We start from the raw sequence: 57,671 nt of genomic DNA on the forward strand, positions 1-57,671 counted from the left end.
GGACCTCGGCCGCCGCCTTGGCATCGCGCGCCGAGAAGGCGTCGAGCGCGGCGCGCACCATATCGGCGGCGAGCTGGCCCATCGCCGGGAGGATCGAGATCGCCTCGATCCGCTCCTCGCCCTCGGCGTGGATCATCGGCACGCGCTTGGCGATGTTCTTGGCATAATCGCCGATCCGTTCGATCACCGCCGCGATCTTGAGCGCGGCGATCACTTCGCGCAGATCGTCCGCCATCGGCGCGCGTAGGGCGATGACGCGGACGACGAGCTTTTCCAGCTCGGCCTCGATCGCATCGATCTGCTTGTCCTTCTTGCGCACGGTCTTGGCCAGCGCCTCGTCGCCGCGCTGCAGCGCCTTCATCGCGTCGTAGATCGCCTGCTCGGCCAGGCCGCCCATCTGCGAGATCAGCGCGCGCAGCTGGCCGATGTCCTGGTCGAACGCCTTGACCGTATGTTCCTGGGCCCCTGCCATCAGCCGTACCTTCCGGTGATATAGTCCTTCGTGCGCTCTTCGCGGGGCGCGGTGAAGAGGTTGTCGGTTTCGCCATATTCGACCAGCTGGCCGAGATGGAAGAAGGCGGTGCGCTGCGACACGCGGGCCGCCTGCTGCATGTTGTGGGTGACGATCACGATCGCATAGCGCCCGCGCAGCTCGTGGATCAGCTCCTCGATCTTGGCGGTGGCGATCGGATCGAGCGCGCTCGCCGGCTCGTCCATCAGGATCACTTCGGGATCGACCGCGATCGCGCGGGCGATGCACAGGCGCTGCTGCTGGCCGCCCGAAAGCGCGGTGCCGCTGTCGGAGAGGCGATCCTTCACTTCCTCCCAGAGGCCGGCGCGCTTCAGCGAGCGCTCGACGATGTCCTCCAGGTCGCTCTTCGACGCGGCCAGGCCGTGGATGCGCGGGCCATAGGCGACATTCTCGAAGATCGACTTGGGGAAGGGGTTGGGCTTCTGGAACACCATGCCGACGCGGGCGCGCAGCTGCACCACGTCCATGTCGTCGGCGTAGATATCCGCGCCGTCCAGCGTGATCTCGCCGCTCACCCGCGCGCTGGCGATGGTGTCGTTCATGCGGTTGAAGGTGCGCAGGAAGGTCGACTTGCCGCAGCCCGACGGGCCGATAAAGGCGGTGACCTTGTCCATGTCGACGTCGATCGACACGTCCTTCACGGCCTGTTTCTGGCCGTAGAACACGCTGACGCCGCGAGCCGACATCTTGTGGGGAGCGGGGGAGAGGGCGGTCATTACCAGCGGGTCTCGAACTTGTTGCGGAGGTAGATGGCGAGCCCGTTCATCGCGAGCAGCACCGCGAGCAGCACCAGGATCGCGGCGCTCGTCTTCTCGACGAAGCCGCGGCTGACCTCGTCGGACCAGAGGAAGATCTGCACCGGCAGCACCGTCGACGGATCGGTGAAGCCGCCCGGCGCGGTGACGATGAAGGCGCGCATGCCGATCAGCAGCAGCGGCGCGGTCTCGCCCAGCGCGCGCGCCATGCCGATGATCGTGCCGGTGAGGATGCCGGGCATGGCGAGCGGCAGGACATGGTGGAACACCACCTGGATCGGGCTCGCGCCGATGCCGAGCGCGGCGTCGCGGATCGAGGGCGGCACGCCCTTGATCGCGTTGCGGCTGGCGATGACGATGACGGGCATGATCATCAGCGCCAGCGTCACCCCGCCGACCAGCGGCGCCGAGCGCGGCAGCATCGGGCCGAAGCTGTGCCCGCCGATCTGCCAGGTGCCGAGGAATACCGCGAGGCCGAGCAGGCCGAAGATGATCGATGGCACCGCCGCGAGATTGTTGATCGAGACTTCGATCAGGTCGGTCCAGCGGTTCTTGGGCGCATATTCCTCGAGATAGATCGCCGAGAGCACACCCACCGGAAAGGCGATCAGGAAGGTGATCGCCATGGTGAGCAGCGAACCCTTGAGCGCCCCCCACACGCCTACCGCGACCGGATCGGTGGAGTCCGACTCGCTGAGGAACGCCCAGTTGAACCCGCGCCGGATCGCGCTCTGCTGCTGCAGCCGTGCGACGCCCGCTTCCATCGCCGGATCGCCATCGCCGGCAAGCGCCTGGTCGAAGCCGGTGGCGGCGGGGACATAGACCGTGGCGCGCCGATCGAGCAGCGACGGGTCGCGCTTCACCGCGCTGCGCACCGCCAGCCAGGCGCTCGGGGCGAGATAGCTGGCGCCGTCGGTGCCGAAGGCGCGGGTCGCGGCATTCTCAACCACGTCCTCCAGTCCCGCGCTCGCCAGCGCGAGATCGGCGGCGGGGGTGGCGAGCTGGTTGCGCTCGATCTTGAGGCCGTCCGCCTTCAGGTCGATCGGCAGCGCCAGTTCGGTGACGGTAAAGCCACGCCAGCCCTGCGCCACCATGGTGAGCAGCAGGAAACCGAGGAACGCCGCCGACAGGATCACCGCCCCGGCGCCGAGCACACGAAAGCGTCGCTCGGCGGCATAGCGGCGGCGGATGCGCTTCTGCATCGCCGGGCTCTTCCAGTCGGTCGGCCGGCGCTCGGCCGGGGCGGCGGGCTTACTCATAGGCTTCGCGATACTTCTTCACGACGCGCAGCGCGACGATGTTGAGCAGCAGGGTGATGACAAACAGCGTCAGGCCCAGCGCGAAGGCGGCGAGCGTCTTGGGGCTGTCGAATTCGGCCTCGCCGGTTAGCAGGTCGACGATCTGCTTGGTGACGGTGGTGGCGCTCTGCAGCGGGTTGAGCGTGATCGTCGCGGCGCCCGAGGCCGCCATCACCACGATCATCGTCTCGCCGATCGCGCGGCTGACCGCGAGCAGCACGCCCGCGACCACGCCGGGCAGGGCGGCGGGGACGAGCACGCGCGAGATCGTCTCGCTGGTGGTTGCGCCCATCGCCAGGCTGCCGTCGCGCATCGCGGTCGGCACGGCGGCCAGCGAGTCGTCGGCCATCGAGGAGACGAACGGGATGATCATCACCCCCATCACCAAGCCCGCCGCCAGCGCGCTTTCGGACGAGGCGAACGGATCGCCGAGCAGCACCGCCAGCTTGCGCACCGCCGGCGCGACGGTGAGCGCGGCGAAATAGCCATAGACCACGGTCGGCACGCCCGCGAGCATCTCCAGCGTCGGCTTCATCCATCGGCGCGTGGTCGGCGAGGCATATTGGGTGAGGTACACCGCGCTCATCAGCCCGAAGGGAATGGCGACCAGCATCGCGATCACCGCGCCGATGAAGAAGGTGCCCCAGAACAGCGGCACCGCGCCGAGCGAGGCGCCGGGATTCTTCGCGTCGATCACCTGCGGGCTCCAATGGGTGCCGAACAGGAACTGGGTGATCGGCACCTGCTGAAAGAAGCGCAGCGATTCCCAGAACAGCGAGACGAAGATGCCGATGGTGGTGAAGATCGCGATCAGCGAGGCGACCAGCAGCCCCATCATCAGCGTGCGCTCCACCTTCGAGCGCGCGCGGAAGTTCGGGCGGATGCGGCTGAGCGCAAAGGCCGCGCCGGCAAAGGCGAGCAGTGCCGCCGCCGCCGTGCCGGTCCAGGCGTAGCGGCGGCTGGCGGCACGCACCACCGGGGCGAGCTGGCGGGCCAGCGGATCGGCCTCGGTCTCGTACGGGTTCTTCGCGACCGCACGCGCCTGGGCGAGCACCGAGTCGCGCTCGAAGGCAAAGTCGGAAAGACCGGCGGCGGCTGGGCTCTGCAGCACGGTCTGGCGCACCAGCCCCGGGCTGATCCCGGACCAGACGACCAGGAACAGCAGCGGCGGCAGGATCGTCCACATGCCGACGAACCAGCCATGCTGCGCCGGCAGCGAATGCAGCCGCTTGGCGCCGCCGCGATCGAAGCGCAGCGCACGGGCGCGCGCCGTCAGCCAGCCGATCAGCCCCAGGCCCAGGATCAGGAACAGTAACGCGAAGGGGTTCACCGGCGGAGCATCTCAGCGAAATGGGGGGCGAAAGGCGGCGTCACTTGAGCGCGGCCGGAGCGAGCGGGGTGAGATCAGCCACGCGCTTCGCCATCTCCGCGCGCATCGCCTCGGGTGCCGCGATCAGTCCGCGCTTCACCAGCGGGCCGCCCGGGCCCCAGAGCGTGGTGTAGAGCGTGAGGAAATCCTTCAGCCCCGGCACGGCCTTGAGGTGGCGCTTCTTCACATAGAGGTAGAGCGGGCGGGCGCCCGGATACTGGCCGTCGGCGATCGTCGCATAGGTCGGCGCGACGCCCTCGATCGGCACGCCGTGCAGGCGGTTCTGGTTCTCTTCGAGATAGGAATAGCCGAAGATTCCCAGCGCATTGGGGTTCTGCGCCAGCCCCTGGACGATCAGATTGTCGTTCTCGCCCTTGTCGACATAGGGGCCGTCATCGCGGATGCGGCGGCATTCGGCGTCATAGTGCGCGGGATCGGCCTCGGCCTTGAGTTTGGTGGCGTTGGGGTCTGCCTCCAGGCAGCCGGGCGCCAGCATCAGCTCGACAAACGCGTCGCGGGTGCCGCTGGTCGAGGGTGGGCCCATCACCAGGATCGGGATCGCCGGGAGGCTGGGGTTCACGTCCTGCCAGGTGCGCGCGGTGTTGGGCTTGCCGAGCGGCTTGGCGGCCAGCGCGAGATAGACGTCGCGCTTGCTCAGCTGGAGCCGGGGCCCCTGGTTCGATTCCGCCATCGCCACGCCGTCCAGACCGATGACGATCTCCAGGATCTCGCCGACTTGGTTCTGCTCGCAGCGATCATATTCCTTGCGCGTCATCCGGCGCGAGGCGTTGGCGATGTCCGGGAACTGCGCGCCCACGCCCTCGCAGAAGCGGCGCAGGCCGGCGCCGCTGCCGATCGATTCCACCACCGGCGCCTTGCGGCCGCTGCGCGCGTTGACGAAGGCTTCCGCCACGGCGGTGGTGAAGGGATATACGGTGGAGGAGCCGACGACGCGGATTTCGCGCGTGGCGCTTCCGTCGCACGCCGACAAGGCGAGCGTGCCGAAGGCGATCAGCGCTAGACGACCCAGCATCGTCACTTCTTGCTCCCCGAGGATGGCGGTGTTTCGGATCGCGGAGTCTGCGCCTCGCTTCCCACGCATTGCCCATCCGGCAATCGCGTTACGACTTTATGACACTCGGCTCGATCGGCAACCGCACCGAGACGGTGGTGCCGACGCCCACCGTCGACGCGATATCGAACCGCCCGCGGTGACGCTCGACCACATGCTTGACGATGGCGAGCCCCAGACCGGTGCCGCCCAGCGAGCGGCTCCGTCCCGAATCGACGCGATAAAAGCGCTCGGTGAGGCGCGGAATATGCTCGGCGGGGATGCCTTCGCCCTGATCGGTCACGGCGAAACGGACCATCGTGTCGCCCTCGCTGCGCAGCGAGACGGTGACCGGCGTGCCCGCGCGGCCATATTTCATCGCATTGCCGATCAGATTGTGGAGCAGCTGGCTGAGCTGGGTACGGTCGCCGCGCACCGGGGGCACCGCCTCGATCTCGGTCACCAGATCGGCGGCGCGGGCGCTGCCGGAAAGCTCGGTGCACACCTGGCCGATCAGGTCTGCGAGCTGCACCGATTCTGCCGGCGCGCGATATTTCTCCGCTTCGATCCGGCTGAGCGAGATCAGGTCGCTGATCAGCCGGTCCATGCGTCGCGCCTCGTCGTGCATGATCTTGAGGAAGCGGGCGCGGATCCCGGGTTCCTCGCCGGCGCCGTCAGCCAATGTCTCGACATAGCCGAGCAGCGAGGCGAGGGGGGTGCGCAGCTCGTGGCTGGCATTGGCGACGAAGTCGACGCGCATCCGGTCGGCGGTGTAGCTGCCGGTGCGGTCGACCAGATGGACGACGCGCTCGCCGGTCTCCAGCGTGCGGACGCGCATCTCCCAGCGCTGCTCGCGGGTGCCGAGGCCGACCAGATGGATCGGCGCGCTATGGTCCTCGCCCGGATCGAGCAGGCGTTCGGCGGCGGCCGGGTGGCGGATCGCGAGGCGGACATCCTCGCCGAGGATGTGCTCGCCGAGCAGCGCGCGGGCGGCGGCGTTGGCGGCGATCACGCGGGTGGCGGCGGTCACCAGCACCGGCTCGGCAATGGCCTCGATCACCTCGGCGAAGGCCGGGTCGCGGTCGGCTGCTGCGGCATCATCGCGCGGCGCGGGGGCGGGGTCGCCGCCGATCGCGACGACCAGCACCGCGGCGATGGCACCGACCAGCAGCACCAGCGTCAGCTGCAGGTCCCCGCCGACCAACAGCCCGACGATCGCCGAAAGCGCGGCGACACCCAATGCGAGGCTGATTCGGAAGCCATGGGCCGAAAGCATGGCGCCTTCTAGCGCGCAATCGTCCCAAGACGAGCCCGTATTTACGATTGCGAAATGGGCGCGGGCGCAGAAGAAGAAGGCGATGGACGATCCCAAATCCGAAGATATGCCGACCCGTCGGCGCGCGCTGATGCTCGGCGCCGCGAGTGCGGCCGCGATCGTCTCGATCCGCCCGGCACTGGCGCAGACCAATGCCTCGGTGATGCAGTGCGAGATCCCGGTGACCGATCCCGGCCGCGCGGGCAGCTATATCGCCCCTGACGGCCGCGTCGTGCCGGCGCGCACGCCGGGTGCCTTTCCGGCACCGGGGCGCAACTTCAAGGCGCAGGACGTCAAGCGCGCGCTCAATGGCGGCACGCTGCCGGGCACCGATCCGCAGGCGAGCCGCGCCTATACCAATTACATCCGCCGCCTGCAGCGCGGGACCAGCGGCTTCACCTGCTTCGCCTCGCTGCAGATGCCGCGCGGCTGAGGGCCGGGCGGTGTTCTATCGCGCCGCCGATCCCGCGACGCTGCGCATCGTGCCGCTCGATGCGCTGACGCTGATCTACCACCGCGCCTCGGGCATCACCCATATCGTCGACGCGCCGGTGCCCGAAATTCTCGACATCCTCGGCGAAGGCCCGCGCGACGTGGCCGGGCTACTCGGGGTGCTGAGCGAGCGCTTCGAGCTCGCCGATCCCGATCCGGCGGCATTGGCGGTGCGGCTCGACGAACTGGTCGCGGCCGGGCTGGTGGAGCGGACATGCGCCATCTGAAGCTGCTGCGGATCGGACCGCTGGGCTTCCGCATCGGCAGCCACTGGCGCGGCCCCGTCGCGACGCTCGACGATCTCTACCGGGCCTATCCCGGCCCCGAGGACGGCATCGCGGACTTCAACGTCCACCTCTTCGCCGCGCGGCCGTGGCGCAGGGTGTTCCGCCCGTCCGTGCACATCGCGGGGGATTTCGTGATCCCCGACGCGGCGCCGCTGCCGCTCGCCCAGGGCCTGCTCGCCGCCGAGATGGGGATGAACCTGCAGATGGCGCTCGGGCTGCGGCGCTATCTGCTGCTCCACGCCTCGATGGTCGAGCGGGACGGGCGGGCGGTGCTGATGACGGGCATTTCGGGAGCGGGGAAATCGACCCTCGCCGCGCTGCTGATGGGGCGCGGCTGGCGGCTGATGGGCGACGAGTTCGCGCTGATCGACTGCGCCACGGGCCTCGCCCACGCCTTTCCCCGGCTGGTGAGCCTGAAGAACGAGGCGATCGATATCGTCGCGCAGGCGCTGCCCGGCGCGCGCTTCGGGCCGCTGCTGGAGGGGACGCCCAAGGGTGCGATCCGCCATCTGGTGCCCGACGCCTGCGCCATCGCGGCGATGGCGGTGCCGGCCGAACCCAGCCTGATCCTGTTCCCCCGCTTCGGCTTCGAGGCGGCGGAGCGGCCGGTGCTGCCGAGCGAGGCGTTCGTCCGCCTCACCCAGGCCTCGACCAACTATGTCACGCTTGCCGAGCGCGGCTTTGAGGCGCTGACCCGGCTGGTGCAGACGGTGCCGTCGCGGGCGATCGACTATCCCGATGCGGAAACCGCGCTGGCGATGGTGGAGGCGCTGGCATGAACCCCGCGCTGCTGCTCGCCCGCGTGCTGCGCGCGCCCGGCGCGATTGAGGGCCTGACGGCTGCCGATTGGAATGCGCTCTGGGCCGTCGCGCGGGCCGAGCAGCTGGCAGGCACGCTCGCGCATCGCATCGCCGGGCTGCCGATGCCCGCGGCGGCCGCGCGGCTGGTGGAGGACGCCATCGCCTCGGCCGAGCAGGGCCGCACCGCGGCGCTGTGGGAAGCCGAGATGGCGCGCCGCGCGCTTGCCGGGATCGACGCGCCGGTCGTGCTGCTCAAGGGTACCGCCTATGCCGCGGCGGGACTGTCGTCTTCGACCGGGCGGGTGATCGGCGATCTCGACATCCTCATGCCGAGCGAGGCGATCGCGGGGGTGGAAGCAGCGCTGCTCGCGGCTGGGTGGGAATGGGTGAAGCCCGATCCCTATGACGACGCCTATTACCGCCGCTGGATGCACGAGCTGCCGCCGCTGATCCACCGCGACCGCGACAAGATGATCGACGTCCACCACACGATCCTGCCGCTCACCGCGCGCATCCACCCGGACGCGGTGGCGCTGCTGGCGGACAGCGTGGCGCTGGAGAACGGACTGCGTATCCTCGGGCCCCAGGACATGCTCTGCCACGCCGCCGCGCATCTGTTCGCCGATGGCGACCTCGCGGGCGGGATGCGCAACCTGTGGGACATCCACTGCCTGCTCGGCGAGTTCGGGTTCGATGGGCTGGCCGAACGCGCGGCGCATCACGGACTGGGTGCCGCCATGCGCCGCGCGGTGCGGCAGGCGGTGCGCCTCTACGGCACCGAGGCCCCGCCCGCATGGCAGGGGTGGGACTGGCTCGACCCGCTGTTCCACCGCCGGCTGACCGCGCGCGATGCCTGGGGCCGCTCCACTCGCAAGGCGGTGCAGCTCGGCTTCTACCTCCGCTCGCACGCGCTGCGGATGCCGCCGGCGATGCTCGCCCGGCACCTCTGGACCAAGTGGCGCAAGGGGCATCGGCCGGGCTGAACCGGCCGATGCCCTTCGCGATCAGAAGGTGGCGATCTTCACCATGAAGCGGATGTTGCGCCCCGGCTGGATCACCAGATCCTTGTTGAGCGAAGTCGCGTTGCGCGCGATCTCGTCGGTCAGGTTCTGGCCGACGATGGCGAACTCGATCCCCGGCTGCGACTTGAACGGCCGCCAGGCGATGTTGGCGTTGATCATGTTGTAGCCCGGCGTCTCGGTGTCGAACGCGCCGAACTTGGTCTGCTTGGCATTGTGGACGAACTGCACCGCGCCGTCGAACTGCGGCGTGAACAGGTTCATGCCGGCACCCAGCCGATAGGGCGGGATGCGCGGCACGTTGCCGCCATCGTCCAGCGTCGCGCGGGTATAGTCGGCCAGACCGGTCAGCTGCAGCGTCTGGTCGTGCTGGTGGAACAGGTCGAGGCTCGCCTTGCCTTCCAGCCCGCGGAAATGCGCGCCCTGCTGGCGATAGTTCAGCTCCTTCAGGTCGCCGTCGCCGCCGAGCGCGCAGGTTCCGTCGTCGTCGCAGGTGCGGCCGGTGAGGTCGCCATAGATATAGTTCTTGAACCAGGTCGAATAGGCGCTGCCGTCGAAGTGGAAGCGATCGACATTCACCCGCAGCGTCGCCTCGATCGAGTTGGCGCGCTCGATCTTCAGGTTCGGATCGCCGGTCTCGAAGGTGTTGGGGCCGTCATGCCCGCCGCGCGCGAACAATTCGGTGATCGCCGGGGCACGGCCGGTGCTCGAACCGGTGAAGCCCAGCTTCACATGGCTGCCGACATCGAGCAGCGCGCCGATCGCGCCGCTGACCGGGGTGAACTCGCGCACGGTGAACACGTCGCCCGCGGGTGTGCCTTCGTTGCGGACATGCTCGACCCGGCCGCTGGCTTGGAGGTGCAGGATGTCGGCAACCGGCACCTCGGTGAAGAGATAGGCCGCTTCGCTCTGCGTGGTGGTGGGGAACAGATAGCTGCTGTCGTCGCCGATCGCCGAGAACTTGCGGTTCTGCACCTCGAAGCCGATCGCCGAGTTGCGGATCAGTCCCAGCGGGTTGAGCAGGAATTCGAGATGGCCGTCGAACTCCTTGTTGTGGAACGTCGTGTCGATCGTGCCGTCCGGCTCCTTCTCGTCATGCGTATAGTCGGCATAGCTGGCGTCGAGGTTGATCGACTTGAGCGGGCCGGCGTTCACCGCGAACACGTCGCGCGACATTACCTTGGTCTGGCGCATGTCGATATAGGTGGTGTCGCTGGGGATGCCGTATTTCGAGTTATACTGGCTGACCGACAGGCCGACATGGCTCGCATCGTCGCCGCCGAAGAAGTAGGAGCCGCCGACGGACGCGCCGTGCCCGCGGAAGAAGCTGTTCTGCTGGACGCCGAGCGGCGTGTCGTAGTCGCTCGCGTCGTGGTAGAAGCCGTCAGCGTGCAGCGCGAACTGGCCCAGCCTGGCGTCGACCAGCGCGCCGCCTTCGCCCACCTTGGCGGCGCTGCCATAGCTGCCCACCGCTTCGCCCGAGATCGGATCGCTCGGCAGTTTCATCGGCACGCGGTTGTTGATCACGTTGACCACGCCGCCGATCGCCTGGCTGCCATAGCGCAGCGTGCCCGCACCGCGGACGACCTCGATGCTCTCCGCCGCGAAGGGATCGACGGGGATGCCGTGGTCGGGGCCGATGTCCGACACGTCGGAGCTGCTGGCGCCGTTCTCGAGGATGCGGACCCGCGTCGCGTCCATCCCGCGGATGATCGGCCGGCTGGCGCCGCTGGCGAAGCCGGTGGCGGCGATCCCCGGCTCCTGTGCCAGCGCATCGCTGATGCTCGCCCCACCGCTGCGCAGGATCTGGTCGCGATCGACATGGGTGACGATGGTCGGCACCTCGTCGCTCGCCACGGCATAGGGCGTGGCGGTGACAACGATGATGTTCTTGTCGTTGGCCTGCTGCGGATCGGGGTCGGCAAAGGCATGGGGGACGAACGCGACGATCGCCGCGCCCGCGAGAAGGGCAGTACGCATGAAGGAAACTCCGTGAACCTGGGGTGCGCCGCTCGGGCGGCGCGTATCGTTGGTCAGGCGCGGAGTTCAGGCGGCGCGCGGCTGCGCCAGGCGTGCGAGCGGACGAGCCGCGGCGCCGGATCGGCGGCGAGCGCTGCATGCCATTCGGCTGCCGGCAGCGGCGGCGCGACGGTAGGGGGCACGGAGGCGAGATAAGCGGAGGCCGACGCGACCTCGTCGCAGAGCGGGCAATCCTCGTCGTCGTCGCTTTGCCGGGGTGCGTGGTGCGAGGCGTGCGTCGTCGCGGCCCAGCCTTGTCCCGGATGCACATGCGCGCGGACGATCCCCGCCTGCCAGCATAGCGCGAACGCCAGCAGCAGCGCCGGCAGCAGCCGGACAAACAGACCAGGGATGCGGAAGACGCGCATCCGCAATGCCGTACTGCAGCATCGCATATGTTTCAATATATCATTGGCGGATGGCGGCGATATCGATCCGTGTCGTGGCGGCGAGGACCAGCGGGGCGGGGCGGTGCGAGACGAGGACCAAGCCGGTGCCGGTCGATTGGAGCCAGGCATCGACGCGACGGATCAGCTCCGCTTCGGTCGCGCCGTCCAGCCCTTCGCTGGGCTCGTCGAGCAGCAGCCAGGGGCGTCCCGCGAGCAGCGCGCGGGCGAGCGACAGCCGCTTGCGCTCGCCACCCGATAGCGTGCCGCCGGCCTCGGCGAGCGAGGTCTCCAGCCCGCCGGGCATCGCGCGCACCGTCGCATCGAGGCAGGCGGTGTGGAGTGCCTCCCACATCGCCGCCTCGGTGATGCCGGGGCGGGCGACGCGGAGATTGTCGGCGATCGAACCGGCGATCAGCACGGCGTCCTGTGGGGCGAGCGCGAACTGGCGGCGGAGCGTGTCGGCACTGCACTGTCCGATCGGCGTGCCATCGAGCGCGAGTACATGCACGGGCGTGCGGAGCCCGGCCAGCGCCTCGATCAGCCGTGTCTTGCCGGTACCCGACGCGCCGGTGATCGCCACGCGGGCGCCTGGCGCAAGCGTGTGGCTGCCGAGGGTGATCGGCCGGGCGACGGTGTCGGCCGGGGGCGCCGCGACGAGCTCTCCCGGAAGCTCGGCCAGCGTGGCGAGGCGGGCGAGGCCCTGTTCGACGCTCGCCTGGCGCAGCGCGGTGCGGGCGAAGGCCGCCATCGCCTCGACCGACGCAGCGGCGGCGAGCAGCGCCAGCGCGCGGAGCAGGGCACTGCCGTCGGACAGCGCGAAGACGATCGCCGCGGTAAGCGCGCCATAGCCGGCGAGCAGACCGGCCACCGCGCCGTCGCCGCGCGCCAGCGCCGCACGGGCGCGGTCGAGAGGGCGGGAGAGTTCTGCAATCGTGTCCGCCACGCGGGGGGCGAGGCCATAGGCGATGATCTCGGGCCGGGCGGCGGCATAGTCGACGAACGCGGTGCGCAGCGCCCCCAGCGCTTCCGCAGCCTCGGCGGCGGGACCGGTGGTGAGGCGGCGCGCGGCAAGGGTGAGCAGCGGCGGCAGCGCGGCCAGGAGCAGCGCCAGTGCGAGCGCGGCCTTCCATCCGGCCAGCGCGACCAGCGCCACGGCGAACACCGCGGCGGCGAGGCTGGCGGGGCGGCTCGGGCGGCGGACGACCAGGTCTTCCAGCGCTTCGATGTCGCCGATCAGCCGGGCGCTGGCGTCGCCGCCGGCAAGGTCCGGCGCGGTGCGGCTGTCCTGCGCGGCGAGTTTGCCGAACAGTCGGCCGCGCAGATCGGCCATGGCGGTGAGCGCGGCCTGGTGCGACAGCAGGCGTTCCCCGTACCGGCCGCCGGTGCGCAGGATGGCGAGGCCGCGGATCGCGGCGCTGGGGATCAGATAGTTGAACGCGGCGACCGCAGCCGCGCCGCTCGCCCCGGCGATCGCGGCACCGGTGAGGAACCAGCCGGACAGCGCCAGCAACAGGATCGCGGCTAGCCCGGCGATGGTCGCGCAGGCGAGCGCCTGGCGCAGTGTGCGGCGTTCGGGGGCGGCGAGGGGGAAGGGGTTCACAGCGTCACCTCGGCATCGGCGGCGGCGATCAGGCGCGGGTCATGGGTGGCGACGATCACCGCGCGCTCGGTGGCGACCGCGCGGAGCAGCGCGGTGATCGCGGCGGCGCTTTCGACATCGAGATCGGCGGTGGGCTCGTCGGCCAGCAGCAGCGGGCGGTTCGCCAGCAGCGCACGGGCGAGACCGAGGCGGCGGCGTTCGCCGCCGGACAGGCCCGAGCCTCGGTGGTCGAGGGGGAGGTCAAGCCCGGCGCTGCGGCGGGCGAGCATCGGGCCGAGGCCGACGCGGTCGATCGCGGCGAGCAGTTCCTCGTCGGAAGCGTCCGGCGCTGCGAGGGCAAGGTTGTCGCGCAGGGTGCCGGGCAGGATCAGCGGGTGCTGCGCGGCCCAGGCGATGGGGTTGGTATCTCCCGATGCACTTATTCCCCCCTCCCGCTTGCGGGAGGGGATGGGGGAGGGTGCGACGTGGGGGGCTTGCCCCGACGGCGTCGCCCGCGCGCCCGACTCACCCTCCCCTAGCCCCTCCCGCAAGCGGGAGGGGGACTGATGGCGGGAGCGTTCCGGCGCTTCTTGGGGGGAGAGGAAGCGCAGGCTGCCACCGCTCGGTACGATCTGCCCGGCGAGGGCAGCGAGCAGGCTCGTCTTTCCGCTGCCGGTCGGCCCGGTCAGGGCCACCATGCCGGTCGCGCCAAGCCCCAAGCTGACAGGCCCTATCGTCCGCCCCGGCCACGCGATCACCAGGTCCTTCGCCTCCACACCCGCGAACACCTCCGGCGCGGCGGCAGGCGCCACCACCTTCGGCACCGCCGCGATCGCCATCCGCGCCGCTTCGCCGAGTTGCTTGTCATGATACGCCGCGGCCAGCCGCCGCATCGGCAGATAGAATTCCGGCGCCATCGCCAGCGCGAAGAACGCTTCGCGCAGGGTCAGCGTCTCGGGATCGGGGAAGGGGAGGAGGCCGAGCAGGCTGAACCCGCAATAGACCGCGACAAGCGCCACCGCGAGCGCCGAGAAGAATTCGAGCACCGCGCTCGACAGGAAGGCGACGCGCAGCACCGCGACCGTGCGCACGGCAACTTCGCGGGTGGCGATGCCCACCTGCCGCGCGATCCGCTCCTCGGCGGCGAAGTGGCGCAGGATGGGGAGGGTGCGGACGCGGTCGACGAACAGGTCGGACAGGTCCCCCAGCGCCTCCAGCTGGCGCTCCGAGGCGCGCCTGGCGGCGGTGCCCGCCAGGATCATGCCGAAGATGAAGGGAACGAGTGTGCCGAGCAGGATGCCGGCCGCCACCATGCTCGCGCAGGCGATGATCGCCACCGCCACCAGCGGCGCGGCGGCGGCCGCGACCCGGGCGGGGACGAAGCGCGTCTCATAGCCCTCGATCGTCGCGACATGGTCGATCGCGAGCACCGCCGACTGCCCGCTCGATGGCGCCGCGCCGCTGCCGAACAGCCGCGCCACCAGGCTGCGACGAAGGGGCGTGGTGGTCGCCTGCGCGCCGCGCACCGCGAGCACCGGCACGCCCCAAGCCGTGGCGGCACGGATCAGCCCGCCCCCCAGCATCGCCGCGAATACTGCGCCGGGCACCGCCTGCCCGGCGGCGGCCGAAGCGACACCGTCCGCGATGCCCCAGGCGAACAGCGCGGCGCCGCCCAAATCGATGATCCAGGCGAGCCCGGCCTGCTTCTGAAGCGTCATATTCGCCAATGCTAAAGCCTCATTCCGGTTGCGACAGGAATAGGGGATGTTCCGCATAGGCGCCGCCCACACCAAAGCCTAGGCCGCGGATCACCGGCTCTTTGCTGAGGATAAACCTATGGATATGGCAGTCGTTGAACTGTCGCGCCTGCAATTCGCGCTGACAGCGATGTACCACTTCCTGTTCGTGCCGTTGACGCTGGGCCTTTCCGTGATGCTCGTCATTACCGAAAGCGTCTATGTCGTCACCGATCGCCCGATCTGGAGGGACATCACCCGTTTCTGGGCCAAGCTATTTGGCATCAACTTCGTTCTCGGTGTCGCCACCGGCCTGACGATGGAATTCGAATTCGGGACCAACTGGTCCTATTACTCGCACTATGTGGGTGACATCTTCGGGGCGCCGCTGGCGATCGAGGGGCTGATGGCCTTCTTCCTCGAAGCTACCTTTGTCGGCCTGATGTTCTTCGGCTGGGATCGCCTGTCGAAGCGCCAGCATCTGATGGTCACCTTCCTCACCGCGCTCGGCACCAATCTCTCCGCGCTGTGGATCCTGGTCGCCAATGGCTGGATGCAGCACCCGGCGGGTGCGACGTTCAACCCCGAGACGATGCGCATGGAAGTCACCGACTTCATGGCGGTGGTGTTCAACCCCGTCGCCCAGGCGAAGTTCGTCCACACGGTGAGCGCCGGCTATGTCTGCGCCAGCGTGTTCGTCCTCGGCATCTCGGCCTATTATCTGCTGCGTGGCCGGCACCTGGAACTCGCCAAGCGCAGCTTCGCGGTGGCGGCGGCGTTCGGCCTGGCAGCATCGCTGTCGGTGGTCGTGCTCGGCGACGAGAGCGGCTATGCGCTGACCGACAACCAGAAGATGAAGCTCGCGGCGATCGAGGCCGAATGGCACACCGAGGCGGCGCCTGCCGGCATCACCGTGTTCGGCCTGCCGTCGAACCAGGGCCGCGAGACCTATTTCCAGGTCAAGGTGCCCTATGTGCTGGGCCTGATCGGTACGCGTAGCCTGACCGGCCAGGTGGAAGGCATCTATTCGCTGGTCGGCAAGGCCCGGCTGCGCATCGAGAACGGCCTCACCGCCTATGATGCGCTGCAGACGCTGAAGACCGACCGCCAGAACGTCGCCGCACGGGCGAAGTTCGAGGGGGCGAAGAACGACCTGGGCTATGCCCTGTTGCTCAAGCGCTGGGTCACCGATCCGCGCCAGGCCACCGACGCGCAGAAGGATCGGGCCGCCTGGTCGACCGTTCCCAACGTGCCGGCCGTATTCTGGCTGTTCCGCGGGATGGCGGCGCTCGGCTTCTTCTTCATCGCCTTCTTCACCGCTGCGCTCTACTACGCCAATACGCGCCGCTTCCACCGCAAGTGGTTCCTGCGCACGGCGATGTGGGTGATCCCGCTGCCTTGGCTCGCGATCGAGTTCGGCTGGGTCGTCGCCGAAGTGGGCCGCCAGCCCTGGGCGGTGGACGGCGTGCTGCCGACCTTCCTCGCCACCTCGAGCCTGACCGTACCCGCCTTGTGGACCACGATCATCGGCTTCACCGCGCTCTACGGCCTGATGGCGGTGATCGAGTTCCGGCTGATGCTGGCGGCGATCAAGCACGGGCCCGAGACCTATGAGCCCTGGCAACCCCGCCACGATCCGGTGCCGACCGCACCCGATCCGCGGCCGCTCCACGCCGTCCCCGCGGAATGAGCGCGAGCAAGGAGAAAGAACATGTCCATCCCGCTCGATTATGAAATCCTGCGCCTCATCTGGTGGGCGCTGCTGGGGGTGCTGCTGATCGGCTTCGCGCTGACCGACGGCTTCGACCTGGGAACGGCGGCGCTGCTGCCGTTCGTGGGCCGCACCGATGAAGAGCGCCGCATGGTGATCAACACCGTCGGGCCGACCTGGGAAGGCAACCAGGTGTGGTTCATCCTGGGCGGCGGCGCCATCTTCGCCGCCTGGCCGTTCGTCTATGCGGTCAGCTTCTCGGGCTTCTACCTGGCGATGTTCCTGGTGCTGTCGGCGCTGATCCTGCGGCCGGTCGGCTTCAAGTACCGCTCCAAGCGCCCCGACGCCGCCTGGCGTTCGCGCTGGGACTGGGCGCTGTTCGTCGGCGGCTTCGTGCCCGCCCTCGTCTTCGGCGTCGCGGTGGGCAACGTGCTGCTGGGTGCGCCCTTCCGGCTCGATAGCGACCTGCGCTCCTTCTACGAAGGCACGCTGCTCGGCCTGTTCACCCCGTTCAGCCTGATCGCCGGCCTGCTCTCGGTCGCGATGCTGGTGCTGCACGGCGCCGGCTGGTTGAGCCTCAAGGCCGAAGGCGCGGTCGTGGAGCGCGCCCAGCGCTTCGGCACCGTCGCAGCGATCCTCGCGATCCTGCTGTTCGCCGTCGGCGGCGTGTTCGTCGCGTACGGCGACATGGGCTACCGCCTGCTCGGCGCGGTCGATCCCAACGGCCCGTCCAACCCGCATCTGATCCAGACGATCAAGGCGCCGGGCGCATGGCTCGATAACTATGGCACCCATCCGTGGATGCTGATCGCTCCGGTGCTCGGCTTCCTGGGCCCGGTGCTGGCGCTGGTCGGGATCCGCGGGCGCAAGAGCGCGCTGGTGTTCGCCGGTTCGTCGATCGCCAATGTCGGCATCATCGCCACCGTCGGCCTGTCGATGTTCCCGTTCATCCTGCCGAGCGCGATCGACCCGGCCTCCAGCCTCACGGCCTGGAACGCGTCGTCGAGCCACCTCACGCTGTTCATCATGCTGGGTTGCACGCTCGTCTTCCTGCCGATCGTGCTCGCCTACACCGCCTGGGTGTACAAGGTGATGTTCGGCCGCGTCAGCGGGGAAGAGCTGCGGCTCAACCCCGACCTCTACTGAGGAGTACAGCCCATGTGGTATTTCGCCTGGATCCTGGGAACTTGCCTGGCCGTCGCGGTCGCCGTGCTCAATGGCATCTGGCACGAGTTCCATTCGGACCCGAACTCGGACCTCACCGTCCTGGACTGAGCACGAACGAAAAGGGGCGGCCGCATCGCGACCGCCCCTTCTTCCCCGAAGGCCGGCGATCCTGACAAGGGCTCGGCCGGCCTTTGTCTTTCGCTAGACCGGCCCGCCCTCGGCGCGGCGTTCGAAGATCGCCGCCAGCTCGAGGTGCAGGCGCTTGTGCCGTTCGTTGGGAGCATGAGTCGCGCGGTCCCGCTCCTGCTCGGCGCGCAGGCGGAAATGGTTCGTGAGGGGCGCCTGGTGCACGGAGGACATCGACCCGATCTCGGTTTGGGTTTCGTTCATTGCCTGCCCAATGTCGTATTGATCGCCGTCTTCGGCCATTCCGTAGAAGTCACGGTGTGTATCGCTACGGGATCAGGCACTTGCGCTTGACGCACGCAGGATCCGTGACCGGCGACTCGCCCGGAACCGAGCGCCGCCGCCTCCCGTTACCCGGCCATCGCCATCACGACAGGAGCATGATGTGGAGCGGTTGATTGCCGACCTTCCCGGCTGGGTGACGAGCATCGCGCTGATCGCGGTTGCGATCACGGTGACGCTGCTGGTGCACCGGTTGACCTTCTCGCTCGGGCGTCGCGCCGCGGCGCACAGCAAGGGACAGTTGGACGACATCGTCATCCGGCGCCTGTACCGCCCAGCGCGCTGGCTGCTGGTCGCGATCGGCTTATCGTTCATCCAGCCGGGGCTCGACCTCGGCACGAGCGGCACCCGCGCCTGGGCCCAGGCGGCCGGATTGCTGGTGCCCGGGCTGATCGGCTGGATCCTGGTCGCGCTGCTCGGCGTGATCTTCGACTGGGTGCTGCTGCGCGCGGATGTGACCGTCGAGAACAATCTGCGCGCGCGGCGGCGGCGGACCCGCGCCTCGATCCTACACCGCGTGATCGTGTTCGTGGTGCTGTCGATCACCTTCTGCCTGATGCTGATGAGCATCCCCAGCGTGCGCAGCATCGGCGTGACGCTGATCGCCTCGGCCGGTCTCGCCGCCCTGGCGGTGGGCGCCGCCGCCCAGCCCGCGCTCAAGAACCTGATCGCGGGCATCCAGATGGCGTTTTCCGAGCCGATCCGGCTCGACGACGTGGTGATCGTGGAAGGGGAGTGGGGGCGGATCGAGGATATCCGCCTCACCTATGTCGTCGTGCGGCTATGGGACGAACGGCGGCTGGTGGTGCCGGTGTCGCAGTTCCTGGAGAAGCCCTTCCAGAACTGGACGCGCGAGACCAGCCAGCTGCTCGGCAGCGTGTTCTGGTATCTCGATCCCGCCGCGGACATCCCCCGGCTGCGCGCCAAGCTGGAAGAGCTGGTCAAGGCCAATCCGCGCTGGGACGGCCGCTTCTGCAACCTGCAGGTGACCGACACCAAGCCCGAGGCGATCGAGGTGCGTGGGCTGATGACGGCCAAGGATGCCTCGACCGCCTTCGACCTGCGCTGCGACATCCGCGAAGGCCTGCTCGCCTATATCCGGCAGGAGATGCCCGAGGCGTTGGTCCGCACCCGCGGGCTGCTGGAGTTTAACCGACCGCGTATGGAGAGCGCCTCCTTATCCTGAAGCGGTCATCCCGGCGAAAGCCGGGATCCAGTCGCCGCTCGGTCCCAGCAAGAGCCTAGACGGCGGCCCCAATGGATCCCGGCTTCCGCCGGGATGACGAAGCGCGTAGTCCGATCGGATTCCGTCTTCAGCCTTGGTATTACGCCTCGACCGGAAGCCGCGTCTCCGTCTCCATCGGCACGCTCCTGAGCTCGTCGGTGAACTTCTTGAGCCACCACATCACGTCCTGTTCGTCGACGCCCGCCTTCAGCGCCTGCCAGCGCTCGATCCGCTCTTCGAGCGACATGTTGAGCGCCTGGCAGATCGCGTCGGAGACTTCCTCGGCGCTATAGGGATTGACCAGCAGCGCCTGCTCCATCTGGATCGCTGCGCCGGCGAACTTGGAGAGGATCAGCACGCCGGGATCCTCGGGATCCTGCGCCGCGACATATTCCTTGGCCACCAGGTTCATCCCGTCGCGCAGGGGCGTGACGAGGCCGATCTTGGCGGCGCGGTAGACGCCGGCGAGCACATCGCGCGGATAGCCCTGGTTGACGTAGCGCAGCGGCACCCAGTCAAGATCGGCATGCGCGCCGTTGATCTTGCCCGACAGGCCTTCCAGCGTGTTGCGGATGCGCTGATAGGTCTCCACCGTCGCCCGCGACGGCGGCGCGATCTGGAGCAGATACACTTCCTTGCGCTGCTCGGGGTAGGTGGTGAGGAAGCGCTCATAGCCGAGGAACCGCTCCTCCAGCCCCTTGGAATAATCGAGCCGATCGACGCCGACGATCAGCGAACGACCGACCGAACTGGTGCGCATCTGCTGATAGGTCTCGCGCGCGGAATCGCTTTCGGCCAGCGCCGCGAATTCCTTGGCGTCGATGCCGATCGGGCAGGCGACCAGCTTCACGCTCTTCAGGCCGATGCGCAGCACGCCGTCGGGCTGCACCACCGCTTCCATCTCGGCGCGGGCGAAGTCGATGAAGCTCTCCATCCACTCCTGGGTGTGGAAGCCGATCACGTCATAGGCGAACAGCGTCTCGATCAGCTCATGCGCCTTGGGCAGGCTGGAGAGCAGGCGACGCGGCGGCCAGGGGATGTGGAGGAAGAAGCCGATGCGGTTCTTGCAGCCCCGCCGGCGCAGCTCCTGGCCGAGCGGGAACATGTGATAATCCTGCACCCACACCACATCGTCCGGCTCGATCAGCGGGCGCACGGTTTCGGCGAAGCGCTCGTTGACGCGCTGATAGCCGCCGGCGAAGCCGCGCTCATATTCGGCCAGGTCGATCCGGTAGTGGAACAGCGGCCACAAGGTTCGGTTCGCATAGCCGTTATAATATTCGTCGATGTCCTGCTCTTCGAGGTCGACCGTCGCGGTGGTCACGCCCTCGCTGCGCTGCATGCTGATCTGGCCGGTGAACTGGTCGGTCTGCTCGCCGGACCAGCCGAACCAGATGCCGCCATTCTCGCGCAGCGCTGCGGCCAGCGCGACGGCGAGCCCGCCCTGGGCGCCGGAGTTGGAGCCGTTGGGTGCGGTAACGCGGTTTGAGATGACGATAAGGCGGCTCAACGGATCGAACTCCAGGGCTTGCTCAGCAGGACGGCGCAGTTGATCATGCCGACCAGCGAGTAGGTCTGGGGATAATTGCCCCACAATTCCCCGCTGACGGGGTCGATATCCTCGGAGAGCAGGCCGGCGGCGGTTCGCCTGCCCAGCATCTCCTCGAACAAGGCGCGCGCCTCATCGGTACGGCCGGTGATGTGCAGCGCTTCGATCAACCAGAACGTACAGAAGTTGAACGCGGTTTCGGGCAGGCCGAAATCATCCTCGGTATCGTAGCGCAGCATGGTCGAGCCGCGGCGGAGGCCCGCTTCCACCGCCTTCAGCGTGCTGACGAACCGCGGATCGTCTGGCGTCAGGAAGCGCATTTCCAGCAGCTGGAGCAGGCTGGCGTCGAGATCGTCGCCCGAGAAGGTGGCGGAGAAGCGGTCCGTCTCCTCGCGCCACGCCTTGTCGAAGATCGTCGTGCGGATCGTGTCGGCGCGGTGCTGCCAGAAGTCGCGGCGCTCGGGCAGGTTCAGCACATGCGCGGCGTTGGCGAGCCGGTCGCAGGCCGCCCAGCACATCGCCACCGAGTAGGTGTGGACGCTCTGGCGGGTGCGCAGCTCCCAAAGGCCTGCATCGGGGGAGTCGTGATACTGCCAGGCGCGCTCGCCGACGCGCTCCAGCGATTCGAAGTCCTCGACGCTGGCGATGCGATACAGCCGCTGGTCGAAGAACGCCTGCACGTTGGACAGGACGATCTGGCCATAGGCGTCGTGCTGGACCTGCTCATAGGCCTGGTTGCCGACGCGCACCGGCCCCATCCCGCGATAGCCGGCGAGGTCGGGTGCCTCGCGCTCCACCAGCGTCGGTTCGCCGAGCACGCCGTAGAGCGGCTGGATATGGCCGCCGCGCGGCTCGGCGCGGGCATCATCGACGATGTTGCGCAAGTATCCGAGATAGGTCTCCAGCACGTCGAGCGCGCCCAGCCGGTTGAGCGCCTGCACCGTGTAATAGGCGTCACGGATCCAGCAGTAGCGATAGTCCCAGTTGCGCTGCGAGCCGGCATGTTCGGGGATCGAGGTGGTCAGCGCCGCGACGATCGCGCCGGTTTCCTCGTGCTGGCAGAGCTTGAGGGTAATCGCGGAGCGGATCACCACCTCCTGCCATTCCAGCGGGATGGCGAGGCCGCGCACCCAATGCTGCCACTCGGCGATGGTGTTGAGCAGCATGTCGTCGACCGTCTCGGCGACGTCGCCGCTGAAGCTCTCGTCCGGGCCGAGGAAAAAGTGCAGCGGCTTCTCGATGCGAAACACCCGCTCTTCCTCCACCATGCCGACCGGCGCGGTGGTGGTGAGACGCAGCGTCATGGGCTCGACCAGATAGCGCAGGTGGTTGGAGCCGCCGATGCGGGTCTTGCAGCTCTTGCCCCAGCCGCAGGTGGGGCGCAGCTTCACCCGGATGCGCGGGCTGCCCGCCACCGGCTTGACGATGCGGGCGAAGGACACCGGGCGATAGACGCGGCCAAGGCGCGCGAAGCGGGGGCAGAAATCGGTGACGTCGATGGCGTTGCCCGCCGCATCGGTGTGGCGGCTGACCAGGATCGGCGTGTTGCGCAGATAATGCTGCTCGACCGAGACCACGCCTTCCAGCGCAATGTCCCAATAGCCCGCGTCCGGTTCCTCGCCGCCGACGAGCGCGGAGAAGAGCGGATCGCCGTCGACGCGGGGCACGCAGCCCCAGACGAAGCGGCCGGCGCGGTCGATCAGCGCGCTGACCTGGCAATTGCCGATCGGCCAGAGGTCGAGCGTGGTCATGCATGGACTCCGGTTGCAGCGGCCAGCCAGGCGAGCACGCCCGACACGTCATCGAGGCGGTAGCGTGCGTCGGTGGGGCGGGGGTCGCCGACCAGCACGCCCGCGCCGCCGAGCAAGGCGACGGCGGAGAAGCCGGGCTCGTCGGTCACGTCGTCGCCGAGGAATACGGGGCGGCCCGCGGCGAAGCGCGGATCGGCCATCAGGGTGCGGATCGCGCTGCCCTTGTCGCCGCCCGTGGTGCGCACCTCGACCATCATCTTGCCGTGCTGGAGATAGAGGTCGTGTTCGGCGGCGAGCCGTTCGCCCAGCGCCATGGCTTCGGCTTCGAGCGCGGGGTTCAGCCGGTAGTGCACGGCGGCGCCCAGCGGCTTGTCTTCGAGGATCGCGCCGTCCTTAGCCTCGGTGAAGGCGCGCATCGCGTCCAGCGCCGCGACCAGCCCGGCGGGGCGCTCGGCCTGTTCGCGGCGGCCGTCGGACCAGTGGAATTCCATGCCGTGGCTGCCCACCACGGAGGGGGCATACTCGCCGAACAGCGCCGTCAGGTCCCCGGCGGGTCGGCCGCTGACCAGTGCCAGCCTGCCGTCGAGCTTTTCCTCCAGCGCGCGGATCAGGTCGACCAGCAAGGGCGCGACCACCACGCCGTCGGGGCGGTCGGCGAGTTCGACCAGGGTCCCGTCGAAATCGAGGAACAGGCTGGCAGTATCAAGTAGATCCGCGGGCGGCGGCATCAGCAGAACAGGGTCCCGGTCGGGCATGCAACTCCTCATCGGGGCGCCAAAGATGGGCGCCCGCCACAGGATCGTTACGCGCGCGGGACCGATCCGTTCCCCCGATCGTCGGATTCATGCTGCACCTGCGTAGGTTCGGGCATGCGGCCGAAGCGCAGCGACAGGCCGTGATACAGGCGTTCCTTGGAGACGATCTGTGCGGTGAAGTCGGCGATCAGCGCGGCGGCGAGCAGCGGCAGCATCAGCCCACGGCTGGCGGTGGTCTCGGCGATGATGATCACCGCGGTCAGCGGCGCGCGGACGACGCCGGTGAAATAGGCGACCATGCCGAGCAGCACGATCGTCCCGCCCGGGGCGGTGGGAAACATCGGTCGTACGAGGTCGCCGACGCCGGCGCCGACGGAGAGCGACGGCGCGAAGATGCCGCCGGGGATGCCGGCGATGGCGGTGGCGAGCGTCGTCGCGAACTTGGCGGGGGCGTACCACCAGGGGATCGCGCCGTTGGTGATCGCGCTGCGGGCCGCGTCATAGCCGGTGCCCCAGGTGAGCCCCGCCGTCACGCCGAGGATGGCAACCACGAGCCCGCAGGCGGCGGCGAAGATGAGCTTGTGGCGGCGCACCGCGACCAGCGGCCGCCAGTCCGATCCACCCGCGGCCAACATCAGGCGGGAGAACAGGCCCCCGGCAAGGCCGCCGACCACCCCCGCAACGGGGGCGGCGAGCACCGCTTGGGTGAGCGGCAGCGTGCTGCGCATCGCACCGAAATAGACATAGTCGCCGGCGATGCCGAGGCTGGTCATGCCGGCGATCAGCACGGCGGCCATCACCAGCACCGCCATGCGCTGCTCATAGGCGGCGGCAAGTTCCTCGATTGCGAAGGCGACCCCGGCCAGCGGCGTGTTGAACGCCGCCGCGACACCCGCCGCGCCGCCGGCGATGAACACCGAGGCGCGGATCGGCACGCGGGCGAGCCGGTGGGCATAGCCCATGATCGAGGCGGCGACCTGCACGGTGGGACCCTCGCGCCCGGTCGAGGCGCCGACCAGCACCGCGCCGATGGTGAGGATCAGCTTGAGTACGACCGTCTTGGCCGAGGTGAGGCTGGTCATCGCGTCGTCGGGATCGCGGGTGGCGGCCATCACCTGGGGGATGCCCGATCCCGTCGCGTCGGGGGCGAAGCGCCGGGTCGCCCAGGCGAAGAACGCGAAGCCGGCGGGGGTGAGGAGCAGGGGCAGCCACCACCAGGTCCGCTCCAGCGTGGTGAAGCGGCGCGCGGCCCAGTCGGCGGCTTCGGCAAAGGCGAAGGCGACGAGACCGATGACGATCGCACCGCCGAGGAACGCGACGCGGCGGCGCCAAGTCTGGGCGGTAGGCCCATGCCGGCGCACGATCGCGCGGACGCGGCGGGTGGTCCGGTGGTGGTCCATCTACTCCCTCAGCCTGCCCCCCGGCGCGGGTGCTGTAGCGGGGGAGGGGGCGGAGCGCCACCCCAAGATCCCGGCGGCATGATGCTGGAGTTCGGTGGCCGTAAGTCGATCTCAGCTCTCGCCAAACGATCGCCATCCCCGAGAAGGCGGGGATCCATTCGCCTGCGCGCTGGGGGAAGGAACCGCAGCATCAGCGCCAATGGATCCCCGCTTTCGCGGGGATGACCAGGTCCTTTGATCAACGCACCTCCCCTTACGGGATAGGATCGATGCGCCTCACACGAACGCCGGCATCCCCGGCAGCAGCTTGTCCAGCGTCACCGGATAATCCCGCACCCGCACCCCGCAGGCATTGTGGATCGCATTCGCCACCGCCGCGCCGACGCCGCACAGGCCGAGCTCGCCGACGCCCTTCGCCTTCATCGGCGATGTCGTGGGATCGGTCTCGTCGAGGAAGATCACCTCCTGGTGCGGGATGTCGGCATGGACCGGCACTTCGTAGCTGGCGAGGTCGTGGTTGACGAAGTAGCCGAAGCGCTTGTCGACTGCGAGTTCCTCCATCAGCGCCGATCCGACACCCATCGTCATCGCCCCGATCACCTGGCTTCGCGCCGACTTCGGGTTGAGGATCCGCCCAGCCGCGCAGACTGCCAGCATCCGCCGCACCCGCACTTCGGCAGTCGCGGCATCCACCGCGACTTCCACGAAATGCGCGCCGAAGGTCGATTGCTGGACCTTCTTGGCAAGGTCGCCATAGTCCATGAAGTCCTCGGCGACGATTTCACCGCCCTTGGCCGCGTCGGCCAGTGCCACGCTGCGGTTGCCCGCACGCACCTTGCCGTCCTCGAACACGACGTCGGCCGAGTTGAAGCCCAGTGCCGCGGTCACCTTGTCGCGCAGCATCGAACAGGCGGCGTAGACGCCCGCGGTCGAGCTGTTGGCGCCCCATTGGCCGCCCGAGCCGGAAGATGCCGGGAAGCTGGAATCACCCAGCCGCACCACCACCGTATCCAGCGGCACGCCCATCATTTCCGCCGCGGTCTGGGCGATGATGGTGTAGGTGCCGGTGCCGATGTCGGTCATGTCGGTCTCGACCGTGACGACGCCCTTGCCGTCCAGCCGCACGCGCGCGCCCGACTTGCCGTTGATGTTGTTGCGGAATGCGGCAGCCATGCCCATGCCGATCAGCCAGCGACCCTCGCGGGTGGCACCCGGCGTCTTGGCGCGTTTGGCCCAGCCGAACTTTTCCGCGCCGATCTGCATGCACTGGATCAGCTGGCGCTGCGAGAAGGGACGGTTGGCGGCCTCGGGATCGACCTGGGTATCGTTGAGCGCGCGGAACGCGACCGGGTCCATCCCCAGCTTCTCCGCCATCTCGTCCATCGCGATTTCGAGCGCCATCAAGCCCGGTGCCTCGCCCGGCGCGCGCATCGCATTGCCTTCGGGCAGGTCGAGCACCGCGAGCCGCATCGAGGTCAGCCGGTTCTCGCCCGCGTAGAGCAGGCGGGTCTGGCTCACCGCCGTCTCCGGGCCGCCGCCGGGCAGGTCGCCCGACCAGCTCTCATGGCCGATCGCGGTGATCTTGCCGTCCTTGGTGGTGCCAATGCGGATCCGCTGGATCGTTGCCGGGCGATGCGTCGTGTTGTTGGCGATCAGCGGGCGTTGGAGCGACACCTTGACCGGCCTTCCCGCCGCCCTGGCGCCGAGCGCCGCGAGGATCGCATCGGTGCGGACGAACAGCTTGCCGCCGAACCCACCGCCGACGAAGGGCGACATCAGCCGCACTTTCTCCTTCGGGAGACCCAGCGTGCGCGCGACATCGCCCTTGCCCCAGTTGATCATCTGGTTGGAGGTCCAGAGCAGCAGCTGGTCGCCTTCCCATTTGGCGGTGGAGGCGTGCGGCTCCATCATCGCGTGGGAATGATCGGGCGTCGTGTAGCGTGCGTCGAGCTGGACGGGGGCACTGGCGAAGGCGCCATCGAAATTGCCGACCTTGCTCTCGGCCGGGCCGCCAAAGCCTTCCTTGGGCAGCGTGGCGCTCGCCATTTCCGCCTTGAGATCGAACCGGCCCTTGCCGCGCGCATAGTCGACGCGGATCAGCGACGAGGCGGCGCGCGCCTGCTCGAAGGTCTCGGCGACCACCAGCGCGATCGCCTGATGATAATGCTCGATCTCGGGCCCGCCGAGCAGGTTGGCGGTGTTGAAATTGCCCTTGGTCAGCTTGCCGGCATTCTCGGCGGTGACGATCGCGAGCACGCCCGGCGCGGCCTTGGCGGCGCTGAGGTCCATGCCGGTGATCCGCCCCTTGGCGATCGCCGAGCCCAGCACATAGCCGTATGCGGCACCCGGCGCGACATCGTGCCGCTCATAGGCATAGGGCGCGCGGCCGGTGGTCTTGAGCGGACCGTCGATCCGGTCGGTGGCCTTGCCGACCACCTTGAGGCGATCGATCGGGTTGGTCGTGGCGGGGGTATCGAACTTCATGGCTCAGCCCCTTGCTTCGCTCAGCACCGCGGCGAGCGTGCGCTCGGCCAGCGGGAGCTTGAAGGCATTGTCGTGCGTCGGCGTGGCGCCGGCGAAGGCGATCTTTGCAGTCGCGGCAGCCCCCTTGGGGAGCGCGGCCTCGGCGGCTTCCACGCGCCACGGCTTGTGTGCCATGCCGCCAAAGGCGACGCGGCCGGTGCCGTCCTTCTGCACCACCGCCGCCACCGAGACGAGCGCGAAGGCGTAGGACGCGCGGTCGCGCACCTTGTGGTAGAAATGCTTGCCGCCGAGCGGCTTGGGCAGGGTGACCGCGGTGATCAGCTCGCCGTTCTGCAGCGTATTGTCGATATGGGGCGTATCGCCGGGCAGGCGGTGGAAGTCGGCGATGGCGATCTTGCGCGTGCTGCCGTCGGGCTTCACCGTCTCCACGGTCGCGTCGAGCAGCCGCATCGCGATCGCCATGTCGCCCGGATAGGTGGCGATGCAGGCCTTGCTGGTGCCGATCACCGCGAGCTGGCGGCTGAACCCGCCGATCGCCGCGCAGCCGCTGCCGGGCTTGCGCTTGTTGCAGGGCTGGTTGGGGTCGTAGAAATAGGGGCAGCGGGTGCGCTGGAGCAGGTTGCCCGCGGTGGTCGCCTTGTTACGCAGCTGGCCCGAGGCACCCGCGACGATCGCGCGGGTCAGCACCGCATAGTCGCGGCGGACGCGCTTGTCGGCAGCGAGATCGGTGTTGCGCACCAGCGCGCCGATGCGCAGCCCGCCATCGCTCGTTTCCTCGATCCGGTCGAGCGCGAGCTTGTTGACGTCGATCAGATGCGCCGGCGTCTCGATCTCGAGCTTCATCAGGTCGAGCAGGTTGGTGCCGCCGGCGATGAACTTGGCGCCGGGGGTCTTGGCGGCGAGCGCGGCGGCGTCGGCCGGGCTGCTCGCGCGGGTATATTCGAAAGCCTTCATGCCTGCCTCCGCCCCGCGGCTTCGCGGATCGCCTCGACGATGTTGGAATAGGCGCCGCAGCGGCAGATATTGCCGCTCATCCGCTCGCGGATCTCCATCTCGGAGAAGGCGGGGCTGGCGGCGACGTCGGCGGCGACATGGCTGGGGATGCCCGCCTTGATCTCGTCGAGCACCGCCACCGCCGAGCAGATCTGCCCCGGCGTGCAATAGCCGCATTGATAGCCGTCATGCTTCACGAACGCCGCCTGCATCGGGTGCAGGTCCTCGGGGGTGCCCAGGCCTTCGATGGTGGTCACGCTGTCACCGTCATGCATCACCGCCAGGCTGAGGCAGGAGTTGATGCGGCGGCCGTTGACCATCACCGTGCAGGCGCCGCACTGGCCATGGTCACAACCCTTCTTGGTGCCGGTGAGGTGGAGATGCTCTCGCAGCGCGTCGAGCAGCGTGGTGCGGGTGTCGACGGTCAGCTCCGTGGACTTGCCGTTGACCTTGAGCTGGACGGGCAAAGTGGGGGGCGACTCCATCGGCGCGACCGGTTCCTTGTTGCTGGCGCTGGCAGGAAATGCCGTCACGGCGGCGCAGGCCGCGCCGCTCGTCAGCAATCCCCGTCGCGATACGCCGATATCGCTTGGACTTTCCATTTTGGCATCCCCTGTTTGCATGTCCGCGCGCCTCTATCGCCTGATTGTCGAGCTGGTTCCGGTGGCGGCGCGGACAGGCGCAATTGTCGTTCGCATCTACCGGCTTTCCGTTGCGGCGGCAAATGTCCCGGCGGACACGCTGCGCCTTCCATACCATTGCAAATGCGCAACAGTTCCGTGACATTTTGTTTCCAGGCGTGTCCCACGCGTTGCCATCAGGGGGAGAACGTGCAGACATGCCGCACTGCGGAAGCGCACGAAAGTTGCGCCCGCTGCGGAGAAAATTTCAAACAAGGGGCTTTTGATGACGTCTACCCTAAGAAGCTGTCTGCTTGCGTCGACGATGCTGGTCGCCAGCATCGCAGCGCCGGCCTTTGCGCAGCAACAAAGCGTCCCGGAATCCGAGACGCAGGCCGAACCGGCCAGCGAAATCGTCGTCACCGGATCGCGCATCTCGCGGCCCGACCTGGAGCTGGCAAGCCCGGTCAACGTCATCAGCCAGCAGGAAATCCAGTTTCGCCAGCCGGGCACCGCGGATGACCTGCTGCGCAACCTCCCGGCGATTCGCCCGTCGATCGGCGCGGGCGTCAACAACGGTTCGGACGGTTCGTCGACGCTCAACCTGCGCGGCATCGGCGAGCAGCGCACGCTGGTGCTGCTCGATGGCCGCCGCCTGGTGCCCTACGGCCTCGATGGCCTGACCGATACCAACAACATCCCGGTCGCGCTGCTGCAGCAGGTCGAAGTGCTGACCGGCGGCGCGTCGTCCACCTACGGCGCGGATGCGGTCGCAGGTGTCGTCAACTTCATCACGCGTCGCGACTTCTCGGGCATCGACGCCTCGGCGAGCTACCGCGTGTCCGAGCGCGGCGATAGCCAGCGCTTCAAGGCCGACCTCGTCGTCGGCGGCAACTTCGCCGATGGCCGCGGCAACGTGGTGCTCAGCGTCGGCTACACCAAGGCCGATCCGCTGCTCCACCTCGATCGTTCGGTCAGCGCGGTGCCGATCAGCTCGACGACCGGCTCGTTCGCCGGCTCGAGCACCGCGCAGGTCACGATCTTCGGCGCGCCGAGCAACGCGGCGCTGGGCCTGCCCGCCAGCAGCTTCGGCGCAGTGGTGAACCCGACGACCGGGCTGCTCCAGTCGGCGACCGCCAACGACACCTACAACACCAATATCGGCACCTACTTCCAGACCCCGCTCGACCGCATCAACGTCTATTCGGCGGGCCGGTACGAGATCACCGACGGCGTCGAATTCTACGGCTCGGCGATGTTCACCCGCAACAAGATCGCGACCCAGCTCGCATCGTCGGGCACGTTCAACAACACCTACCAGCTTGGCCTGAACAACCCCTATCTGCCGAGCGGCATCCGCAGCCAGCTGTGCACGGCGAGCAAGATCTCGGCGGCGGACTGCGCCACCGCGGCGGCGGTGCAGGGTGGCCCGGGCACGCCCGGCTATCGCGAGATCGCGGTGGTGGCGCAGCGCCGCTTCACCGAGTTCGGCCCGCGCGGCAACCTGTTCGAATCGCAGATGTTCCAGGTGCAGGGCGGCTTCCGCGGTGACATCACCACGGGGCTGAAATACGACGTTTCGGCGCAATATGGCGAGACGACGCAGAACCAGACGCGCCAGCGCTGGGGCTCGTTCAGCAAGGTCCAGCAGGCACTGCGCGCCTATCGCGACGCGAGCGGCACGATCCGCTGCGCCGACACCACCAATGGCTGCGTGCCGCTCAACCTGTTCGGGCCGAACGGCTCGATCACCTCGGCACAGGCGGCGTTCGTCAATTTGGACGCGATCATCAACCGCAAGGTGCGCCAGACCGTCGTCACCGGCAGCCTTTCGGGCGACCTGTTCGCCTCGCCGCTCGCCGCCAGCAAGATCGCGTTCGCGGCGGGTGCCGAATATCGCAAGATCAGCGCCGCCAGCCAGCCGGACGGCCCGTCGCAGGTGCAGGGCGAAGTGCTCGGCACCGGCGCGCGCACCCCGCCGGACGTGGGCGACTACAGCGTCAAGGAAGTGTTCGGCGAGCTCATCGCCCCGCTGATCGAGAACCAGCCCTTCATCTACAAGCTGACGGCGGAAGCGGGCATCCGCTATTCCGACTACACCACCACGGGTGGCAGCACGACGTGGAAGGCCGGCGGCACCTGGGAACCGATCCAGGGCTTCAAGTTCCGCGGCACCTATCAGGTCGCGGTCCGTTCGCCGAACATCCAGGAACTGTTCCAGTCGCCGGTGCAGGGCTTGGGCAACCTCACGGTCGATCCGTGCGCGGGTGCCTCGGTCGCCGCCAACCTCGCCGCGCTGTGCGTTGCCACCGGTGCGCCGGCCGGCACGATCGGATCGATCCCGCAGCCGAGCTCGGGCCAGATCAACAACACCACCGCGGGCAACCGCGACCTGGACGTCGAAAAGGCCAAGACCCTCACGCTCGGCGGCGTGTTCGCACCGTCGTTCCTCAAGGGCTTCTCGGCGACCGTCGACTATTTCCGGATCAAGGTGTCGAACGCGATCACCCAGCCGGCGCAGGCCGACATCCTGAACGGCTGCTATTCGGCGACGCTGAACCCCAGCTTCTCGAACAACGCCTTCTGCGCACTGATCGGCCGTAACCCGCTGACCGGTACGCTCAACGGCGCGGGCGAGACGCCGGGCGTGATCCTCAGCTATTCGAACCTCGGCCTGATCAAGACCGCGGGCATCGACCTAGGCGTCAACCAGCGCGTGCTGCTCGACGACGTCGGCATTCACGACAGCGGCGCGATCACGATCGGCTTCAACGGCACCTGGCTCGATTACTACCGCTTCCAGGCGAACCCGAACTCGATCAACCGCGACTGCACCGGCCGGTACAGCCCGGGCGGCTGCACCAATCCGCGAGCGAAGACCCGCTGGAACGGTCGCCTGACCTATGATCGCCCGGGCTTCGACGTCTCGCTGCTGTGGACCCACATCAGCGGCGTGAAGCTGGAAGACTCGGTCGCCAACATCCTGCCGGCGTTCCGCAGCATCAAGGCGTACGACTATTTCGATCTGTCGTTCGGCGTGCGCCCGACCAAGAACCTCAGCTTCAACCTGACGGTGAACAACCTGCTCGACAAGGATCCGCCGCTGGTGGGTTCGGGCGTCGGCGGTACGTCGTACAACAGCGGCAACACCTTCCCGACGATCTACGATCCGATCGGCCGGTCCTACACGCTGGGTGCGCGCCTCACCTTCTGATGCGTTCCTAAAAACATAAATGTCTCCCAATACCTGGAGCGGCGGGCCGAAAGGTCCGCCGCTTTTGTGTCGGGGGCGGGTCAGTCCTGCTGGTCGGACAGGTCCATGAAGTTGCGGGCGGCCTCGCGGTCTGCCTCCTCCTCGAAGGTCACATCGAGATCGGGCGCGTTGCCGAGCATGAACAGCAGCGCCCAGAGCGCGAAGCGGCGGGGACGATCGGTCTCCAGGCCGAGATCGACCTTCATCCGCTCGATGCCCGAGGCGAGCGCGGGCGGGGTGAGGGCGCCGAGATCGGCGGTACCGAAATAGCGGACTAGCTGGTCGTCGAGTTGCATGGCCCTGCGCCTACGCCCGCGCGGCGCGGGCGGCAAGGATACGGGACATTCCCAAGCGACGCGGCCCGCGCGGCGGTGCAAGCGCGAGCCATGTGGACCTATCATCCCGATCTGCTCGCCACCCCGGTGCCGCGCTACACCAGCTATCCCACGGCCGCAGAGTTCCACGAGGGGGTAGGGCCGGCGGACATGGCCGCGGCGCTGGATCGGGTGGACGCGGATACCGAGCTGTCGCTCTATCTCCACATCCCCTTTTGCCACGCGATCTGCTGGTATTGCGGCTGCAACACGGGCGCCGCCAACCGCACCGCGCGGCTCGATGCCTATCTCGCCAGGCTGTCGGAGGAGATCGAGCTGGTCGCAAGGCGGCTAGGCGGGCGGGGGCAGGTGGGGCGGATCGCGTTCGGTGGCGGCAGCCCCAATGCCATCGCCCTCGAGGCCTTTCTCCGGCTGGTAACGCAAGCCAAGGCCGCATTCGGTGCCGGCGCCCCTGTGCTGTCGGTGGAGGTGGATCCGCGCGGCTTCGATGCCGCCTGGGCCGGCGCGCTGGCGGAAGCCGGCGCGACCCGCGTCAGTCTCGGCGTGCAGACCTTCGACCCCGCGCTTCAGGGCGCGATCGGCCGCGTCCAGCCGCGCGGCGACATTGCCGGGACCGTCGACCTGCTGCGCCACGCCGGGATCGAGTCGATCAACTTCGACCTGATGTACGGTCTGCCGGGCCAGACCGACCAGATGCTGGCTGAGTCGATCGAAGAGAGCGTGGCGATGGGTGCCGATCGGCTCGCCGTGTTCGGCTATGCGCATGTGCCGCACCTGATCCCGCGCCAGCGCCGCATCGATGCGACCGCGCTCCCCGGCGCCGAAGTCCGCTTTGCCCAGGCCGCGCTGGCGTACGAGAAGCTGGCGGGGGCCGGCTATGCCGCGATCGGCTTCGACCATTTCGCCAGGCCGGGCGACGCCATCGCAGTCGCGGCGCGCGAAGGCCGGCTGCGGCGCAATTTTCAGGGCTTCACCGAGGACGAGGCCGAGGTGCTGATCGGGCTGGGCGCCAGCGCCATCAGCCAGTTCCCGGACCTGCTGGTACAGAACGAGAAGAATGCCGGCCGTTGGCACATGGCCATCTCCTCCGGCAGGTTCGCGGCTGCGCGCGGGGTGCGGCGCTCGGTCGACGATCAGTGGCGGGCGGCCGCGATCGAGGAACTGCTCTGCCAGGGGCGCGCCGATCTGGGCGGCATCGGCGGCCGCGCGGCGATCGCGCTGCGGCTCGCGCGGTTCGCGGCGCTGAAGCTGGTGCGCTGGGAAGGCAGCGTGCTGCTGCTGGCGCCCGGGGCGCTGCCCTATGCGCGGGTGATCGCCAGCGCGATCGACAGCCATCGCGGACCGGCCGCCACCCGCTTCAGCAGCGCGGTGTGATCCCACGGGATCTCCGGGAAACTACCCAGCCTCGGGCGTATAGCCTCGGTTAATTTCGGCTCTTATAAGGCGCGGGCCCGCCACGCGCCGGGCAGAATTTCGCGCGTTTCGAAAGAGCATCGATGTCGCGTCCCGTATTCTTCGACCCCACCGGCAGCCGCAAGCGCTGGACGATGCGCACGGTGTTCGCGCTGATCGGCGGCGTGCTGCTCGCCGCGATCGTGTTCGCCGCCACCATCGTCAATGTGCCGCCTGCGCAGGACCTGCCGGTGCGGTGGGAGAATGCCAAGCCCGCGGCGCTGCGCTCGCTCAGCGCGCGCGGCCAGCCGCGCGGGCAGCGCTGGCTGCCGGGCGGTTCGGCGAAGAAGCCGGGCGCGCCGCTCACCGTCGGCTTCTATGTGCCCTGGGACCCGGCGAGCGCCGACTCGCTTCGCCGCAACATCGGCGATCTCGACTGGGTGGTGCCCGCCTTCGTCTCGGTGACGGGCGCCAACCATGCGATGCAGGTGCTGGACGATCCCAAGTTCGCCAGCATCGTCGCCGCCGCGCCGCGTCGTCCACGCGTGCTGCCGATGGTGCAGAACGTGTCCGACGAAGCCTGGGACACTGCCGGCTCCGCCAAGCTGATGGCCAGCCCGGCGGCCCGCGCGAAGCTCGCGCGCGATCTCGCCGCCATGGTCAAGGCGCGCAACCTGCCCGGGCTGGTGATGGACTTCGAGAGCCTGCAGCCCGGCTCGCTGCCGGGCTACGCCCAGCTGCTCGACCAGATCAACAAGGCAATGCCCAAGGACAAGCTGCTCGCCGTCACCGTGCCGGCGGGCGATACCAATTGGGATCTCAAGCGCTTCGCCGCGGTGACCGATCGCGTGATCCTGATGGATTATGACGAGCATTGGCAGGGCGGCACCGCCGGGCCGATCGCCTCGCAGCCCTGGTTCGTCGACGAGCTGCGCAGCGCCGTGGCCAAGGTCGGCGCGAACAAGCTGATCGTCGCGCTGGCCAGCTACGCCTATGATTATCACGGCGACGGCACCGACGCGATGAGCATCGAAGAGGCCTGGTCGGCGGCGCGGGACAGCGACGCCAAGGTCACCTTCGACAAGACCAGCGGCAACAGCGCCTTCGCCTATGACGAGGACGGCAAGCACCACGAAATCTGGATGGTCGACGCCACTGCCACCTGGAACCAGCTGCAGGCGGTCCGCGCCGCCGGTGTCGGCAGCGTGGGGCTGTGGCGACTGGGCACCGAGGATGCCGGCGTGTGGACCGCGCTGCTCGCCTATCGCCATGGCGGCCGGCCGGACCTGAGCCGGATCGTGCCCGCCACCAATGTCGACGTTGAGGGACCGGGCGAGATCCTGCGCGTCACCTCGACGCCGACGGTGGGCCAGCGCGCGATCAGCTTCGATGCCGCCAACATGATCCGCGACGTCCAGTATCCGCAGCTGCCGACGCCCTATGTCGTCATGCGCACCGGCGCCTCGAAGCACGAGATCGCGCTGACCTTCGACGACGGCCCCGATCCCACCTACACGCCGCGCATTCTCGACATCCTCAAGGCCGAGCATGTGCCCGCGACCTTCTTCATCATCGGCGAGAACGGCCTCCAGCATCCGCTGCTGCTGCGCCGGCTGGTGGCCGAGGGGCATGAGCTGGGCAACCACACCTATACCCACCCGAATCTCGCCACCACCTCGGCGGCAAGCACCGCGCTGGAGCTGAACGCCACCCAGCGGCTGGTGCAGGCCTATACGGGCCGCGGCATGCGGCTGTTCCGCGCGCCCTATTTCGGAGACGCCGAGCCGACCACCCCGGACGAACTCGATCCGGCCGTGGTGGCGCAGAAGCAGGGCTATACGGTAGTCGGCCTGCACGTCGATCCGGACGACTGGAAGCGGCCGGGTACCGATGCGATCGTGCAGGGCGTGCTCGACGACGTGGCGGGCGCCCGACCCGACCACTCCACCAACGTCGTGCTGCTCCACGATGGCGGCGGTAATCGCGAGCAGACCATCCAGGCGCTGCCGCGGATCATCCGCGAACTGCGGGCGCGCGGCTATAGCTTCGTGCCGGTTTCGAAGCTCGCCGGGCTTTCTTACGATGCGGTGATGCCGCCGATCCGCGGCAGCGACCTGCTGGCGGTGCGGGCGGACGTGGCGATCTTCGTCGCGCTCGCGGCGGTCGCGTCGGGGCTGCGCTGGATGTTCTTCATCGCGATCACGCTCGGCATCGCCCGCGCGGTGATCCTCGCCGGACTGGCGCTGCGCCAACGGCTGCGCGAGCGCGGCGAACCGCCGGTGTTCACGCCCACCGTCTCGGTGATCATCCCCGCCTATAACGAGGAGCGGGTGATCGAATCCTCGGTGCGCCGCGTGCTCGCCAGCGACTATCCGGCGATCGAGCTGATCGTCGCCGACGACGGATCGAAGGACCGCACCAGCGCGATCGTCGCGGCGGCGTTCGGCGACGATCCGCGGGTGACGCTGCTCACCCTGGTCAATGGCGGCAAGGCGGCGGCGCTCAACCGCGCGCTGCGCGAGGCCAAGGGCGAGGTGATCATCGCGCTCGATGCCGACACCCAGTTCGAGCCCGAGACCATCGGCCGCCTCGCGCGCTGGTTCGCCGACGAGAAGATCGGCGCGGTGGCGGGCAGCGCGCAGGTGGGCAACCGGGTCAATCTGGTCACCCGCTGGCAGGCGGTGGAATATATCACCGCGCAGAATCTCGAGCGGCGCGCGCTGGCCGGGTTCAACGCGATCACTGTCGTGCCGGGCGCGGTCGGCGCGTGGCGGCGCGCCGCGCTCGATGCGGTCGGCGGCTATCCCGAGGATACGCTCGCCGAGGATCAGGACCTCACCATCGCCATCCAGCGCGCCGGCTGGCGGGTGACCTATGATCCGGATGCTGTCGCCTGGACCGAGGCGCCTGAGAGCTTCAAGGCACTCGCCAAGCAGCGCTATCGCTGGGCGTTCGGCACGCTCCAGTGCCTGTGGAAGCATCGCGGCCTGTACCGCGACAAGCAGGCGCGCGGTCTCGCCTGGATCGGGCTACCCCAGGCCTGGGTGTTCCAGATCATCTTCGCCGCGATCTCGCCGCTGATCGACCTCGCGCTCGTGTCCGCCATCTTCGCCACCGGCGTGCGGATCGCCCAGCATGGCTGGGAGCAGACCCGCGGCGACGTCGGCACCATGGCGATCTACTGGGTGGCGTTCACCGCGATCGACGTGGGCTGCGGCTGGGTCGCCTATCGGCTCAACAGCCGGCGGATCCGCTACCCGGCGCTGCTGCTGGTGGCGCAGCGTTTCGTCTATCGCCAGCTGATGTACTGGGTGGTGCTGCGCGCGATCAGCTCGGCGCTGGGCGGCTGGTTCGTCGGCTGGGGCAAGCTGGAGCGGACCGGCCGAGTCGGTACGGCGGGAACGGCCGCGGCCGAATAGCCGGTCACGCCAGCACCGATCCACAGGATGCGCCCGTTCCGCCCGTCAGGCGGGGCGGGCGCTCCCGATTCCGGCCGATCGCTCCGGTTCGGCGCGGCAGAATCCGTGTCCTTTCTGCATCACTTTTGGCTTTTCGGGCGTTGCGAGTAAGTTTTTCGCGGCGTTAACTCTGGGGAACCCGCGCTGCGGTAACCTTCTCCGCCCGCAGATTCCCACGTGAAATCTTGAAAATGAATTGAAAATGAAACCGGCGCGTCATGCGTGCTGCGGTGGGTGTAACAAACCTGCCAAATCCTGTGCCTAGGGCGCCCCCCGAAGACATACCACCTACCTCGGGGAAAGCATTCATGCTCGATCGTTCCACCTTCCGCCTCGCGCTCCTCGCCGGCGCCACCGCGATGGCGCTTGCCGCCGTTCCGGCCATGGCGCAGACGGCCGATGCGCCGGCTGCCGACAGTGCCCAGCCCGAAGGCCTGGCCGACATCGTCGTCACCGCCACCAAGCGCGAGACCAACCTGCAGAAGACGCCGATCTCGATCAGCGTGCTCAGCACCGAGAATCTGCAGGACCGCCACGTCCAGAGCCTGTTCAACCTGGCCGACGGCACTGTGCCGTCGCTCCGCGTCGCCACCTTCGAGGCGCGCCAGTCGGCGCTGACGATCGGCATCCGCGGCATCGTCCCCTACGACCAGAACCAGACCGCGCGTGACGGCGGCGTCGGCGTCTATATCGACGGTGTTGCCCTCGGTAAGACCCAGGGCCTCAACGCCGCGCTGTTCGACATCGAGCGCATCGAAGTGCTGAAGGGCCCGCAGGGCACGCTGTTCGGCCGTAACACCGAAGGCGGCGCGCTGTCGCTCGTCACTCGCGCCCCCACCGGCGAGTTCGGCGGCCGCATCAACGGCGGCGTCGGCAACTATGGGAGCCGCAGCGTCGACGCGCATCTCGACCTGCCGGCCTTCCACGACGTCTCGCTGAAGCTGGACGGCCTCTACCAGCACCAGGATCCGACCGTCGACAACCCGCTCACGGGCTCGACCGGCTGGAACTATTACGACCGCAAGGGCGGCCGCGTCGCCGCGCGCTGGAAGCCGGTCAGCAACTTCACCGCCGACTTCGCCTATGACTATGCGAAGGACGAGAATACCCCGCAGTACAGCCAGTTGGTCAGCTACAACCCGAACGGCTACACCGTCGGCGCGTTCAACGGCGCCTCTCTGGTCCTGCCCGGCACCAACACCGCCTGCGGCGGCACCATCGCTGCCGGCAGCACCAAGCCGGTCTGTATCGCCCCGAAGGCGCCGCTCGTCGGTGTCCACCCGGATCGCCAGCGCGTGGCCGATGTCGGCGTGCCGCAGCAGCCGAGCGTCGACATCACCCACGGCGTCTCGTCGAACCTGAAGTACACCGCCGCACCGTGGCTGGAACTGCGCTCGATCACCGCATGGCGCGGTGTCAGCACCGATCAGTGGGATAACTCGGGCGGTCCGGAGCGCAGCTCGTTCGCGCCGTTCGTGCCGAACATGGCCAACCCGACGGCGATCAACACCACCGGCACCTTCAGCCGCTACAGCCTGTCGTTCCTGCGCCAGCACCAGTTCAGCCAGGAATTCCAGGCAGTCGGCAGCGTGCCGCAGCTCGATTATGTCGTCGGCGCCTACTACTTCACCGAGCACGCCACGGAATATGCCGCGACGCCGCTCACCAACCAGTGGAACACGGACGGCACCGCCTACACCATCCGCAGCCCCATCCCGGGCAATTCCAGCGCGATCACCGGCGCGAACTCGGGCTATCAGCAGTTCGATCCGTCGTGCAACAACACGCTGGCGACCACCGTGCCGCAGTTCGCGAACAGCTGCCAGTTCATCACCCGCGCCAGCCAGGCGACCGACCACAACTACTCGCTGTTCGGCAACCTGACCTTCACGCCGGACGCGCTGAACGATGTGGTGCACGTCACCCTCGGCGGCCGCTGGACCAAGGACAAGCGCCACGGCACGCTCTACGTCGTCAACAACCGCGCCGACCTCGTCACGGCGGGCACGGTGTCGCCGTTCGGCTTCAGCAACAGCGTCAGCCGCTTCGATCCGATGATCAACGTCGCCTTCGACGCGACGCAGGACATCCATCTCTATGCCAAGTACGCGACCGGCTTCCGCGCCGGCGGCGCGAACGACCGTTCGCTCCAGTTCAACGCCTTCGGCCCGGAATCGGTGAAGTCGTATGAAATCGGCGCCAAGATGGACTTCTGGAACCACAAGGCGCGCCTGAACCTGGCGGGCTACATCATGGACCGCTCGAACACCCAGTTCGACTTCGACTATTTCGACACGAACGGTTCGAGCCCGACCAACGGCAGTCATATCGAGCAGACCACCAATGCCGGCGACAGCAAGATCCGCGGCATCGAAGCGGATCTGACCGTGGCGCCGGTGCAGGGCCTGACGCTGACCGCGTCCTACGCCTACACCTACTGGCGTGCGCCGTCGGCGGTGAACCCGCTGACCCCGGGTGCGCCGGCCCAGCAGCTGTACATCGTCTACACGCCGGAAAATGCGGCGTCGGGCTCGATCGACTATGCCCTGCCGATCGGCGGTGGCGACGCCAAGCTGCGCTTCCACCTCGACGGCAATTATTCGAGCAGCCAGTACAGCTTCCAGCTCGAGCCGACCAAGACCGATGCCGCCTTCATCATGAACGGCCGCATCGCGATCGCGGACATCGCGGTGTCGGATCACAACAAGGTCACCTTCGCCGTCTGGTCGCGCAACCTGCTCGACCACACCTATATCTACCGTCGCTCGTCGGCCAACTCGTCGCCGGTGCTCAACTATGGCGCCAACGGCCAGCTGGTCTCGACCAGCTATGGCGGCATCCTGGGTGACTATGCCAACTTCAACCCCCCGCGGACCTGGGGCGTGGAAGCCAGCGTCAAGTTCTGATGCGATGGTCCCGCCGCTCCGGCGGCGGGGTCTTCAACCAGTGCGGCCCGGTCGGGGATCCTCGTCCGGGCCGTTCTGCGTCTGGCGCAGGCCCAGCGTGGAGAGCGCGCGGAAGGTGATCGACCAGCGCGGTTCGGCCATCGGCGCGATGCTGTGCTCCCAGGCGTGGCGCACCTCGCCCGAGAGCAGGTAGATCGAGCGCGGGGCGAGGAACTGCTCGGTGCGATCGAAGGCGCGCGGGCCGGTCCGGCGGCGCAGGCGCAGCGTCGCGGGCGCGCCGAGCGAGATGCCCACCACCTCCTCGAACACCGGCCGGTCACGGTGCCAGCCGATCCCGGCACCGAGCGGATAGTGGATCAACAGCGCCTGGACGAGCGCGCCCGGCGCCAAGCCGGCAAAGGCCTCCGCCCGATCGCGCAGCGGCACCAGCCAGTCGGGGAAGGGCTCGGCGCGGGCGAAGCCGCCATCCTCGAAATCATAGCGCCAGCCATAGCTGGTGGTTTGCCGATTGCCCGTCCAGCCCTGGAATCGGAATGGCTCGAGCCCCGCCGATTCGATCGCGGCGATCGCCGCGGATTCCTCTAAGCTGTCGAGGAATCCCGATCTCGAGCGGAGACCGGAAGGCCCCGGAACATCAAACAAATCCGCTTGCCCATGCGTCATTTTATCGTAACCTTCGAACGGCTGGTACGCTCCCTGTCACGAACATCGCGGGAGACACATGCCGGCAAACATGCGTATATATGATGTCTCATATTGATCCAGGTTTATGAATTTCCTGGATTTTTTGCCGCGTGACGGGTTGCTTGGCATAGGATACACGCATAGCCATGGTCGCCGTGAAGAACGATATGATCGAGGTAATCGACCACGCGTCGCAGTTTTTGAAGGCGCTGTCCGGCCGCAGCCGACTGCTGCTTCTCTGCCATCTGGTGGATGGGGAGAAATCGGTAGGGGAATTGGCACGGCTCACCGGTGCTCGCGACACGGCGGTCTCCCAGCAACTCGCCCTGCTGCGCCGCGAGGGCATGGTCTCTGCCCGGCGTGCCGGCCAGATGATCTTCTACTCGCTGGCCAGCCCGGAAGCGCGCCGCATGCTCGAGGCACTGAACGACCTGTTCTGTGCCAATGACAGCGTCAGCGGCATTCTGCTCAAGCCTGAGGTCGCCGAGACCGCCTGAGCCGCGGCCGGCGGGTCGAGCCCGCCGGACCCCCTCAGCGGCGCGGGCGCTCCACCGCAGCGCGTGCCGCCGCCACGATCGTTTCCATGGGACGGTTCGCCCGCATCCGGTGCCAGCCGAACAGGTCGCCGACGGGGCGTCGAGCCTGATCGCGTGCGACGTCCGCGGTCGCATCCGATGCATCGCCGGTGCGCGCGCTCACCCGGGCGATACGGTCGCGATCCGGCGCCTCCAGCCAGATGCCGGTGAACGGCACCCGCGCCTGCAGCGCCAGCGCCTCGGCGACTTCCCGTTCGCTGCGATTGAGGAACACCGCATCGAGGATCACCGTCGAGCCGCAGGCGAGGTGGTCGTCCGCCGACTCGAACAGCGCCTCATAGGTCTCGGCATCGTTGCGGCGGGTATAGTGCGAAGGCGGCAGCCGTGTTTCGGGCGGCAACCCGGCGAGCCGCTTGCGGAACACGTCCGAGCGCAGCACCCGCGCGCCGGGGCGACGGCCATAGAGTCCCCCGAGCAGCCGCGACAGGCTCGACTTGCCCGTGCCCGAAAGACCGCCGATCACGATCAGCTGCGGTGCTGCGGGCTCCAGAAATCGGTCCGCGATTTCGGGATCGTCGGTCTGCAGTGACAGCATCAGCGGCAGCAGCGCCCATCCGGTGGCCCCCTGCGGCGACAGGTCGAGATAGCGATTGGCGAGGATGTTGGCGTCGGTCGGCCGCCCCTCCGCCAGCAGCGCCGCCAGCGGCCCGGCGAGATCGAACAGGATGTCGACCGGCGCGCCGTCATCGATCTTCCGCACGCGGCCCGCACGGGCGCGCCGTTCGATGTCGCCGCCAAGCAGGGCGAGCGCGCTCCGCTGGGCGCTGGTGCGCGCGCGATCCATCAGCATCTGGCGGAAGGCGGCACCGGCGGGGGTGACCGTCGCGCGGCCATGGGCCCGTACAATTCCTTCGGCAAGGCTATGCAGCGCCGCGACGTCGACCGTGCTGGGGAGCGGCATTTCTCCGCCCGATCCTTGCCGTTTCGCGGCCGCTGCGGCCATTGCCCTGCTCCCTGGTTCCGAAGGCGACTCAGCCACTCGGGAAAATCCTATACGCGCAAAATCTGAACGGGAGCGTACCGAGGTTAGCGCCGTGCAGCGGTTTTCATCAATTTCGTCGCAACCATCGTGTGGAGCGGCGTGCGCCGGAAGTCGCCGTCGTACGGCGCCACGCGCGGTGCGCTGCCATCCTTGCGCGGCTTGAAGCCGTTCAGCCAGCTATACTTGTCGCACATTCCCCAGAACAGCATGTCGCGCAGTTGCGGATAGCCGAACAGGATGTCGAGATAGACGCCGGCATAGTCGGCCACCTGGCGGTCGCGCACCGCGATGTCGGTCGGCAGATGCTGGTCGGCGACGTCGAATTCGGTGATCAGCAGCGCATAGCCCATGCCGGTGACGGCATCGAGAAATGCCCGCCACGGCTTCTCCTGCCGCGCCGCCAGCACGCCGGCGGGGGCGTCGCTGATCGGCTCGATATGCGACTGCACGCCCAGCGCATCGACGGGCACGCCGCGCTTGCGGAAGCCTTCGAGCAGCCGGAGCACGCCGTCGCGGTGCGCCTCGTTGCCGGGCTCCCAGCTCATATAGTCGTTGTACACCAGCTGGGCGTGCGGCGCCGCGGCGCGAGCGGTGTGGAAGGCATGGTCGAGCATCGGCACGGTGCCGCCGAACGCCCGCGACAGGCTGGTTTCGCGCAGCGTGCCGGTCTTCTCGTCGACGGTCTCGTTGACCACGTCATAGCTGTGGATCCGGCCGGCATAGCGGTGACAGACCGTGTCGATATGGGTGGTGAGCAGCCGCTCGGCCTCGCGTCGCGGCGTGCCGCCGAAGTCGTGGTCGTTGAGCCAGCGTGGGAAATACTGGCTCTTGTGCCAGAGCAGCGTGTGGCCGCGCATCGCCATGCGGTGCGCCTCGGCCCAGTCGACCATCGCGTCGAAATGGGTGAAGTCGAACTTGTCCGGGCCGGGGCGGGTGGCCTGCCATTTGAGCTGGTTCTCGGGCACGAGCAGCCCGCAATCGCGCTGGAGCAATGCGGCGTAGCGGGGGTTGGCGAAGGAGCCGGCATCGGCACCGGGCGGGCTCCAGGCGAAGGCGGAGCCGATCCGCATGGCCTTCTGGCCCGCCATGGTGTTCAGCCCCGGCAGCTGCGAGCTTGCGCGCGCCGCCAGCGGCAGCGCGGCGGTGGCGGCCGCGCCGGCGAGCAGCGCGCGGCGGTCGATGGGAAATCCGTTGGTCATGAAACCCTCTCCTGATCGCGCTTGGGGGCGTCGCGTGCTTGGTAGCGATACCATGTTTGGCCTGCTACACGCGTGTCAACAACGCGAACGATCGCGGACGAGAGAGGGCGCAATGCGGGCGACATTCCAGGCGATTTTGTGGATTTTGGCGGCATTTGCCTTTGCGAATCAGGCGTGTGCCGAAACCGGCTACGACCTGTGGCTGCGCTACCAGCCGCTCGATGCGGGCACCGTGCAGCGGGTGGCGCCGAAGCTCCGCTACGTGGTGGCGGACGGCAGCCGCCCGACGGTGCGCGCTGCGCTGGACGAACTCGACCGCGGGCTTGCCGGGCTGATCGGATCGGCGCCGGCGCATGCCAGCGCGGTGCAGGGCGAGGGCGGGGTGGTGCTCTCCACCGCCGGCTCGCCGCTGCTCGCGGGGATGAAGCTGCCGCTCGCCGCGCTGGGCCGCGAGGGCTTCCTGCTCCGCACGGCGACGATCGGCGGCGCCAAGGTGACGCTGATCGCCGCGAACAGCGACACCGGGCTGCTCTATGGCAGCTTCCGCCTGCTCAAGCTGCTCCAGCTGCGCCAGCCCATCGACGCGCTCGACCTGCAGGATGCCCCCAAGCTGCAGCTGCGCGCGCTCGACCATTGGGACAATCTCGATCGGTACGTGGAGCGCGGCTATGCGGGCCAGTCGCTGTGGGACTGGCAGAAGCTACCCGGCTACAAGGATCCGCGCTACACCGACTATGCCCGCGCCAATGCCTCGATCGGCATCAACGCGGTGGTGCCCAACAACGTCAACGCCAATGCCGACATCCTCACCGCGCCCTACCTCCAGAAGGTTAAGGCGCTCGCCGAGGTATTCCGCCCGTACGGCATCCGCATCTACCTGACCGCGCGCTTCTCCGCGCCGATCGAGATCGGCGGGCTGAAGACGGCGGATCCGCTCGATCCGGCGGTGCGCGCCTGGTGGAAGGCCAAGGCGGACGAGATCTACGCCGTGATCCCCGATTTCGGCGGCTTCCTGGTCAAGGCCAATTCGGAAGGCCAGCCCGGCCCGTCCGACTATAAGCGCAGCCATGCCGACGGCGCCAACATGCTCGCCGATGCGCTCGCCCCCCATGGCGGAATCGTGATGTGGCGCGCCTTCGTCTATTCCGAGCATAACGACGCCGATCGCCACAAGCAGGCGAACGACGAGTTCGTGCCGCTCGATGGCAAGTTCCGCGATAACGTCCTGCTCCAGGTGAAGAACGGCGCGATCGACTTCCAGCCGCGCGAGCCCTTCCACCCGCTGTTCGGCGCAATGCCGAAGACGCCGCTGATGCTCGAGGTGCAGATCACCAAGGAATATCTCGGCTTCGCCACGCACCTCGCCTATCTGGGGACGATGTGGGAGGAGGTGCTGGAAAGCGACACCTTCCGCCCGCGCGCCGGCAGCACCGTCGCCAGGGTGCTGGAGACGCCGGTGGCCCCCAAGGCGCTCACCGGCATGGCCGGCGTCGCCAATATCGGCACTGACGTGAACTGGAGCGGCTCGCAGTTCGACCAGGCCAATTGGTACGCCTATGGCCGGCTCGCCTGGGATCCCGATGCGAAGGCCGCCGACATCGCCCGCGACTGGGCGCGGCTCACCTGGAGCCCCGATCCTGCGGTGGTCGATCCGATCGTCGCGATGATGCTGGAATCGCGCGAGGCGGTGGTGAACTATATGACGCCGCTTGGCCTCGGCCATGTGATGGCGACGGGCCACCATTACGGCCCGGGGCCCTGGGTGTCGAACCTCGCCCGGCCCGAGTGGAATCCGGCCTATTACCATCGGGCGGATGCCAACGGCATCGGCTTCGACCGCACGCCGACCGGCACCAACGCGCTCGGGCAATATGCGCCGCAGGTGGCGAAACGCTGGGGCGACCTTAAGACGGTGCCGGACAGCCTGCTGCTCTGGTTCCATCACGTCCCCTGGGACTATCGGATGCGCTCCGGCGAGACCTTGTGGGACAGCCTGATCGCCCATTACGACACCGGCATCGCCACGGTGGAGGACATGCAGCACCGCTGGGCCGGGCTGGACGGCAAGGTCGACGCCCGCCGCTGGGCCGAGGTGCGCGACTTCCTCGCCATCCAGCGCGAGGAAGCACAGTGGTGGCGCGACGCCTCGATCGCGTACTGGCAGTCACTGTCGAAGCGCCCGCTGCCGGCGGGGCATGCCGCGCCGCCGCAGCCGCTGAGCTATTACGAAGCGATCCGCACGCCGCATGCGCCGGGCAATGGGAAGTGAGAAGACGGGCGGCTGCTTGATGGCGCCGCCCTGGTTCTGCCGGAGTTGAGCCACTGGCCGTGAAAGCCGCCGCCGGCGAATAAACTAGATAGTCGCTATCGGCATTAGCCGCCCGGCGGCGTTCGATCGGTCTAACCTTGAAGCAGAAGTTGTGGTCCGCCCGCAAACTATACTATTCGCTGTTCCCTCATCGGGAGCTTGAGATGCGTGCCCTGTTCGTTGCGACGATACTGTTTTGCACGGCCATCAGCGCGTCTGCTGCAATGACGGCGCCCCAAGAGGGGCCTGTCGACGGGCGCTTCGATGTTGGGGGGCGCTTCATCCGCCTTGCTTGCAAGGGCGCTGGAAGGCCGACGGTGGTGATCGACGCCGGAATGGGAACGGCACCAGTTGAGGATGCGGGATGGCAAGCCATAGCGGCGCAAGTGGCGCCAGTGACCCGCGTTTGCCTGTATGATCGGGCTGGCCTTGGGCAGAGCGATCCGGCAGCGCCTGGCCCGCGTTCGAGCCTGGATGCAGCGCACGATTTGCATGCCGCACTTTCAGCAGCAGGCGTAAAGGGTCCTTACCTTCTCGTCGGGCATTCCTTGGGCGGGCTGCATGCCCAGGTTTTCGCCGTACAGTACCCCGCGGACACGGCGGGTCTGGTGCTGGTGTCCACAACGCATCCCGATCAGTTTTCGAACTGGCTGACGCTCCTGCCCGCATCGATGCCGGGCGAGGAACCGGCCGTGACCGAAACCCGATCGTTCCTCACCAGCATGCAAACGGATCCGAGCAAAAACGAGGAGCGGTTGGACATGCAGGCGAGCGCCGTGGAGGCGCACAAGCTTACCTCGCTCGGCGAGAAGCCGGTGATCGTGCTGACGCATAGCCCGCGCTTTCGCATGGTACCCGGGCTGTCCGAACTAGTCGCTGTCCGATTGGAAGACGCGACCCAGCGGATGCAGCGACAGTTTCTCTCGCTCTCGACCAACGCCCACCAGATCGTCGCGGAGCGAGCGGGACACGGTTTGCCGCACGAGGCCCCGGCGTTCGTCGTTCACGGCATATTGCAGGGCATCGCTGCCGTTCGGGAACAACCACCCCGCCGATGAGCTGAATGGGACGGCGCCCGGCCATGGTCATGCAAGGAAACGGCATTGCCAATCGGGTACCCGACGAGCGCAGAGCGTAAGCGGACTAAGGCGCCCCTACATTGGAAGGCCTGCCGCTAGCCTCACGGCAAGTAGGGGCGGAGACCCAAGCCTCCGCCCCGACCCAATTCACCGCACCGTCAGCGTCGTGCTCTTGAGCGTCGCCGAGTCCGGGCCCGACGAGATGGTGAAGGTCCCCGGCTCCACCATATGGCGCATCTGGCTGTTCCACAGCGCCAGATCGTCGGGTGCCAGCGTGAAGCGCACCGTCTTCTTCTCGCCCGGCTTCAGCGTCACCCGCTCGAAGCGCTTGAGCTCGATCACCGGCCGCGTCACCGACGCCTCGTCGTCATGCACGTAGAGCTGGACCACCTCGTCGCCGGCGACCTTGCCGGTGTTGGTCACATCCACCTCGACGCTCGCCTTGTCGGCGATGCCGATCGTCGGCGCGGCCAGCCGCGGCGCGGCGATGTCGAAGCTGGTATAGCTCAGGCCATAGCCGAACGGGTAGAGCGGGCTGGTGTCGCCGAACAGATAGCCGCGCCGTGCGCTCGGCTTCTTGTTGTAGTAGATCGGCAGCTGGCCGACGTTGCGCGCCACCGAGACCGGCAGCTTGCCGCCCGGATTGTACCGGCCGAATACCACATCGGCGATCGCATTGCCGGTCTGCTCGCCCAGATACCAGCCCTCGATCAGCGCCGGCGCCTTCTCGGCCAGATAATTCACCGCATAGGGGCGGCCGTTGAGCAGGATCACGACGACCGGCTTGCCGAGCGCGATCAGCTCCTTGGCGAGCTGGTCCTGCGGCCCCGGCAGGTCGAGCGTCTCGCTGTCGCCCAGGTGATTGTCGGCCCAAGCCTCGCGGCTCACCGCCTCGTTGCCGCCGAGCACCAGCACCACGACATCGGCGTTCTTCGCCGTCTCCAGCGCCTGGGCGCGGAGCTGGTCGTTCACCGCGGCGGGGACCTGCTTCACTTCGTCCTTCGACCATTCGCGATGGTCGGTGATGCGGATGCCCTCGGCATAATCGACCGCGAACTTGCCCTTGCCCTCGGCCTGCATGCCCTCGAGCACGCTGACGACATGGTTGGGCAGGTCCGAATAGCCGCCGATCGGGGTATCCTTGGCGTGGGTGCCGATCACCGCCATGCGCTTGATGCCTTTGGCATCGAGCGGCAGCAGGCCCTGCGCGTTCTTGAGCAGCACGATCGACTCCCGCGCTGCCTGACGGGAAAGCGCGATCGCTTCCGGCGTGTTGGTGCGGGCAGCGGCCAGCTTCACTTCGGGATAGGGGTTCTCGAACAGCCCGCCCTGGAACTTCATCCGCAGCACGCGGCGCACGGCATTGTCGATCTCGCCCTGGCTGAGGCGGCCTTCCTTCACCAGCTCGACGAGATGGGTGTATGCCTCGCCGTCCGGCGTCTCGACATCGACGCCCACGTCGAGCGCGCGCTGGGCGGCGTCCTTGGGATCCTTGAACATGTGGTGGCGGGAGATCAGCTCGCGGATCGCGAAATAGTCGCTGACCACGGCACCCTGGAAGCCCCATTCGCCGCGCAGCACATCGGTGAGCAACCACTTGTTGGCATGGCTGGGGATGCCGTCGATCTCGTTATAGCTGGCCATCACCGACATGACGGGAAGGGTCTTCACTGCCTGTTCGAAAGGCGGGAAGAAATCCTCGCGCAGCGTCCGTTCGCCGAGCGAGGCGGGGCCGACATTGGTGCCGTTCTCGGGCTGGCCATGGCCGGTCATGTGCTTGAGGGTGATGAACACCTTGTCCGGCTTGAGCGGCAGCGTGGTCCCCTGGAAGCCGCGGATCGCGGCCAGGCCCATCTGGGTGACGAGATACGGGTCCTCGCCGTATGTCTCCTCGATGCGACCCCAGCGCGGATCGCGGGCGACGTCGACCACGGGCGCGAGGACGAGATTGGCACCGCGGGCGCGCGCTTCCCTGGCGGCCATCGAGAAGATGCTCTCGACCAGCTTGGGATTCCAGCTGCTGGCGAGGCCGATCGACTGCGGGAAGCTGGTGGCGCCGGGGGCGACCAGGCCGTGGAGCGATTCCTCGTGCATCAGCATCGGGATGCCGAGCCGGGTCTTCTCCATCGCCCATTTCTGCGCGGCATAGACGTAGCGCGCAGTCTCTTCCGGACTGCGGTTGACGTCGCCGGCATTGGCGCCCGCGGCGGTCGTCTGGCCCGCGGCGACGCCGCGGCGGTCATAGGGGCGAGAGATCATGCCCAGGCCGTTGGGGAAGCTGGCGCTCGCCTTGACGGGGTCGAACTCGCCCTTGGCGTCCTGGACCAGCCCCTTGTTGAGCCACAGCGCCTGCAACTGCTGGACCTTTTCCTCCAGCGTCATGCGGGCGATGAGGTCGTCGACCCGCGCCTCGACCGGCTGGCTCGCATCCTTGTACAGCGGCTTGCCCGCGCGCTCGGTCTGGGCGGCGGCGGGGTGCGCCGCAACGAAGGGCGTCAGAGCGCTCGCAGCAATGGCAAGCGCGGCGACGCGACGGAATGAGCGCATGTTCCTCTCCCTGAAGGCGGGCGACAATCGTGCAGTCGCCTCTTGCCATGGTGGTAGCGCTATCAGCTATAAGGGGGCGTAACGAACCGGGTCAACCGGGCGTGCAGGGGCACGCGAACGATTGCAATCATGATAGCGCGCACTTAAGCGTTCGTGCAGGAGGGGGGATGACCAAACCAAGCCGGCGCAGCCGGGGCAGCATTACCGTACAGGACGTGGCGCGCGAGGCAGGCGTCTCCGCCATGACCGTGTCGCGCGTCGTCAATGGCGGCACCAATGTGCGCGACGCGACTCGGGAAGCCGTGCTCGCGGCGATCGCCAAGCTCAATTACTCGCCGAACAGCGCCGCGCGCAGCCTGGCCGCAGGGGAAGCGACTCAGATCGGGCTGCTCTACTCCAACCCGTCGGCCGCCTATCTCTCGCAATTCCTGATCGGCGCGCTGGCCGCGGCGCGGCGGGCAGGGTGCCATCTGGTGCTCGAGGCCTGCGAAGGCGAGCGCGCCGAGGAGCAGGCCGAGGCGACCCGCGGCTTCGTGCAGACGCATGTCCAGGGCGTGATCCTGCCGCCGCCACTATCCGAAGTCACGGCGGTGCGCGACGAGCTGGAAGCGGCGGGCATCCCCTGGGTGTCGGTGGCGATGGGCCTGCCGCCCGAGGGCAGCCTCAACGTCCGTATCGACGATTTCGCGGCGGCGGCGGCGATGACGAAGCACCTGATCGACATGGGTCACCGCCATATCGGCTTCATCCGCGGCAACCCCAACCAGACCTCCAGCGCCGAGCGCTTCCGCGGCTTCTGCGCGGCGATCGAGGAGGCGGGGCTGGATCTCGCCGCGATGCCGGTCGAGCAGGGCTATTTCACCTTCCGCTCGGGGATCGTCGCCAGCGAGGCGCTGCTCGACATGTCCGAGCCGCCGACCGCGATCTTCGCGAGCAATGACGACATGGCCGCCGCCGCGGTGGGCGTGGCGCATCGCCGGGGCCTGCACGTGCCGCAGGACCTCAGCGTGGTCGGATTCGACGACACCGCGCTCGCCACCACCATGTGGCCCGAGCTGACCACCGTCCGCCAGCCGATCGCGGCGATGGCGGAGGCGGCGCTGACCATGTTGCTCGACGAACTGCGGCCGGGGGGGCAGATCGACGAGCCCGAACAAGTGCTTGCACATCAGCTCATCGTGCGCGAATCCTGCGCGCCGCCACCCCGGCGATAGGACAACGTTGGCGGAAAGTTGCGCGCCCGCGCGTGCCGACTTGCTTTTCCTGGTTGCACGGGCCAGCGTTACCGCTAACAAATCGCCCCCATATTCCCGGGCGACTAGGAGAGGGATCGGATGAATCAGACAGCGGAGAAGGCCAACATCGGCCTGATCGGCGCCATCGTGGCCGTGGCCACGATCGGCGGACTACTTTTCGGCTATGACAGCGGCGCGGTGAACGGCACCCAGCCGGGCCTGCAGGCGGCGTTCAACCTTGACGAGGCCGGGCTCGGCTTCACCGTCGGTTCGCTGCTGATCGGCTGCGTCGCGGGCGCCTTCTTTGCCGGCACGCTGGCGGACCAGATGGGCCGTCGCAACGTGATGCGGCTCGCCGCGCTGCTCTTCCTGGCCGGTGCGCTCGTCCAGGGCTTCGCGCACGACCACACGATCTTCGTCATCGCCCGGATCGCCGGCGGTATCGCGGTCGGCGCCGCCTCGGTGCTGTCGCCCGCCTATATCTCCGAAGTCGCCCCCGCGAACATTCGCGGCCGGATGACGACGGTGCAGCAGATCATGATCATCTCCGGCCTCACCGCCGCGTTCGTGGTCAATTACTATCTGGCCGGCGCTGCCGGTGCCTCGACCAACAAGTTCTGGGCGGGCCTGGAAGCCTGGCGCTGGATGTACCTGATGCAGGCGCTGCCGGCGGCGATCTTCCTGGTCGCTTTGTTCTTCATTCCGGAGAGCCCGCGCTTCCTGGTCGCCAAGGGGCGCACCGAGGAAGCCACCAAGGTGCTGACCGATCTGTTCGGCCCGCAGACCGCGCGCGCCAAGCTGGAGGAGATCCGCGCCAGCTTCACCGCCGATCACCGGCCGAGCTTCCGCGACCTGATCGACCCGCGCACCGGCAAGATCCGCACCATCCTGTGGGCGGGCCTGGTGATCGCGGTGTTCCAGCAGCTCGTCGGCATCAACGTGATCTTCTACTATGGCTCGACCCTGTGGCAGCTCGCCGGCTTCACCGAAGCGGATTCGCTGCTGATCAACATCGTCTCGGGCGCGGTCTCGATCGCCGCCTGTCTCGTCACCATCGGCCTGGTCGACAAGATCGGCCGCAAGCCGCTGCTGCTGATCGGCTCGGCCGGCATGGCGGTGACGCTGTTCGTGCTGGTCTATGTCTTCGGCCATGGCTCGCTCGACGCGGCCGGCAAGCTCGTCCTCTCGCCCGATCTCGGCAAGACCGCCGTCATCGCCGCGAACCTGTACGTGATCTTCTTCAACGTCAGCTGGGGCCCGGTGATGTGGGTGATGCTCGGCGAGATGTTCCCAAACCAGATCCGCGGCTCGGCGCTGGCGGTGTGCGGCTTCGCCCAGTGGTTCGCCAACTATCTGATCGCGCAGAGCTTCCCGGTGATGGCGTCCAAGCTCGGGCTTGCCGCCAGCTACACCTTCTACGCCGTCTGCGCGGCGGTCAGCTTCTTCCTCGTCCTGAAGTTCATCAAGGAAACCAAGGGCAAGGAACTCGAGGCGATGGAGGGGTAAGACGAACCTTAGCCCCTCCCTTTCAAGGGAGGGGTTGGGGTGGGTGCGCGGCGACTTAGCCGCGCTCCTGCACTCGGAGGGGGAAATCGACGGCCGGGGCATCGAGCCCCGTCCGCCGACACCCACCCCCAAACCCCTCCCTTGAAAGGGAGGGGCTTAGATTTTGTATGTGGAGACACACGTGACCCGCACGCCCGTCCGTCCGTTCCGATCGCGCGAATGGTTCGCCGCCCCCGGCCGCGCCGACATGGCCGCGCTCTATCTCGAGCGCTTCATGAACTACGGCATCACGCCCGCGGAGCTGACCTCGGGCAAGCCGATCATCGGCATCGCCCAGTCGGGCAGCGACATCGCGCCGTGCAACCGCATCCATCTGGAAACGGTGAAGCGCGCCCGAGAAGGCATCCTGGCGGCGGGCGGCATCCCGATGGAGTTCCCGCTCCACCCGATCTTCGAGAATTGCCGCCGGCCGACCGCCGCGCTCGATCGCAACCTCGCCTATCTCGGCCTCGTCGAGATCCTCAACGGCTATCCGATCGACGCGGTGATCCTCACCACCGGCTGCGACAAGACCACGCCGTCGTCGCTGATGGCCGCTTCCACCGTCGACATCCCGGCGATCGTCCTGTCGGGCGGGCCGATGCTCGACGGCTGGCACGAAGGCGAGCTGGTCGGCTCGGGCACGGTGATCTGGCGCTCGCGCCGCAAGATGGCGGCGGGCGAGATCGACGAGGCCGAGTTCCTCCGCCGCGCGATGGAGAGCGCGCCGTCGTCCGGGCACTGCAACACGATGGGCACTGCCTCGACGATGAACAGCATGGCCGAGGGTCTCGGCATGTCGCTCCCCGGCTGCGCGATGATCCCGGCGCCCTATCGCGAGCGCGGGCAGATCGCCTATGAGACCGGCAAGCGCATCGTCGAGATGGCGTACGAAGACCTTCGCCCGTCCAAGATCCTGACCAAGCAGAGCTTCCTCAACGCGATCAAGCTGCTCACCGCGATCGGCGGCTCGACCAACGCCCAGCCGCACCTCAACGCGATGGCCGCGCATGCCGGCATCACCATCACGCCGGAGGACTGGCAGACCGGCTACGACCTGCCGCTGATCGTCAACATGCAGCCGGCGGGCCAGTATCTGTCCGAGCGCTTCCACCGCGCCGGCGGTATCCCGGCGGTGCTCAAGCTGTTGGTGGACGCGGGCATCCTCGACGGCAGCGTCGCGACCTGCACCGGCAAGACCATGGCGGAGAATGTCGCCGAGGCGCGGGTGCTGGATGCCGACGTGATTTTCCCGCTCGACAAGCCGCTGATGGAGAAGGCCGGGTTCCTGGTGCTCACCGGCAACCTGTTCGACATGGCGATCATGAAGACCAGCGTGATCTCCGACCAGTTCCGCGCGCGCTATCTCTCGACGCCGGGGCAGGAGGGCGTGTTCGAGGTCCGCGCGGTCGTGTTCGACGGGTCGGACGATTATCACCACCGGATCAACGATCCGGCGCTCGCCATCGACGACAATTGCATCCTGGTGATCCGCGGCGCGGGCGTGCTGGGCTGGCCCGGCTCGGCCGAGGTGGTCAACATGCAGCCGCCCGACGCGCTGCTCCAGAAGGGCATCCAGAGCCTGCCGACGCTGGGCGACGGCCGCCAGTCGGGCACGTCGGACAGCCCGTCGATCCTCAACGCCTCGCCGGAGAGCGCGGCGGGTGGCGGCCTTTCGTGGCTGCGTACCGGGGACGTGGTCCGCATCGACCTCAACCAGGGGCGTGTGGATGCGCTGGTCGAGGCGGACGAGATTGCCCGTCGCAAGGGCGAACCCGCGCCGCCGATCCCGCCGAGCAACACGCCGTGGGAAGAGCTGTACCGCGAGAAATCGGGCCAGCTGCACGAGGGCGGCGTGTTGGAGTTCGCGACCAAGTATCGCGGTACGGGGCTGAAGGTGCCGCGGCACAACCATTGAGGTCGGGTGGGGTGGCTGGCGTTGAGCGCGCCACCCCTACCTCGTCATTCCCGCGAAGGCGGGAATCCATTTGCCAGGACGTTGGGGGATAGAACCGCAGCATCAGCGCGAATGGATCCCCGCCTCCGCGGGGATGACGATGGTCGCGTGGCGGGCGGCGTGTCGCTCTGCATCCACCAGCTACACATCCCCCACCTCCGGCCCATTCCGGAGATGGAAAGTGTCACCCGCCAGTGATAGTTAACCATCACCAGACAACAGGGGGATGGACGGGGTGGACGAGACGGCACCGGCGAAGCGGCCGCGCAATGCGGCGAACACGCGGGGCGTGATCCTGGCGGCGGCGAAGACGCTGCTTGCCGAACAAGGCTTTGCCCGCTGGGGCGTGAACGCGATCGCGCGCGCCTCCGGATACGACAAGCAACTCATCTACCGCTATTTCGGCGGCATGGACGGGCTTGCCGAGGCGATCGCCGCCGACGTCTCCGCCTGGATGGAAACCGCGCTCGTGCGGCCCGACAACGTGCCGCCGCCCGCCAGCTATGCCGAGATGATGGCGCGAGTCGCGGTGGCGCTGCTCGATGCACTGCGCAGCGATCCGCTGGCGCAGAAGATCCTCGCCTGGGAGCTCTCCGCCCCCTCCAAGCTCGCCACCGCCTTCACCGAGGCGCGCGGCAAGGCGCTGAGCGCCTGGATCGCCCGCGAGCGCGGCACGCTGCAGCGGCCGACCGGGATCGACGCGCCGGTGCTCAATGCGCTGCTGATCGCCTCGATCCAGCAGCTGGTGCTGTCGGCGGCGCAGAACGGGCGGTTCCTCGGGCTGGACCTCAGCGAGGAAGCGGGCTGGGAGCGCGTCCGCACCGGCATCGCCGGGCTGACCAAGGCGATGTTCCAATAGGCAGGCCGGCTGGGCGGCGCCTCAGGGCGTCGCCTCGGGCGCGATCCCGTATTTGGCGACGCGCGCCGCCACGCGCGGCGAAATGGACTTGGCGACCGCGATATCGTGCGTGCCAGCCTCGGCCTGACCCAGGCGCTGCTCGGCAACGCCGCGCAGGTACAGCGACCAGGCCCGACGCGGATTGATCGCCAGCGCGGCGCTGAAATCCGCGATCGCCCCCGCAAAGTTCCCCTCGCGGAACGCCACCGTTCCCCGACTGTCGAGAAATGCGGCGTTCGCGGGCGCGGCGCGGATGGCGGCATCGCAGTCGCTGCGCGCGCGCTTCAGATCGCGATTGGCCAGCGCCAGCGTCCAGCAGCGGCCGTTCTGCGCCTCCGGCCGTGCGGCATCTTCCCGGTGCGACGCCATCCACAGATCATATTGCGCCAGCGCCGAATCGAACGCGTCGACCGAGGTGTAGAGATGGGCGATGCGGAGCCGCTGCATGTCCTCGCGCGGCAGCTGGCCGGCGATCAGATCGAGATCCTCGATCGTGCCCTTGGCGTTGCCGGCGTGCTCGCGCAGCTGCGCGCGGATCAGGCGGGTGCGGGTGTCGTCGCCGTCCAGTGCCAGCGACGCATCCAGATCGTCCATGGCGAGGATCGGCCGGTTCTCCGCCAGATAGGCAAGCGCGCGCTGGCGCAGATAGCGCGGCTCCTTCGGCGCGAGCGTCACCGCCTGCGAATAGGCCTCGACCGCCGCGGGCAGGTTGCGCTGCGTCTGGAACATGGCGCCGCGGCGCGCATAGCCTTCGGCATCGAGCTTCTCGGCGGCGTCCGGGGCGCCCTGGGTGGTGAAGCCGCTGGCCGTGTCGATCCGAGCCGTCGCGTCGAACAGCCGCCCGCCGGTATAGGTGAAGTAGATCCGGTGCTGCACGTTCGACACGTAGAGCCGGTGCGAGATGAAATAGTCGGCGCCGAGCAGCATCTCGGTATCCTGGTCGCCCAGATCGGTGATGCGCAGCCGCACATTGTGCAGTTCCTCATTGCCGATCTTGAGCAGCTTGAACGGGGCGATCCAGCCCTGCTGGACATGCTTGCCGATGCCGGTGGACCAGCCGGCCTCCTCGACCCCCGGATCGCCGGGCTTCACGCCTGCACGCGCCGCCGCGCGCAGGGAGACGACCGTCTGCGCCGCGCCGGTATCGAACATCGCCCGGATCTTGGCGCCGTCCAGCTCGACGGTGCCGACCGTGTGGTTGCGCGCCTCCTCCTTCGACTGGATCGGAATCTCGAAAAAGGGCTTGCCTGCGGTCCAATAGGCGAAGGCGGCGTTGCCGCAATTCTTCGGCCGGAACAGCCGCACGGCGCCGCCCGGCAGATCATATTCGATGTCCGCAAGGCCCAGCACGTTCTGGCCGAGCAGACCGGTCTCGCCGATGTCCGATCCGCCGACCAGGAACTCCACATGCGGGATGTCCGCGCTCGCCAGCCCGAAATGCGCGACCGTGGCGATGCCCGCGTCCGCGCGTCCGCCGACGCCGCGCAGATAGAAGCCGGACGGCGCGGCCGTCACCGAAAGCCCCATCGCCTTGGCGACCGGGGCGGAGATCAGGCTGTAGAAGGCGCCGCTATCGAGCAGGAAAGGGGCGGGCTTGCCGTTGATCGTGGTCTCGACGATCGGCTGCAGCCCCTTCATCGTGACGTGCAGCTCGGCGATCTGCCCGACCTGGCAGTTTGCGGCCAGCGCCGGTGCCGCGTGGAGGGATGCCAGCAGCGCGAGTAGCGCCCGTTGCCTGCACCGAAGCCCGATCATCGCCACCCCCTCGTTCCTGCGCCACCGATCCTAGGACCGGTCCTCACAGGAAACCATGGTAAAGCAGCAGGATGACGCGAGCCTTACGCGCCGTGTGCCTCCCCGGCGGACCGGGGAGGGCGGGCGTTCAGGCGCCGACGCGGATCATCGGGGCGGGCTGGCCCGCCACCGTCACGCGGAAGCTGAACAGGTCCCCCGAGGTCGGCCGTGCGGCCTTGTACTCGGCGGAGAGGTGCTTGTTGGCGGTGGTGGCGTAGACCGTCTTGAGGTCCGGACCGCCGAACGCGATCTTGGTGATCGCATCGACCGGGAAGCGCACCGTCTCGACCAGCTCGCCCGCCGGCGAGTAGCGGCGCACCGCAGAGCCGGCGTAGAGGCTCACCCACACATAGCCTTCGCTGTCGACACACGGGCCGTCCGGGAAGCCTTCGCCCTCGGCGATGCGGACGAATTCGCGGGGATTCGCCAGCGTGCCGTCTGCGGCGATGTCGCAGGCATGGATCACCTGGCCCAGCGTATCGACATGGTAGAGCGTCTTGCCGTCGGGCGAGACCGCCGGGCCGTTGGTGATCGAAACCTTCGGGGTCGACGCGACGCAGGTTCCGTCGGCCGCGAGGCGGTAGATCGTGCCGCTGGCGTCGCTCTCGCCGTCATCCATCGTGCCGAACCACAGGCGACCTTCGGTATCGACGGTGCCGTCGTTCAGGCGGTTGCCGGGCAGGCCGGGCTCGGGATCGACGAGCGGGGTGAAACTGCCGTCGGCGGGGTCGAACCGGGC

The 57,671-nt window shown here is 68.1% G+C and carries 45 protein-coding genes (2 of these 45 only partly in view); 20 read left to right on the forward strand and 25 right to left on the reverse strand.

The features are described 5' to 3' along the window. From phoU to BM009_RS19460, 6 genes are all read right to left on the reverse strand, one after another. Positions 1 to 472 carry the 5' portion of a phosphate signaling complex protein PhoU gene (gene phoU / locus BM009_RS19435; RefSeq protein WP_093298716.1) on the reverse strand. The gene continues 230 nt to the left of window position 1, outside the view, so the window shows 472 of its 702 coding nt (coding positions 1-472); the start codon lies at positions 470 to 472; its stop codon lies off the left edge, out of view. Then, positions 472 to 1,248 carry a phosphate ABC transporter ATP-binding protein PstB gene (gene pstB, locus BM009_RS19440; RefSeq protein ID WP_093298717.1) on the reverse strand — a complete coding sequence of 259 codons (777 nt, stop codon included), beginning with the start codon at positions 1,246 to 1,248 and terminating at the stop codon, positions 472 to 474. The genes phoU and pstB overlap by 1 nt, the downstream gene beginning before the upstream one ends. Continuing rightward, entirely contained in the window at positions 1,248 to 2,546 is a 1,299-nt protein-coding gene (pstA, locus tag BM009_RS19445; RefSeq protein ID WP_093298718.1) for a phosphate ABC transporter permease PstA, read from the reverse strand. The genes pstB and pstA overlap by 1 nt, the downstream gene beginning before the upstream one ends. Continuing rightward, positions 2,539 to 3,915 (reverse strand): phosphate ABC transporter permease subunit PstC, encoded by a 1,377-nt coding sequence (gene pstC / locus BM009_RS19450; RefSeq protein WP_093298720.1) that lies wholly within the window; start codon positions 3,913 to 3,915, stop codon positions 2,539 to 2,541. The genes pstA and pstC overlap by 8 nt, the downstream gene beginning before the upstream one ends. Positions 3,916 to 3,955: 40 nt before the next feature. Then, positions 3,956 to 4,987 carry a substrate-binding domain-containing protein gene (locus BM009_RS19455; protein ID WP_093298721.1) on the reverse strand — a complete coding sequence of 344 codons (1,032 nt, stop codon included), beginning with the start codon at positions 4,985 to 4,987 and terminating at the stop codon, positions 3,956 to 3,958. Between the two features lie 88 nt (positions 4,988 to 5,075). Then, on the reverse strand, positions 5,076 to 6,281 hold the full coding sequence (locus BM009_RS19460; protein ID WP_093298723.1) for a sensor histidine kinase: 1,206 nt from the start codon (positions 6,279 to 6,281) through the stop codon (positions 5,076 to 5,078). Between the two features lie 82 nt (positions 6,282 to 6,363). Between BM009_RS19460 and BM009_RS19465 the strand changes: the two genes are divergently transcribed. From BM009_RS19465 to BM009_RS19480, 4 genes are read left to right on the forward strand one after another with little or no spacing between them, the layout of a single operon-like run. Beyond that, complete coding sequence (locus tag BM009_RS19465; RefSeq protein WP_093298724.1) at positions 6,364 to 6,753, forward strand: hypothetical protein; 390 nt, start codon at positions 6,364 to 6,366, stop codon at positions 6,751 to 6,753. 10 nt (positions 6,754 to 6,763) lie between these two features. After that, positions 6,764 to 7,039 (forward strand): HPr-rel-A system PqqD family peptide chaperone, encoded by a 276-nt coding sequence (locus tag BM009_RS19470; protein WP_093298726.1) that lies wholly within the window; start codon positions 6,764 to 6,766, stop codon positions 7,037 to 7,039. Beyond that, on the forward strand, positions 7,027 to 7,878 hold the full coding sequence (locus tag BM009_RS19475) for an HprK-related kinase A (protein WP_093298727.1): 852 nt from the start codon (positions 7,027 to 7,029) through the stop codon (positions 7,876 to 7,878). The genes BM009_RS19470 and BM009_RS19475 overlap by 13 nt, the downstream gene beginning before the upstream one ends. Then, positions 7,875 to 8,882, forward strand: a complete 1,008-nt coding sequence (locus BM009_RS19480) for a nucleotidyltransferase domain-containing protein (protein ID WP_093298729.1) — start codon at positions 7,875 to 7,877, stop codon at positions 8,880 to 8,882. The genes BM009_RS19475 and BM009_RS19480 overlap by 4 nt, the downstream gene beginning before the upstream one ends. Before the next feature lie 21 nt (positions 8,883 to 8,903). Here the strand turns inward: BM009_RS19480 and BM009_RS19485 are convergent, their stop codons facing one another. From BM009_RS19485 to BM009_RS19500, 4 genes are read right to left on the reverse strand one after another with little or no spacing between them, the layout of a single operon-like run. Further along, positions 8,904 to 10,898 (reverse strand): TonB-dependent receptor, encoded by a 1,995-nt coding sequence (locus BM009_RS19485; protein ID WP_093298730.1) that lies wholly within the window; start codon positions 10,896 to 10,898, stop codon positions 8,904 to 8,906. Positions 10,899 to 10,951: 53 nt separating this feature from the next. Further along, entirely contained in the window at positions 10,952 to 11,311 is a 360-nt protein-coding gene (locus tag BM009_RS19490) for a DUF2946 family protein (RefSeq protein ID WP_175488132.1), read from the reverse strand. A 34-nt stretch (positions 11,312 to 11,345) separates the two neighbouring features. Further along, positions 11,346 to 12,926: an ATP-binding cassette domain-containing protein gene (locus BM009_RS19495; RefSeq protein WP_093298733.1), complete on the reverse strand. Its 1,581-nt coding sequence runs from the start codon at positions 12,924 to 12,926 to the stop codon at positions 11,346 to 11,348. Then, on the reverse strand, positions 12,923 to 14,623 hold the full coding sequence (locus BM009_RS19500; RefSeq protein WP_093298735.1) for an ABC transporter ATP-binding protein/permease: 1,701 nt from the start codon (positions 14,621 to 14,623) through the stop codon (positions 12,923 to 12,925). Before BM009_RS19500 ends, BM009_RS19495 begins: the two co-directional genes overlap by 4 nt. A gap of 118 nt (positions 14,624 to 14,741) precedes the next feature. Between BM009_RS19500 and BM009_RS19505 the strand changes: the two genes are divergently transcribed. From BM009_RS19505 to cydX, 3 genes are read left to right on the forward strand one after another with little or no spacing between them, the layout of a single operon-like run. Further along, the gene (locus BM009_RS19505) at positions 14,742 to 16,331 is read left to right on the forward strand and encodes a cytochrome ubiquinol oxidase subunit I (protein WP_093298736.1); all 1,590 of its coding nucleotides are present in this window, start codon (positions 14,742 to 14,744) and stop codon (positions 16,329 to 16,331) included. A 21-nt stretch (positions 16,332 to 16,352) separates the two neighbouring features. Beyond that, complete coding sequence (cydB, locus tag BM009_RS19510; RefSeq protein ID WP_093298738.1) at positions 16,353 to 17,498, forward strand: cytochrome d ubiquinol oxidase subunit II; 1,146 nt, start codon at positions 16,353 to 16,355, stop codon at positions 17,496 to 17,498. Between the two features lie 12 nt (positions 17,499 to 17,510). Continuing rightward, positions 17,511 to 17,627 (forward strand): cytochrome bd-I oxidase subunit CydX, encoded by a 117-nt coding sequence (gene cydX / locus BM009_RS19515; RefSeq protein ID WP_093298739.1) that lies wholly within the window; start codon positions 17,511 to 17,513, stop codon positions 17,625 to 17,627. 93 nt (positions 17,628 to 17,720) lie between these two features. On the opposite strand, the gene BM009_RS19520 is transcribed toward cydX, so the two are convergent. Beyond that, positions 17,721 to 17,948: a hypothetical protein gene (locus tag BM009_RS19520; protein ID WP_093298741.1), complete on the reverse strand. Its 228-nt coding sequence runs from the start codon at positions 17,946 to 17,948 to the stop codon at positions 17,721 to 17,723. Between the two features lie 142 nt (positions 17,949 to 18,090). Between BM009_RS19520 and BM009_RS19525 the strand changes: the two genes are divergently transcribed. Beyond that, the gene (locus BM009_RS19525; RefSeq protein ID WP_093298742.1) at positions 18,091 to 19,173 is read left to right on the forward strand and encodes a mechanosensitive ion channel family protein; all 1,083 of its coding nucleotides are present in this window, start codon (positions 18,091 to 18,093) and stop codon (positions 19,171 to 19,173) included. A gap of 139 nt (positions 19,174 to 19,312) precedes the next feature. On the opposite strand, the gene BM009_RS19530 is transcribed toward BM009_RS19525, so the two are convergent. From BM009_RS19530 to paoA, 7 genes are all read right to left on the reverse strand, one after another. Next, positions 19,313 to 20,722: an alpha,alpha-trehalose-phosphate synthase (UDP-forming) gene (locus tag BM009_RS19530; protein ID WP_093298744.1), complete on the reverse strand. Its 1,410-nt coding sequence runs from the start codon at positions 20,720 to 20,722 to the stop codon at positions 19,313 to 19,315. Continuing rightward, on the reverse strand, positions 20,719 to 22,512 hold the full coding sequence (locus BM009_RS19535) for a glycoside hydrolase family 15 protein (protein ID WP_093298745.1): 1,794 nt from the start codon (positions 22,510 to 22,512) through the stop codon (positions 20,719 to 20,721). The genes BM009_RS19530 and BM009_RS19535 overlap by 4 nt, the downstream gene beginning before the upstream one ends. After that, positions 22,509 to 23,267, reverse strand: coding sequence for a trehalose-phosphatase (gene otsB / locus BM009_RS19540; RefSeq protein WP_093298747.1), 759 nt, complete (start codon positions 23,265 to 23,267; stop codon positions 22,509 to 22,511). The genes BM009_RS19535 and otsB overlap by 4 nt, the downstream gene beginning before the upstream one ends. Before the next feature lie 47 nt (positions 23,268 to 23,314). Then, positions 23,315 to 24,667 carry a chloride channel protein gene (locus BM009_RS19545; RefSeq protein WP_093298748.1) on the reverse strand — a complete coding sequence of 451 codons (1,353 nt, stop codon included), beginning with the start codon at positions 24,665 to 24,667 and terminating at the stop codon, positions 23,315 to 23,317. 276 nt (positions 24,668 to 24,943) lie between these two features. Further along, positions 24,944 to 27,151: an aldehyde oxidoreductase molybdenum-binding subunit PaoC gene (paoC, locus tag BM009_RS19550; RefSeq protein ID WP_093298749.1), complete on the reverse strand. Its 2,208-nt coding sequence runs from the start codon at positions 27,149 to 27,151 to the stop codon at positions 24,944 to 24,946. 3 nt (positions 27,152 to 27,154) lie between these two features. Then, a complete protein-coding gene (locus tag BM009_RS19555; RefSeq protein ID WP_093298750.1) occupies positions 27,155 to 28,105 on the reverse strand; it encodes an FAD binding domain-containing protein in 951 nt (316 codons plus the stop codon). Further along, the gene (gene paoA / locus BM009_RS19560) at positions 28,102 to 28,746 is read right to left on the reverse strand and encodes an aldehyde dehydrogenase iron-sulfur subunit PaoA (protein WP_093298751.1); all 645 of its coding nucleotides are present in this window, start codon (positions 28,744 to 28,746) and stop codon (positions 28,102 to 28,104) included. The genes BM009_RS19555 and paoA overlap by 4 nt, the downstream gene beginning before the upstream one ends. Between paoA and BM009_RS22725 the strand changes: the two genes are divergently transcribed. Beyond that, positions 28,646 to 28,927 carry a hypothetical protein gene (locus BM009_RS22725; RefSeq protein ID WP_175488125.1) on the forward strand — a complete coding sequence of 94 codons (282 nt, stop codon included), beginning with the start codon at positions 28,646 to 28,648 and terminating at the stop codon, positions 28,925 to 28,927. The two genes, paoA and BM009_RS22725, sit on opposite strands and share 101 nt — an antisense overlap. A 123-nt stretch (positions 28,928 to 29,050) precedes the next feature. Then, positions 29,051 to 31,978, forward strand: coding sequence for a TonB-dependent receptor domain-containing protein (locus BM009_RS19565; RefSeq protein ID WP_093298753.1), 2,928 nt, complete (start codon positions 29,051 to 29,053; stop codon positions 31,976 to 31,978). An 80-nt stretch (positions 31,979 to 32,058) separates the two neighbouring features. Here the strand turns inward: BM009_RS19565 and BM009_RS19570 are convergent, their stop codons facing one another. Then, the gene (locus BM009_RS19570) at positions 32,059 to 32,313 is read right to left on the reverse strand and encodes a hypothetical protein (RefSeq protein ID WP_093298754.1); all 255 of its coding nucleotides are present in this window, start codon (positions 32,311 to 32,313) and stop codon (positions 32,059 to 32,061) included. Between the two features lie 90 nt (positions 32,314 to 32,403). On the opposite strand from BM009_RS19570, the gene hemN reads away from it, so the two are divergent. The 3 genes from hemN to BM009_RS19585 all read left to right on the forward strand — a co-directional run bounded on the left by hemN (position 32,404) and on the right by BM009_RS19585 (position 40,108). Beyond that, positions 32,404 to 33,726, forward strand: a complete 1,323-nt coding sequence (gene hemN / locus BM009_RS19575) for an oxygen-independent coproporphyrinogen III oxidase (RefSeq protein WP_093298756.1) — start codon at positions 32,404 to 32,406, stop codon at positions 33,724 to 33,726. Positions 33,727 to 33,848: 122 nt separating this feature from the next. Continuing rightward, positions 33,849 to 37,163, forward strand: a complete 3,315-nt coding sequence (locus tag BM009_RS19580; RefSeq protein WP_093298758.1) for a trifunctional glycoside hydrolase family 18/polysaccharide deacetylase/glycosyltransferase family 2 protein — start codon at positions 33,849 to 33,851, stop codon at positions 37,161 to 37,163. Positions 37,164 to 37,510: 347 nt separating this feature from the next. Then, entirely contained in the window at positions 37,511 to 40,108 is a 2,598-nt protein-coding gene (locus tag BM009_RS19585) for a TonB-dependent receptor (RefSeq protein WP_093298759.1), read from the forward strand. A 33-nt stretch (positions 40,109 to 40,141) separates the two neighbouring features. On the opposite strand, the gene BM009_RS19590 is transcribed toward BM009_RS19585, so the two are convergent. Continuing rightward, positions 40,142 to 40,750, reverse strand: a complete 609-nt coding sequence (locus tag BM009_RS19590) for an alpha-ketoglutarate-dependent dioxygenase AlkB (protein WP_368085944.1) — start codon at positions 40,748 to 40,750, stop codon at positions 40,142 to 40,144. A 188-nt stretch (positions 40,751 to 40,938) separates the two neighbouring features. On the opposite strand from BM009_RS19590, the gene BM009_RS19595 reads away from it, so the two are divergent. After that, the gene (locus BM009_RS19595; protein ID WP_093298762.1) at positions 40,939 to 41,289 is read left to right on the forward strand and encodes an ArsR/SmtB family transcription factor; all 351 of its coding nucleotides are present in this window, start codon (positions 40,939 to 40,941) and stop codon (positions 41,287 to 41,289) included. A 34-nt stretch (positions 41,290 to 41,323) separates the two neighbouring features. Here BM009_RS19595 and BM009_RS19600 read toward each other — a convergent pair whose 3' ends face one another. Both BM009_RS19600 and BM009_RS19605 read right to left on the reverse strand, forming a co-directional pair. Further along, complete coding sequence (locus BM009_RS19600) at positions 41,324 to 42,331, reverse strand: P-loop nucleotide/nucleoside kinase family protein (RefSeq protein ID WP_093298764.1); 1,008 nt, start codon at positions 42,329 to 42,331, stop codon at positions 41,324 to 41,326. A gap of 83 nt (positions 42,332 to 42,414) precedes the next feature. After that, positions 42,415 to 43,569, reverse strand: coding sequence for an endo-1,4-beta-xylanase (locus tag BM009_RS19605; protein WP_093298766.1), 1,155 nt, complete (start codon positions 43,567 to 43,569; stop codon positions 42,415 to 42,417). 112 nt (positions 43,570 to 43,681) lie between these two features. Between BM009_RS19605 and BM009_RS19610 the strand changes: the two genes are divergently transcribed. Further along, positions 43,682 to 45,838, forward strand: a complete 2,157-nt coding sequence (locus tag BM009_RS19610) for an alpha-glucuronidase family glycosyl hydrolase (protein ID WP_093298768.1) — start codon at positions 43,682 to 43,684, stop codon at positions 45,836 to 45,838. A gap of 203 nt (positions 45,839 to 46,041) precedes the next feature. Then, positions 46,042 to 46,935, forward strand: a complete 894-nt coding sequence (locus tag BM009_RS19615) for an alpha/beta fold hydrolase (protein WP_175488133.1) — start codon at positions 46,042 to 46,044, stop codon at positions 46,933 to 46,935. A gap of 168 nt (positions 46,936 to 47,103) precedes the next feature. Here BM009_RS19615 and BM009_RS19620 read toward each other — a convergent pair whose 3' ends face one another. Further along, positions 47,104 to 49,503 carry a glycoside hydrolase family 3 N-terminal domain-containing protein gene (locus tag BM009_RS19620; RefSeq protein WP_093298771.1) on the reverse strand — a complete coding sequence of 800 codons (2,400 nt, stop codon included), beginning with the start codon at positions 49,501 to 49,503 and terminating at the stop codon, positions 47,104 to 47,106. 167 nt (positions 49,504 to 49,670) lie between these two features. Between BM009_RS19620 and BM009_RS19625 the strand changes: the two genes are divergently transcribed. The 4 genes from BM009_RS19625 to BM009_RS19640 all read left to right on the forward strand — a co-directional run bounded on the left by BM009_RS19625 (position 49,671) and on the right by BM009_RS19640 (position 55,099). After that, entirely contained in the window at positions 49,671 to 50,717 is a 1,047-nt protein-coding gene (locus tag BM009_RS19625; protein ID WP_093298773.1) for a LacI family DNA-binding transcriptional regulator, read from the forward strand. Positions 50,718 to 50,837: 120 nt separating this feature from the next. After that, positions 50,838 to 52,244: a sugar porter family MFS transporter gene (locus BM009_RS19630; RefSeq protein WP_093298775.1), complete on the forward strand. Its 1,407-nt coding sequence runs from the start codon at positions 50,838 to 50,840 to the stop codon at positions 52,242 to 52,244. 181 nt (positions 52,245 to 52,425) lie between these two features. Beyond that, positions 52,426 to 54,201: an IlvD/Edd family dehydratase gene (locus BM009_RS19635; RefSeq protein ID WP_093298777.1), complete on the forward strand. Its 1,776-nt coding sequence runs from the start codon at positions 52,426 to 52,428 to the stop codon at positions 54,199 to 54,201. Positions 54,202 to 54,475: 274 nt separating this feature from the next. After that, a complete protein-coding gene (locus tag BM009_RS19640) occupies positions 54,476 to 55,099 on the forward strand; it encodes a TetR/AcrR family transcriptional regulator (RefSeq protein ID WP_254772369.1) in 624 nt (207 codons plus the stop codon). 21 nt (positions 55,100 to 55,120) lie between these two features. Here the strand turns inward: BM009_RS19640 and BM009_RS19645 are convergent, their stop codons facing one another. Together BM009_RS19645 and BM009_RS19650 are read right to left on the reverse strand one after the other, a co-directional pair. Next, positions 55,121 to 56,893, reverse strand: coding sequence for a retroviral-like aspartic protease family protein (locus tag BM009_RS19645; RefSeq protein WP_093298781.1), 1,773 nt, complete (start codon positions 56,891 to 56,893; stop codon positions 55,121 to 55,123). 127 nt (positions 56,894 to 57,020) lie between these two features. Next, positions 57,021 to 57,671 carry the 3' portion of an SMP-30/gluconolactonase/LRE family protein gene (locus BM009_RS19650; protein ID WP_093298783.1) on the reverse strand. Its footprint extends 243 nt past the window's final position, so only the last 651 of its 894 coding nucleotides appear in the window; the start codon falls outside the window, past its right edge — the gene reads right to left on this strand; it ends in the stop codon at positions 57,021 to 57,023.

The sequence above is a fragment of the Sphingomonas sp. NFR04 genome (assembly GCF_900114095.1).
In the GTDB taxonomy this organism is placed as follows: domain Bacteria; phylum Pseudomonadota; class Alphaproteobacteria; order Sphingomonadales; family Sphingomonadaceae; genus Sphingomonas.

Coding starts and splice junctions, on each gene's coding strand:
- pstB (WP_093298717.1), bottom strand. CDS start 1,248: ATGACCGCCCTCTCCCCCGCTCCCCACAAGATGTCGGCTCGCGGCGTC.
- pstA (WP_093298718.1), bottom strand. CDS start 2,546: ATGAGTAAGCCCGCCGCCCCGGCCGAGCGCCGGCCGACCGACTGGAAG.
- BM009_RS19455 (WP_093298721.1), bottom strand. CDS start 4,987: ATGCTGGGTCGTCTAGCGCTGATCGCCTTCGGCACGCTCGCCTTGTCG.
- BM009_RS19460 (WP_093298723.1), bottom strand. CDS start 6,281: ATGCTTTCGGCCCATGGCTTCCGAATCAGCCTCGCATTGGGTGTCGCC.
- BM009_RS19465 (WP_093298724.1), top strand. CDS start 6,364: ATGGACGATCCCAAATCCGAAGATATGCCGACCCGTCGGCGCGCGCTG.
- BM009_RS19475 (WP_093298727.1), top strand. CDS start 7,027: ATGCGCCATCTGAAGCTGCTGCGGATCGGACCGCTGGGCTTCCGCATC.
- BM009_RS19480 (WP_093298729.1), top strand. CDS start 7,875: ATGAACCCCGCGCTGCTGCTCGCCCGCGTGCTGCGCGCGCCCGGCGCG.
- BM009_RS19485 (WP_093298730.1), bottom strand. CDS start 10,898: ATGCGTACTGCCCTTCTCGCGGGCGCGGCGATCGTCGCGTTCGTCCCC.
- BM009_RS19500 (WP_093298735.1), bottom strand. CDS start 14,623: ATGACGCTTCAGAAGCAGGCCGGGCTCGCCTGGATCATCGATTTGGGC.
- BM009_RS19505 (WP_093298736.1), top strand. CDS start 14,742: ATGGATATGGCAGTCGTTGAACTGTCGCGCCTGCAATTCGCGCTGACA.
- cydB (WP_093298738.1), top strand. CDS start 16,353: ATGTCCATCCCGCTCGATTATGAAATCCTGCGCCTCATCTGGTGGGCG.
- cydX (WP_093298739.1), top strand. CDS start 17,511: ATGTGGTATTTCGCCTGGATCCTGGGAACTTGCCTGGCCGTCGCGGTC.
- BM009_RS19520 (WP_093298741.1), bottom strand. CDS start 17,948: ATGGCCGAAGACGGCGATCAATACGACATTGGGCAGGCAATGAACGAA.
- BM009_RS19535 (WP_093298745.1), bottom strand. CDS start 22,512: ATGACCACGCTCGACCTCTGGCCGATCGGCAATTGCCAGGTCAGCGCG.
- otsB (WP_093298747.1), bottom strand. CDS start 23,267: ATGCCCGACCGGGACCCTGTTCTGCTGATGCCGCCGCCCGCGGATCTA.
- BM009_RS19545 (WP_093298748.1), bottom strand. CDS start 24,667: ATGGACCACCACCGGACCACCCGCCGCGTCCGCGCGATCGTGCGCCGG.
- paoC (WP_093298749.1), bottom strand. CDS start 27,151: ATGAAGTTCGATACCCCCGCCACGACCAACCCGATCGATCGCCTCAAG.
- BM009_RS19555 (WP_093298750.1), bottom strand. CDS start 28,105: ATGAAGGCTTTCGAATATACCCGCGCGAGCAGCCCGGCCGACGCCGCC.
- paoA (WP_093298751.1), bottom strand. CDS start 28,746: ATGGAAAGTCCAAGCGATATCGGCGTATCGCGACGGGGATTGCTGACG.
- BM009_RS19565 (WP_093298753.1), top strand. CDS start 29,051: ATGACGTCTACCCTAAGAAGCTGTCTGCTTGCGTCGACGATGCTGGTC.
- BM009_RS19570 (WP_093298754.1), bottom strand. CDS start 32,313: ATGCAACTCGACGACCAGCTAGTCCGCTATTTCGGTACCGCCGATCTC.
- hemN (WP_093298756.1), top strand. CDS start 32,404: ATGTGGACCTATCATCCCGATCTGCTCGCCACCCCGGTGCCGCGCTAC.
- BM009_RS19580 (WP_093298758.1), top strand. CDS start 33,849: ATGTCGCGTCCCGTATTCTTCGACCCCACCGGCAGCCGCAAGCGCTGG.
- BM009_RS19585 (WP_093298759.1), top strand. CDS start 37,511: ATGCTCGATCGTTCCACCTTCCGCCTCGCGCTCCTCGCCGGCGCCACC.
- BM009_RS19595 (WP_093298762.1), top strand. CDS start 40,939: ATGGTCGCCGTGAAGAACGATATGATCGAGGTAATCGACCACGCGTCG.
- BM009_RS19600 (WP_093298764.1), bottom strand. CDS start 42,331: ATGGCCGCAGCGGCCGCGAAACGGCAAGGATCGGGCGGAGAAATGCCG.
- BM009_RS19605 (WP_093298766.1), bottom strand. CDS start 43,569: ATGACCAACGGATTTCCCATCGACCGCCGCGCGCTGCTCGCCGGCGCG.
- BM009_RS19610 (WP_093298768.1), top strand. CDS start 43,682: ATGCGGGCGACATTCCAGGCGATTTTGTGGATTTTGGCGGCATTTGCC.
- BM009_RS19615 (WP_175488133.1), top strand. CDS start 46,042: ATGCGTGCCCTGTTCGTTGCGACGATACTGTTTTGCACGGCCATCAGC.
- BM009_RS19620 (WP_093298771.1), bottom strand. CDS start 49,503: ATGCGCTCATTCCGTCGCGTCGCCGCGCTTGCCATTGCTGCGAGCGCT.
- BM009_RS19625 (WP_093298773.1), top strand. CDS start 49,671: ATGACCAAACCAAGCCGGCGCAGCCGGGGCAGCATTACCGTACAGGAC.
- BM009_RS19630 (WP_093298775.1), top strand. CDS start 50,838: ATGAATCAGACAGCGGAGAAGGCCAACATCGGCCTGATCGGCGCCATC.
- BM009_RS19645 (WP_093298781.1), bottom strand. CDS start 56,893: ATGATCGGGCTTCGGTGCAGGCAACGGGCGCTACTCGCGCTGCTGGCA.